Consider the following 56,535-nt stretch of genomic DNA (forward strand, 5'->3'; position numbering starts at 1 on the left):
AGCGGCACCGCCGGATCCTCATCCATCCCGCCGAAAATCTCCTCATACATCCTTGCTATCCGCTGGGGCGTCTCCACCAGCCCTTCCCGGTTTACATCTTCTCCGATTCCTTCCAGAAGCAGCTTCACCGCTTCCTCAATTTTTGCTTTATCTACCATGCGTGTCTCTCCTGACCGGCCGCTGCCTGATTTCTCACTGCTGCCTCTTTTCCGCGATTCTGATGATATCCCCCAGAAAGGACAGGGAGCCAAAAGCGATGATAACATCCTCTTTCCCTGCCAGAAGGCGTGCCATTTCCACGGCCTCCTCCGGACTGTCCGCCGCGGTCACATTTTCATGCACCCTGCGCACCACCTCCGCCAGCTCACAGGAAGACATCGCCCTGGGGTTGCCGGGCGCTGCCACCGTGATAATGGCATCCGCATAATCACAGGTATTCAGGATGATTTTATCCACTTCCTTGTCCTTCAATATTCCCATTATATATATGATTCTTCTATTTGTAAAATAGAAACGTATGGACTGGGCCAGTTTTACCGCGCCGTCCTCGTTATGCGCCCCGTCTGCGATAAACAGCGGTTTCCTGCCGATAATTTCAAAGCGCCCCGGCCACTTTGCGCGCAGAAGCCCGGCCTTCAGCTTCTCCTCCTTTACGGGAAAGCCCAAATCCGCAAGCCGGTCAAGCGCTTCCACAGCAAGGGCGCAGTTGTCGATTTGATGGATTCCGGCCATGGTGATTTCCAGATTTTTATGTCCCTTATAAGAAAACCGCTGCTTTTCCAGCCCGTACTTCACATTTTTTGCCGACCCCATATCGGATACAAACAGTTCACAGCCCTTTTCCTTACAGGCTTCCTCAATCACTCCCATAGCCTCAGGAAGCTGCCTGCAGGAAACCACACGGCTTCCCGGCTTGATAATCCCCGCCTTCTGCGCTGCAATCTCCTCCAGCGTATCGCCCAGAAAAGCCATATGATCCATACTGATGGACGCAAAAACGCAAAGCAGCGGCGCCGGAATTACATTTGTGGCATCCAGCAGCCCGCCCATCCCGGTTTCCAGCACCACAATATCACATTTTTTCTGACAAAACCATAAAAAAGCAAGGGCTGTCTCCACCTCAAAAACCGTGGGATGCCTTCCGGTTTCCGCCGCCATAGCCTCCGCCGCCTCCCGCACAGGTTCCATGGTTTTGCCAAGCTCTGCCTTGCTGATTGGCTTCCCATTGATCTGAAACAGCTCCCTGTACTCAAAAATGGCAGGAGAAATATACCGTCCCGTCTTATAACCGCCTTCCGTAAGCACCGTGGAAATAAAATTCATTACGGAGCCTTTGCCGTTCGTCCCCGCGATATGTATAAAGCTTAATTTCTCCTGCGGATTACCCAGCCGCGCCAACAGCTCCTTTATATTCTCAAGGCCCGGCACCACGCCGAAGGTATTGCATTCCTGCATATAGGCAAGCGCCTCCTGATAATTCATCTCTTCTCCTATCCGCGCGTCGCTGCGCGCAATCAAATCCCCCGCCGCAGGCAACGAAGCATCAAACCTGCAACGCTGCAGGGCAAGCCGCCAGATATCCATACAAGCACGGGTGCCTGGCCGCTGCTCACGGGAATAACATTTTTTCAACTTCTTTTCTATACATCCTAGCACATTTTGCATAAAAAAAGAATAACCGGCCAAAATATTAACATGCAAAAATTATGGAAAGACTTTATAAAATGCGGCATCCTCGGCTGGTGCCTTGAAATTACATTTACCGCCCTCCACTCCCTCCAGCAGCGCAAATTCACGCTTCAGGGCACCACCTCCCTGTGGATGTTTCCCATCTACGGGGCTGGCTGCCTGCTGCGCCCCATCTGCGCCCTGGTAAAAAAATGCCACTGGTTCGTCAGAGGCTGCGTCTATGCCCTTTTCATTTTCGTGGCAGAATACCTCTCAGGCCGTTTTCTCCTGAAAAAAGGCCTCTGCCCCTGGAGCTACGGCAAGGCCCGCTGGAACATCGGCAAGGTCATCCGCCTGGACTACGCCCCCTGCTGGTTTGCCACCGGACTGCTCATGGAACAGGCAATCCAGTCCCCCGCCGGGAAAAAGAAGCATTAAATCCGGAAAATACCAGCACAGCCTTCCCCATTACCCGCGGAAATAGCGGACAGGATATCCCTGCCCGCTATTTCCGCTTTCTTCCTAATTAAAGGAAGCAATTATGAGGAAGCCTCCTGCCGCTGCCCCTCGGCAAACAGCTTCTCCCTCTCCATCTTCTTCATGGTAAACCGATAAGCAATGTACAGGAAAATTCCGCCCAGGCACCATGCGCTGGCATTTGCGGCGCACACGCCCACATAGCTCAGCAGCTTCGCCGCCACCACGGCCAGCACGGCCCTGCTCAAAAGCTCCACCACGCCGCCCATCATCGGCATCAACGCATAACCGCAGCTTTGCATCACATTTCTATAGATAAAAATCATCCCCAGCGGAATAAAGAAAGCCCCGTTAATCAAAATATAGGTCCTCGCATACCCCAGCACCTCCGTGCTGTCCCCGGTTACAAACAACCGGATAATCACCGGTAGCGCCACAACAACCACTGCATAAATAATCACTCCGTAAACCGCAGACATCCAGAAAGCGATCCTGCTTCCCTTCTTAATACGCCCCAGATCATTAATCCCCCGGTTCTGCCCGCAGAAGGTGGCCATTGTCATACCCATGGAAGCAAATACCTGCGTCACCAGCTGCTCCACCTTGCAGGCCGCCGTATAAGCGGCAACCACGGTAGAACCCAGCATATTCAGCGCCACCTGCACCATAATCGTCCCCACCGCAGTAATGGAAAACTGCAACGCCATGGGAATCCCGATGGATACCTGATTCCGCACACACCACGGATCCAGCCTCAGATGCTCCTTATGCAAAGCAAGAAGCGGGACCTTCTTTACCATATAAACAAGACACAAAAGCCCGGAAATTCCCTGCGATGCAATCGTCGCCACCGCAGCCCCGGCCACACCCATATCAAAACAAATGATCAGAACCAGATCCCCTATAATGTTAATCGCAGCCGACAGCACCAGAAAATAAAGCGGCACCTTACTGTTCCCCACAGCCCGCAGAATACTGGACAGCAGATTATAAAGCACGCTGAAGCCCATTCCCCAGCAGATAATCAGAATATATTCCCTGGACATATCCATAATATCCGCAGGCGTCCTCATAATACGCAGCAGCCAGTCCATAATCAGCACACTCGTAAAGGTCATAACCACCGTAACGATAACAGAAAGTACCGCGGCATTTCCCACGCTCTTCTTCATCCCCTCCTCATCCCCGGCGCCGAAACGCTGCGCCGTCAGAATCGTAAAGCCCGTAGTCAGCCCCTGCAGAAATCCCAGAATCAAAAACGTAATCGTCCCCGTGGCCCCCACAGCCGCCAAAGCCTTCACGCCCACAAACCGCCCCACAATCACGGTATCCACCAGACTATACAGCTGCTGAAAAATATTCCCGATAATAATCGGAATAATAAACCTCACAATCAGCTTAAAGGGACTCCCCTTCGTCATATCAAGTTCCATCTCCAACACTCCTCCTGCCGCGCCGCTCCTAGACGCCTTCATCCACCAAAATCCTCGCGCATCCCAAGCTCATTTTTTCATATTTTTTCTTAATTCCATTAATCCCTTTATTCTCTTTAATCCCTTTATTTATTCTGCTCCCCCCAGCAACCTTCCGGTCCGGCCGCGAATGGTTTCTCCGAAGACCCGGGGCAGGGGCAGGAGGCGGGGGAAAGGCTTTTTTCCGGGACCTTTTCGGCCCATGGAGATGAGACTTAAAAATTATGGAAGGCACACCTGACATAATTTTTCGCCCAAGGCTCATCGCAATGCCCGGGCCGACTGGTCCCGGAAAAAAGCCTTTCCCCCGCCTCCTGCCCCTGCCCCGGGCCTTCGGAGAACCCATTCGCGGCCGGACTCACTCCCCCACACAAAAAGATGCAGAAAAAACTGGTTTTCCGCATCTTTCTTTTCGAGAATGAAAATATTCCAAACGTCCCCGCCTATTCCCTGCCGTCGTCCCAATCGCCGTCATCCGCGCCTTCTGCGCCGATATTCAGCATATTCATGGTACGGCGCCGGATTCTTGCCTTCTCCGAGGCCTCCAATATGTAATTTTTAATGGTTCTGGCATTTTTTATATGAGTCAGCATCAGCACCGGATTGGTGGTATCGCCGGTATAACATTTCACCGTACCGATTCCAACAATGCGTTCCGCCAGAGACTCCACCAGCTCCACGTCCTGCACCTTATACATATAACAGTCGTTTTCCTTTTTATTCAGAAAACCTTCCGAAACGGTAATGATATCATCCTTCACCGTATATACGGTAAAGGTAAAGGGCAGGCCGAAAAACAGCCATCTTTTTCGTTCCGTAAACTGCACTTCCCCGTTCCTGTTTTCACCGTCCATAGGCTACCTCTTTTCTTATGCTGCTTATGCGCGTTCTTATGTGCGCGTGTATCTGTTCCATTCAGTTCTCTCTTCGCAACAGTTAAGACTTCCAAACTGCTGCCTTACTTCATATCCTTCGCGTAAATTATAATAGATATGCACCTGATTTGCAAAGGTTTTTCATCCGGACCTTCTATTTTTATAAAAAATAAATTTTACGTAAAAATAGATTGAACCCCCTTTTTCGATGTGCTATAATGTCACAAATAGTAAGTGGCTGTAAGAAATGTGGAGAATTTTATGGGACGATTTGCAAACCGCTGCAAGCCTGGCAATAAGCAGAATTTCATACCGGATATATGAATATAAATCGAAGGGAAAATTATTTTCTCTTCGATTTTCTAAAATCAACGCCTGCCGACCGCAGGCGTTATTTATGGGCCGGGGCGGCAGGACACGTTCAGCAAAATTGATGTCCAGATCCCAATATTTCCGCATTTAACAGAAAGGAGACCGATAAATGAAACATTTAATGAACCCGCTTGACTTTTCCGTGGAGGAACTGGACAAGCTCTTTGCCCTGGCAAGGGATATCGAATCGAACATGCCGAAATATGCGCATGCCTGCGAGGGGAAAAAGTTAGCTACCTGTTTCTATGAACCGAGCACCCGGACCCGCTTAAGCTTTGAAGCCGCCATGCTCAATCTGGGCGGCAGCGTGCTGGGCTTCTCCGATGCCGCAAGCTCCTCCGCTTCCAAGGGCGAAAGCGTGGCCGACACCATCCGCATCATCTCCTGTTATGCAGATATCTGCGCCATGCGCCATCCCAAAGAGGGCGCTCCCATGGTAGCCGCCTCCGTTTCAGGAATCCCGGTAATCAACGCCGGCGACGGCGGACATCAGCATCCGACCCAGACGCTGACTGATCTGATGACCATCAGCACGCTAAAGGGCCGCCTGAACCAGCTTACCATCGGACTGTGCGGCGACCTGAAATTCGGCCGGACCGTACATTCCCTGATTAATGCCCTCGTTCGCTATGACAATGTACGTTTTATTTTCATCTCCCCTGATGAACTGCGCGTCCCCGACTACATTACGGAAATGCTGAAGGAAAAAAATATTCCCTACGAGGAAGTCACACAGCTGGAGGAAATTATGCCCAGCCTGGATATCCTTTACATGACCCGCGTTCAGAAGGAGCGTTTCTTCAACGAAGAGGATTACGTCCGCTTAAAGGACTTCTATGTGCTCGACAAAGCCAAGCTTTCCCTGGCTCCCAGTGACATGCTCGTCCTTCATCCCCTGCCCAGGGTCAATGAAATCTCCGTGGATGTGGATGACGATCCGAGGGCTGTTTACTTCAAGCAGGCGCAGTATGGCGTGTATGTCCGCATGGCGCTTATCCTCACCCTGCTGGGTATCAGCGTAAATGATTAATTTACCAGGAAAACGCCCTTTGTGGCATTAGTATAAACGCCCATTAGCGGGCAGAAAGGCAACCTTATGTTAAATGTAGGAAAAATTGAAGAAGGCTTCGTGCTTGACCACATCAAGGCCGGCACCAGCCTGTCCATTTACCGTCACCTGCAGCTGGACAAGCTGGACTGCACGGTGGCTATCATCAAAAATGCACGCAGCAATAAAATGGGGAAAAAAGATATTCTGAAGGTGGAATGCGATGTTGACATGATGAACCTTGATGTCCTGGCCTTCATAGATCACAATATTACTGTAAATATTATAAAAAACGGCGAAATTGTTAAGAAGAAGGAACTGATACTCCCCAAAGAAATCAAAAACGTTATTCACTGCAAAAATCCCCGCTGTATCACTTCCATTGAGCAGGGACTTCCTCATATTTTCGTTCTCTCCGATGAGAAAAAAGAAATATACCGCTGCAAATACTGCGAAGAGAAATTCGACAGACGTTCTTTATTATAAGCAGGAAGAAGAAAAAATACTGCCAGCCCTTTTGTACTATAGGGCGGCAGTATTTTTTCTTCCCGACATATTTTTCTGTTACAACGGCCGTTGCAGCCGTCCCCCTTACCTTTTCCTCAAACTACAGACAAAGCATCTGTATTTAATCCGCTTCCAATCCTCCATTACAAAGCCGCATCTTCCAAAAAGCTCCCTGATTTCCCGTTTCTTCCACAGCTTAACGTCACCGGAACTGCTCCACTTTAACGCCCAGTTAAACACCTCAATCATTATAGAGGGCATTGTGGGGTCACCGAGGATTAGAAGGCCGCCGGGTTTTATGATTCTGCCCATTTCTGCAGCGGCCTTTTCCGGGTTCGGGTAATGGTGGAAGGAAGCATTGCAAACCACCACATCAAAAAAATTGTCCTTATAGGGCAGCTGTTCCGCGTCTCCCACCTGAAGCCGCGCCGCCTTCCCCAGTTTCTTTCCCGCCTCTTCAATCATTTTTTCCGAAATATCCAGGCCGTAATATTCTGCCAGGATGCGTTCATTCAGGGTTTTTAGTATATTGCCGTTGCCGCAGCCCAAATCAAGAAGCCGCTGTCCTCTGGTATCCGGTACGCGGGCAAGAATTTCCCGGTACATACATTGGACAAATTTTCCGTCATGGCTTGTGTCGTAATCCTCCGCTGTTTTGTTGAAATAATCTGTTGTTATTTTTTTGCTCGTATCATCCATTCTCTGGCGCCGTCCTTTCAAATATTGTTTTTTGCCGTAAACTGGTGCGTTTTCACCTTCAGACCTTCAGGGGCAGAACTGTCCGTGTAATATAGCATTTTAGGATAATTCTTCAGGACAATAATTACAGTAAAAATGATTAAACCCATGTCATTGACTTATATTCAATAGCATTTTGCAGAAAAGCCCCGCCAAAACAGCGGGGCCGGCCTACTGTAATATTTTATAAATCAATTTGTGCAGCAGTTCTGTCTTTTCCTTTAATGGAATCCTTTCATCAATGAGGATGGGGGACTGGCCGCTTAAAATAAAAAGAGCTGTCTGCTCCGGATAATCCACGTTGATTTCTCCCATTTCAGAGCGGCACCTGAGATATTCCGCAAGGTATGGGGCAATTTTCTCCTCCATATGCATACTCAGCTGGCGATGAAAAAATTCATTTCCTTTTTTATCAAAAAAAGAGGCGTATTTATATTTTCCTTCCTCCTGATACAGGAATGCAATAACAGCCTTCATGCACTCTTCCAGCGGCTGCTTTGTATTCCTGAAAATCTGGATAAAAGGCTCGCTGCACTCTTCTGCATAGTGCGTCAAAGCTTCTTCATACAGCTGCTGTTTATTCTGGAAATAATGGTAGCAAAGCCCGGAAACCACATTCATTTCAGCAGCAATATCCTTCATGGTAGTGGCTTCAAAGCCCTTCTCGGCAAATACCCGCATGGCGGTGTCCAGCATTTCCTGTTTTCTGACTTCAGGTTCTTTGGAAACTCTCATATGGATCCTCTCTCTTTCTGTTTTCAGCTTACTCCTCTATTGAATATTTGTCAATGACATATTTTCAATGCCGTCTGCTTAATGTTATTTCATTAATATAAAAACATTGCCCCGGGTTTTAGCCAATAGCTTTCAGGCAGGTTTCCAGTGGGCTTTCGCCTTCCGGGGAAAGGATATCAGGTTCCGTTCCGAATTCCTCGCTGCCCGCGCCGTCAGGGGTAGTTCCGTAAACAGGGCTATACCGCACGATGAGGCCGCTGTTCTTAAGGACGATGGGCAGAGGTTCGGAACCGATTCCGTCGCCGCCGGTCGTCCGCCCCACAAGAGTTGCAAATCCGGTGGCTTTCGTGAACATGGCCGCATATTCGGAGGAGGAATACACATTTTCGTTCACCAGCATCCACAGTTTTCCTTTCAGGGCTTTCTTTTCTCCGGAAGGCTCAACCTTATAGGTATCGGCCACAAATAAATCAAGTCCGGAAAGGTCTTCCTGATTCAATCTGGGCAGTTCGGGGACCTCACTGACAGGCTTATATTCAGAAAAATCCATGAATTTGCGGTTATAGCTGCCGTTTTTTACAAATTGGTATGTGTCGGCGGTACAGGTATGGTCAATGTTAGGAGCCATAATGATATCGTCAAAGTAGGGCATTCCGCCGCCTCCGTTATCGGTTAAATCAAAAATGACATTTTCATAATCGCTGTATTTTTCGTATAAGCCGGTCAGGATTTTACGGTCTTCTTCATAATAATCCATGTCAAAAAATCTTATTTTAATGTAGGCAGTCTTTCCTTCTTCAATGATCCCGTATAAAAGATTATCGGTTTCGCCGCTGTCCAGAAGTATGGTATCTCCTGTTTCATCCTCCTGAGCCATGGAACCCGGGTCTGACTGAAGCAAGTCAGACATCCCCTGTTCTTCATAGTACGCCTGGACTTTTTCCCATGCTTTTTGAAATGATTTTTCAATCTTCTCATATGCTGCAACTGAAGTATCATTCGCATAGGCATCACTGATTTTTCGCATGAGAGGGAGTAAATCTTCGGAAATGCCGTCCAGGTTGCTGTAATCATCCGCCCAATTTTCAATAACAAGCTGCAAGTGACCGATTCCGCCGCATGGTCCTACGAACCCCTGTATATTTGTGAAGAGCTGCATGTCTGTTTCGGAGTTTTTTATTTTTTCCCTGCAGATCCGGTACTGCTCTTCCAAATCTATATTCTGCGTCCGCTCGGCCAGATTCCAGTAGGGGTAATTTTCTTTCAGGGTTTGATACAGGAAATCGAAATCCTCCAGCTTTTCTTCTGTTGTCAGCCCTTTCCAGTTTCCTTCCTCTGCAGAAAGTCTGGCAAACTCACCGATTACAGTAATTCCTTCTTCTGTTTCCGGCGGCTGCCCGGAGGACTCTCCCGCTGATTCGCCTACTGCTGTTTCCTCTGCTGTATTTTTCTTTGTTGCGCTTTCTTTTACTGCACTTTCCTCTGCCTTTTTGTCTTCTGCCTTGTTGTCTCCTGTTTGCGCTACGCTGTCCAATGCTGTCACAGAATCCGCCGCCGGACGCTCCGCTGTGCTGTCTGCCTTACAGCCGTTCAGCATCACTGCCGTCAGCAGAAGCATGATAACGATCCTTTTTTTCATATCCATTCATCCTTTCCATATTTCATTCCGGTTAATTGATGGTGTTGTCTTTCTGATTCACAGGATACCGGATTTTCTTATGGGAAGGTATCATATTGGCTTTCCTGAAGGTTACAGTTTTGTAATATGGTTTCTGGGTTTATTTTTATCGGGATTTCATGGAGAGTCTGCTTGTATATGGAGGATAATTTCCTGATATTAACTGTCTGATTCCGGCTACATTCTCCACCAGATGGTATCATTCCCTGCATATTCCGTAAAACCGCAGCGCTTTAGGATACGCTGGGAGGCAAAGCCGTCTGCTTCCGTTTCCGCAGTGATACAGGACACCCCTTCCTGCTCCTTTGCCCAGCTGCACATGGCGCGGACGGCTTCCGTCATATATCCTTCATGTTCAAAGGCTTTTCCCAGGCCATAGCCTATTTCAACCTGGCCTTTTTCATCGGGTACATTCTTAAAATCAGCGGAGCCTACAACGACATTATCGGCTTTTCTGATGAGAAGCCAAAAGCTGTGCCACAGGTAGTTTTCGCTGTCCTGTCTGGTAATTTCCAACTGTCCGGAAACAATTTCTTTGAATATTCCTTCCAGCGGTTCGGCCTGGTAGGAACAGTTCAGTTTTTCTTCCAGCCGGGGCAAATCGTTTAACCACCAATCAAGCTGTTCGGGAGTAAGAGCGGTAATTCTCAGCCGTTCTGTTTCTATTTGCATTTCATGCCTCTTTCTTTCCGGTTCCCCGGCCCGGAATCTTTTTATAATAGCCTGGACGTCCGGAGTTCCGCTGGTTTTATCAAGAAATTTACTTCTGCTTCCAGCAAATCCAGGAATCGCTTCCTTGCGTATTTTTCTTTCCATGGATCATGACCGCATTTTTCAAGGACATAATAAGAAAACTGAGGAAGCCTGCGGCACATCCGGGAGCCCCGGGGCCTCCGTGCAGGACTATCGCCCGGAACGGCGGCCGGCCGTATTCGCGCACAATGTCCATATTTTTTATATTCATCGGCTTTTTCTCCTTTTTGCGCTGTTGCCCATTATAAAAAACAGTAAATATTCGGCGATAATAAAATCTTTTCCTAGCCAGAAAGGCCCATAGAATCAGCATTTCCGCTGTGTGCAATACACTTCTGCAAGGGTAAAATGGTACCCTGGCAAACAAACAGGGTTATGGGCGGCAGAATGAAATAATGAAACGAAATGAACTGTTTGACATTTCCAAACTGTCATATTAAAATGAAAAAAGTGGTTATGCGTTTGTATGCCTCAGGCAAATAAGGCGTACCTGTCAGATTAAAAATGTGGAGGGATTGTATAATGGCACTTAATCTTATGGGATGGAATGTCGTTTTGGATTCCAATCACGCGGACGAGTTGTCTGCATTTTATGAAAAATTGCTTGGCTGGACGCGGTTCAAGGGTGAAGAATATACAGTCTTAGTAAATTTGGAACAAACAGGAACTCCAACCTGGATTACCATTCAACAGGTGGATGATTATGTGCCGCCCGTGTGGCCTGCTACACTGGATGCGCAGCAGCAAATGGCGCACTTGGACTTTCACGTTCAGGATGTGGAAGAAGGGGTGAAATATGCCTTGTCGTGCGGCGCAAGCTTATCGGAGTACCAATATGACGACCGTTGGCGGGTGATGATTGACCCTGCGGGACATCCGTTCTGTATACTGCCTCCGATTATGCCCTGGATGTAAGTATTGAAGCCCGATAAATAAAAGTTTATGAGGTTAGTTGGATGCCCGGTTTCGGGGGGGGGGAAGGATAAATCATATCCCCCTTGTTTCCGCATCCGCATATGATCCTCATCAAATTCTACGTCCAGTACTCAACGCAGTTTGTTTTCTACTGACCAGCATTCCTGTCACGCATATGTCTTCCCAGTCGTTTTTTTGCGGCAGCCAGCTGCTGTCCATTGCCGCATAGCATTCCCGCGTCTCATAGCATCCATGTCCTTTTTCTGATGTCTTCGCATATTCACATTTTCCCTTCCCTTTGAAAAGGTACAATGCTAAAAAGTACAATGCGATATACTTCCTTCAATATTTCTGCCAATCCTCGTCCCATATCTTATCAGTATCCTTTCTTTAGAGGATACCACTTTTTAATTTATGGAGAAAGCCTTTTCCTATTTATTCTTTTTTCGTAAGCGATTGCCCTGTGAGGATATGCATAATGACTTGACAGGCTCATAGGTCTTGCAAAAATGTTTGATTATAAAAAAGAAAAAATCAAGTAGCGATTGGCTATCGAATAAATAAATCATATTGGCACAGAAGGATTGCTACTGATGCAGTAAAGCTTATGGTAGATTATCTAACAGCTGAAAAAACATTCCGGCTATACATGCTTTCATTTAAAAAGGGGCCCGGGAATTTCATCCCGAACCCTCTTAATGCTTTCGATTATATACCTAATTCTCCGGCAAAAGCCTCTCCAGCTTTTCCGTTTCTTCCTCAACCACCTTCTTATCAAGCCGTTCAAAGAGCACCTGCACTTCCGGAACAGGATATCCTGCCTTCACCTGCTGAGGCTTCCATTCTGCGGACAGCTGCAGCCAGCCGCAGATTTTCTCAGAAGAAAATGGCAGGAAAGGATATAAAAGAACCGCCAGTCCGGCTATCAGCTGTACGCAGTTATACAGAGTATCCGCACATTTCCCGGCATCCGTGTTCCTTGTAATCCAGGGCTGGGTGGAATCAAAGTATTTATTCGCCTTCCTTACAAGTTCAAAAATCCCGTCCACCGCATCCTTAAAGCGTCCTTTTTCAATCCTCGCGCCCGTATCGGCGAAAAGCTTCTCCAGTTCCTCCTCCAGCGCCGTATCGGGCGTGCCGCAGGGGACAGTTCCGTCCAGGTACTTCCGGATAAATACCAGCGTCCGGTTCACAAAATTGCCGTAGGCCCCAAGAAGCTCCCCGTTGTGGCTGTTGACAAATTCTCTCCAGGAAAAATCGGCGTCCTTTTTCTCCGGTCCGTTTGCCAGCAGATAATAACGCAGGGAATCCGCATCGTACTTATCTATCATATCCTTTATCCAGATGGCATAATTCCGGCTGGTGGAAATCTTGCGCCCTTCCAGCGTCAGATATTCACTGGAAATGATTTCATCAGGAAGATGCCAGCCACTGCCATTGGCAATCAGCAGCGAAGGGAGAATAATCGTATGAAAGGGGATATTATCCTTCCCATGCACATAATAATGCCTGATCTCCGCGTTTTCTCCCTCGGCGCCGGTTTCCGGGGCTTCCGTTTCCGCCTCTGCTTCGCTTCCGCAGCCTCCGTCCAGCCCCCAGAGCCTTTCAAATTCCCCCGGGCAGCCTTTCAGCGCCTCATGGCTTGTAGATAAATAGCCCAGCACATTTTCCGCCCAGATATATATTTTCTTTCCTTCATAGCCCGCCTTCGGCACATCGATGCCCCATTCCAGATCCCGCGTCAGCGCCCGGTCACGCAGCCCTTCGCCAAGATACCGCCTGGAAAATGCCGCCGCGTTTTTTCTCCAGTTTTCATGGGTGTCCACCAGCTCCTGCAGTCTGTCCTTCAGCCTGGTAAGCGCAATAAACAGATGCCTGCTGCTGCGGAAGGAAACCGCGGAACCGCAGACTGCGCATACCGGCTGCTTCAGGTTTTCCGCCTCCAGCACCGCGCCGCATTCATCACATTGATCCCCCCTAGCGCTTTTCCCGCAGACCGGGCAGAGCCCTTCCACGAAACGATCCGCCAAAAAGGCATGGCAGCATTCACAGTAGGCCTGCGGCACCTCCTTTTCATAAACATAAGGGCTTTCATACAGTTTTTTATGGAACTTACTGACAAAATCCTTATGCGCCGGTGACGAGGTTTTCGTATACAAATCATAGCTAAATCCCAGCTTTCTGAAGCATTGGGAAAATTCCTCATGATATAAGTCACTGATTTCCTCAGGCGTTTTCCCTTCCTGTTTTGCCCGGATGGCCACCGGTGTCCCGTGGCAGTCGCTTCCTGATACAAAACACACCTTATCGCCGGCAGCTCTGTGATAACGCGCCAGCACATCCGCCGGCAGCAGCGCTGCTATATGCCCGATATGAAGTGAGCCGTTGGCGTAGGGCCAGGCTCCTCCGACTAAAATATTTTTCATTTAATATCCCTCATTTCCTGAATTTGTTATGATAACGCGGATGCCCGCTCCGCTGCAGTCCGGCCTTCCCGGACTGAGGGCAAAAAAAATCCCTCCTCTCCGAAAAAATTTCTTTTTCGGGGACGAGAGCTTCGCTTCGTGTTACCACCCCAAATTCGCCTGAGCCTCACGGCGCAGACCTTATCAACTACGGATGAGAAATGATTCATCGATAGTATATCACGCTAACGGGTGCTTCCGTCGCAGCCTGAACCCACAGGTTTTCGGTGCGCAGCTCCAAGACCATGTTCAGCTGCATTTACTTCATCCATTCTCACCAACCTGGACTCTCTGTAAAAGCGCCTGCCGCCTACTCTTCTCTTCTTTGCCTTTTATATATGAAATTGTGTTTTATTATATACAGGGCGTTTGGGTTTGTCAACTGTTTCTCAGGCAGATGCCTGACGTTGTTTAGCAGCCAGATGCCTGGCACCTTTTTCTCAGGCGGATGCTTGTTTTACAGGCAGGTAAACAGACATTTTTTCACACCAATGCACTCATTTTCGCTGTGATTTGAAACTGCTCATCCATTGGATGGATTTCCGCCTGACAAGAAAAGCCGCCTGACCGGGCTTCTCCCGGCAGACGGCTTTTCTGCTCCATTTTTTTTGAACGTCTTTCTTAACTGCTGAAAATAATTTGCACTGCGCTTTTGCAGCACGTATCGTTCACCGCATACGACCGCATAGCATCTTACCGCACAACATTTTACTGCATAACATTTCCTGCATGGTATTTTAAAAACGCTTCCACGCATCAGCGTTTCCACGCCCCGCGCATTCTTTCATACGCTTCTTCCAGCAGGCTTCTGGGTGACGCCAGATTCAGCCGGATATAGCCGCGGCCGGCTTCCCCGAACACGCTTCCCATATATACGGATACGTTGGCCTCCTGCAGGAACCACTGCTCCAACTCTTCTTCACTCATGCCGGTTTCCCGGTAATCAATCCATAACAGATAGGTGCCCTCTCTGGGCATGATATGAAGCTTGGGGAAATGCTCCGCAAAATAACTACGGGTATATTTTTCATTTTCATCAATATACTTCTTTACCGCCTCATACCAGTCGTCACATTCCGTATACGCCTTTTCCACGGCGGTAACTGCAAAAATAGTGGGGTTATGCATGCCGATCCTGTCAATGTCGGCAGCGATCCGGCTGCGAAGCTCCTCATTGGGAATTATCATATAGGAAACGATAACGCCCGGGATGTTGAAGGTCTTTGCAGGCGAGGTTGCCAGAATCAGCCTGTCGTTCACATCCTCTGTAACGGAAAGGGTGGACTGGTGCTTCACCCCTTCTGCTGTCAGATCCCCGTGGATTTCATCTGAAAAAAGAACGAGGTTGTGCTTTTTACAGAAATCGGCTGCCTGCGCCAGTTCTTCTCTTGTCCAGGAACGCCCGGTCGGGTTGTGGGGATTGCACATGATCAGCATTTTCGTCCGCTCGTCCACCAGGCTTTCCATATGGTCAAAATCCAGTTCATACCGATCCCCGTTCCTTTTCAGCGGGCTGGAAAGCATCCTTCTGCCGTTTTTGAGGATCGCGCTCTGCAGCGGGCCATAGGCAGGCGTATTCATGATGACGCCGTCGCCCGCTTCCGTATAGGTTTCCACACAGATACTGGAGGCAATATTGATTCTGGGACAGAATACGATCCACTCCCTGGGCACCTCCAGGCCGTACTGCTTCTTATACCAGCGCTGAATGCTTTCAAAAAACTTATCGCTTAAGTCCGTGTAGCCCAGGACGCCCATGTCAAGCACTTCGCGCAGTCCGTCAAGGACAGGCGCCGGCGCCTTGAAATCCATATCCGCAACGCCCAGATGAATCATGTCCTTCCGGCCGTATTTTTTATCCATGGTGTCCCATTTCCCGCAGTTTGTATTCCTGCGGTCCGTCATAGTGTCAAAATCAAAATGCATTCCCATTGTAAAACCTCCTCCCGGGACAGCGCTTATGCTGCTTTGTCTTCTTTCTGAAGAGCCAGATATTCCTCATAATAATCGTCGCCGGGCTTAATCTTGGCAATACCGAAGCCGGTGAAGCCCCAGATGATTGCAAAAATCACGCCGGTGTAGCACAGGATCGCCCATGGCAGATAGGAAAGCGTGGGCACGCCCAGTGTTGTTGCCATGTAAACGCCTGCTGCCGTCCAGGGAACGATGGGTTCCACAACGGTTGCGGAGTCTTCCAGTGTCCTGGAAAGGTTCTTGGGCTGCAGGCCCTTTTTGATATAGGTCTTGGAGAACATTTCTCCGGGAATCAGGATGGAGAGCTGTCCGTTGCTTGTTACGAAAACTGCGGTAATACAGGAAACGATTGTGGATACAATCAGGCCGCCCGTGCTCTTTACGGACTTCATCAGCTTATTCAGCACGATATCAAGGGAACCTGTAACAGCCAGGGTTCCGGCAAAACCATAAGCACAGAATGCAATCAGAACCGTATTCAGCATGGAAAGCATGCCGCCGCGTTCCAGCAGCCTCGGGATATCAGGAATCAGGGCAGCCGCATCAAAACCGGCTTTGGTAACCATATCAAGGCTGAAGCCGCTGATAGCTGCGGTAAAGCACTGCTGCAGGGAGAAGCCCTGGAAAACCGTGGCGTTAAAGAAAGCAACCACGCTGGAAATCAGCATTACCGGGATGGTAGGCTTCTTGCGGATGGAACCGTACAGTACGATAATCGGAGGCAGGATTACCAGCGGGTTGAAGCGGAACATCCCTTCCAGCGTTGTCAGGATGGTATCCACCTTTTCAGGAGTTGCCACCGCACCGCCGCCTGCCAGCGAAAATCCGGCTATGGTATAAACGATCAGACAGATAATACATCCGGGAATCGTAGTGTAGAACATATGTCCGATATGGTCATACAGCTTGGAGCCTGCTGCAATGGGAGCCAGGTTGGTGGTATCGGAAAGCGGGGACATCTTGTCGCCGAAATACGCACCGGATACAACAGCGCCTGCTACCAGCGGAAGCGGAGCGCCCATACCTGCCGCAACACCCATCAGGGCCACGCCGATGGTTCCCGCAGAACCCCAGGAGGTTCCGGTACACAGGGAAACCACTGCTGTTACCAGAAAAGAAGTAACTGCGATATAACGGGGGCTGATAATTTTCAGTCCGTAATAAACCATCATCGGGATGGTGCCGCCGATCATCCAGGAACCAATCAGGAAGCCTACGATAATCAGGATAAAAATAGCCGGCATCGTTTTGGAAAGCTTTCCTACGATGGAATTCATGATGTCGTCCCAGGTATAACCCAGCGAAACGGCAATCACCGCTGCCACTGCCGCGGATACCAGCATCAGAACCTCAGGGCTTAAGCCCATTACCGCATAGCCTACGCCCAGCAGCAGTATCATTGCCAGAATCGGAAGCACTGCCAGGAAAAAACTCGGTTTCTTTTTTTCTCTTACTTTTTTTTCACTCATGGAAAAATTCCCCTCCTTATGCACAATACACTCCCGCATTGTGCTATTTCACGTTTTGTTACATATCAGCTCTTTAATTTGAACTCTGCATTTCTGCTTTCAGCAGTCCGGACCATAAACTTTTGCTTTACTTCCCAACCGCTGCGATAACCTCAACCTCGCACAGCACATTCTTGGGAAGCGCCTTCACCGCCACACAGGAACGCGCCGGCTTTTCGGTAAAATACCTTCCGTACACCTCGTTAAATGCGGCAAAGTCTCCCATGTCGCTCAGGAAACAGGTCGTCTTGATAACAGCCTCAAAGTCCGTCCCCGCTTCCGCAAGCACTGCTCCCACGTTCTTCATTACCTGCTCCGCCTGAGCCGTAATGTCTCCCTGCACAACCTCTCCGGTAGCCGGGTCCACCGGGATTTGTCCTGAACTGAACAAAAGTTCATTGAATAGGATCGCCTGCGAATAAGGGCCAATAGCTTCCGGAGCATTTTTTGTGTAAATTTTTTTCAGCAATTTCTCCACCTCTTTCTTCGTTTTTACTTGATAACTGCATTATATCAATAAAATATATTTTAGTCAATACACTTTTGTTTATTTATTCTGTATATTTACTAAAAATTATTTCACTAATTTCTTGCACATTTCCCTCCCCTCCATTATAATAGAATCAGAAAACCGCACTGAAATAATTTTCACTAATTAAACCCTTGTGAAATTACATATTATCGTAATTATTTCACTTTTCAAGGTTACAAAGAAAAACTATCCCCCCGAAAGGCACAGGTGACAACTATGGATACTCCTTTTATTGAACTTACCCCAACCGACAGACAGATTCTGAATTCCTACGCCCTCATGCTGGATGGGCTGGGCGCTTATCTGGGCGAAGGCTACGAGCTGGTGCTCCACAGCCTGGAAAGCCTGGATCATTCCGTCATAAAAATAATCAACGGGCATTACACCGGAAGGAAGGAAGGCTCTCCCATTACGGATTTGGCCCTGAAAATGCTGGGGGAACTGGAAAAGGATCCGGGCCGGACGGTTTCTCCCTATTATAATAAGAACAAATCCGGTTCCGTCCTCCGCTCCTGCACCATCCCCATTACAGGGGAGCACGGGCGCATCATCGGCCTGCTCTGCATGAATTTCCACATGGAAATCCCTCTTTCCAATATCCTGCAGACCCTTGCGCCGCCCCAGAGCACGGTTACCGCCGCAGCCGCGCCTGCGGAAACCTTCTCCGACAGCATTGATGATTTGATCCTCTCCTCACTTTCCGAAACGAGGGAGGCCGTTTACAGCGACCCGAACATTTCCTCCGCCAATAAAAATAAGGAAATCGTCCTCCAGCTTTACCAGCGCGGCATTTTCAACCTGAAGGATGCTGTAATCAAGGTGGCCGAACAGCTGAATATTTCAAAAAACACGGTATACATGCACATCAGGAACTTCAAAAACCAGAGCTGAGAAACCTGCGCCGCCAGGCGCGCCCTGAAAGGTAGCTGAAAAAAGGAGGCAGGTCATTTGCTGACCGGCCTCCTTTTCATTCAAATTCTTCCTTGTGCTTCTTAAAAAAATCATAATAGGCCCGGACGTTGGGCAGCTGCGTCCACCGCTTCACATCCACCGGCTCTTCATCCATATCGTAAATCCTGGCATTCCTTACCGCCAGCAGAAACGGCGAATGCGTGGCAATCACGAACTGGCAGCCGAAGAACCGGGCGGAATCCTCAATGAAACGCACCAGCTCCTGCTGCCGCTCCGGGGACAGGCTGTTTTCCGGCTCATCCAGCAGATACAGCCCGTCCTCCTTTATTTTTTCAGAGAAATAAAGAAAGGCGCTTTCCCCGTTGGAATGCTCCCTCGCATTGTCCATCAGGTTATTTCTCACATAACGCGACTGCGTTTTCCGGCGCGCCATGTTGACCTTCTTCAGCCGGTCATAATCCTCCAGGGATTTCATCCGGAAATCAGAGTATTTGGCATCCAGATACTCTTCGAACAGCTCTTCCCGCTTTTCATCAATCCCGTCGTTAATCGCCCTCATATTCAGGATAAAGTCAAAGACGTCATCACTGGTGATAATCCTGCTCTCCTCCGGTATCCCATAATCCGCCGTATAAGAACACATCCGCGTATAGTCTTCAAAGAAATCAGTCCGGTTAAAACGGGTATCCCTGTTAAGCCGCAGCTTTTCCGCGATACAGTTGAGAACCGTCGTCTTCCCCGATCCGTTGCCTCCATAAAGAAAAGTAACCGGCTCAAAATCCAGCATCCGCAGCCGATGCTTTGAAATAATCTGGAAAGGATAATAGGAATCATAACAGGTTCTGGCCTGTGCCATCAGGAAATCATATTCCTCCTCTATGTCCGGGAAGGAAAACTGTGACAGATAAATCATAGCGCGCCTCCTCCTGCCTGTCTTTCTGAGCGTCTTTTAACATCCTGTAATTCACTCGCGGCAGCCGCCAAATATCCTTGCAGGCATGGCTGCCTGGCCCGCTGCCCTCGGGAATCAGCAGCCCTGAAGGCACTGCCGGAAGCTTATTTTCAGGATAGTTTTTTTCCGCCCTTTACCGCCGGGGCAATGGAAAGACCCGCGTCATAGCAGGGAATCAGCGTCGCCTGCAGCGCGTGGTAAATATCAGATTTCCCAGGCCATACGGTACCGATCAGCTGATTATTCCGATCCAGCTGATGGAACCAGGATCCGTTCACATGATCCAGCACCTTTTCGTCCAGATACTTCATAAACTGCGCATAATCATCCGCATATTCCTGTTTTCCCGTCACATGGTAAAGCACCGCGGAGGTATTGATGGCTTCCGCAAGCGTCCAGTGCATCCTGTCATGCACCACCGGTTTTCCGCTCCAGTCCGTGGTATACACGATACCGGGCGCGCCGTCCGCATTCCAGGCATCGCTGACAGCACGGCGGAAAAGATTCTCGGACACCTCAATATATTTGGAAGCCGCTTCCTTTTCCTCCGGATATGTAGAAAGCGCCCACTGTGCAATCAGCCTTGCCCATTCAATGCCGTGTCCGGGAGTTGCCCCGTAAGGCTTGAACTGATCATCCGGCTTTTCCTTATTGCATTCCAGATCCGCCACCCATTCCTTTGTAAAATGCTCCGGGATCCTCCATTCATTCCGGGAAGCCCAGCCCACCACATGATCAATGATGCGGCCCGCCCTCACACGGTATTTTTCATCGCCGGTCACATCCGATGCCGCCAGAAATGCCTCCACTGTATGCATATTTGCATTCAGCCCGCGGTAGTCATCCAGTACGGTAAATTCGGTATTCCAGGTATCGCAGGAAAGCCCTTCCTCTTCATTCCAGAAACGCAGGTCATACAGCTTCAGCGCATCCTCAAGCAGCTCCTGCGCCCCCGGCCTTCCGGCAAGGACGGCGGAAGATGCCGCCAGAATCACAAATGCATGGGCGTAGCACTGCTTGTTGGGAAGTATCTCCCCGTCGGAAGTAAGCCCCGCATACCATCCGCCGTTTTTCTCATCATGAAGCTCGCCCTTAAGCCCCTTCAACCCGGCATCCGCCAGAGCTTCGCTTCCGGGATGGCCCAGGAAGCAGCCCAGGCTGTATACATGGACCATACGGCTCGTTATCCAGGTTTCACGGTTCCGGTCCGTCCACGGCGTACCGTCATCCCCCAGGTAATAGGAGCTTCCTCCCGGTGAGGGAAATTTATGTCCGAAGCTAAGCAGTCCTTCCCGGATCTCCTCTAAAAATTTTCTGTTTTCTTCTGTGTCAATCTGATATTTTTTATTGCTTTCCTCCATCTTCTTTTTCCTTTCCTTTTTAATCATCATCGCAGGTTTCGTTCACAGTCCCCAGGGCTGTCCCCCGATCCATCCTATCATTTATTTCCGGCTTATTCAACATAAATATGGGAGAATTTGCACCCCGGATTTTACGGCCTGTGAAATGCTCCTTCGTCTGCTTCCGCCATATTTCAGGCGCAGTGACTTCAGGCACAATGACGACGTTTTTATTAGCGGTCTGTACATTTATTCCCGCGAGCAACGAGCCAAGTAACCATGCTTGCATGGATATTTGGCGACTGCCGCGAGGATCAAATACCCCGCTGCTCTGCAGCGCTGCAAGTTTGATACCCCGTTGCTTGCAGCGGGGTCTTTGATTTTGGAAAAGAAGGCAGGATGTTTGACACGTCGGGGAAGTGGTTATATAATATTTTTATTACAAACGTAAGATTTTGGAGGAAGCTTTATGAACCGTTTACCACAGATATCCGAGGCCGAATTCGAGGTTATGAAAATCGTATGGCAGTATGCGCCTGTCAGCACCAATGAAATAACCGACCGTTTAATGAAAACCACCAGCTGGGGTGCCAAAACCATCCAGACCCTGATCAAACGCCTGACAAATAAGGGCGCCCTTACCTATGAAAAAGAAGGGCGGGTATACGTCTATACGCCGCTGGTAAAGGAGAATGAATATATCAGCCAGCAGAGCAATTCTTTTTTACGGCGCTTCTATGACGGCGATATCACTGCCATGCTGTCAGCCTATATCAAAAACGACAGACTCTCCGCCGAAGAAATCGGCACGCTGCGTTCGATTCTGGACGATGCGGACAATGACAAGGGAAACTGATATGTCTGATTTTATGATTCGCTTTTTAATGAACAATCTGTTCCTAAGCCTGCTGACAGTTTCTTTCCTTGGCATAAAACAGCTTTTGGGACGGGTGCTCACCCACAGGATGCAGTACAGTCTGTGGTATTGTTTTCTTATGCTTCTTGCGGCGCCTTTTCTGTCTTTGATACCGGCCGATTTTCTGAAGCTGCCGGGAGGAGCAGATCTTTTACATTCCTCTTTAGCCTTGCTGCCCTCCCTGCAGGAAGGCGCAGGTGCACGGGCCTTAGCGTCTGAGGGACAGTTTTCTGACTTTGCAGTATCAGTCAGCAGAAGGACGTCCTCCGGTGCCGGACGCGCCCTTTTTCTTCTGTGGCTGCCAGGAATCATGGTTATGCTTTTCAGGGTCATAAAAACGCAGGCTGAATTATACCGGATCAGGCAGTCGGCGCTTCCCCTGCAGAACCTGGAGGTGCGCGCCTTATACGGGGAATGTCTGCGGGAGATGAAGCTGAAAAAACCGGTTCCGGTTTACAGCACGGCTTTTCTGAAATCCCCTGTGATTACCGGACTCTTTTTTCCGCGGATCTACGTGCCGATCCACCTGATATCCGACTTTAATTCCGTGGATATGCGTTATATGCTGCTTCATGAGCTGCAGCATTATAAGCATAAGGACGCGTTTGGCAATCATCTGATGAATCTGGCCGGCATCCTTTACTGGTTCAATCCTTTTGTATGGTCCGCCCTGAAGGAAATGCAGAACGACAGGGAGGCGGCCTGCGATACCTCCGTGCTGGAACTGCTTGGGGAAAAAGAATACGTCGCCTATGGGAACACGCTGATCAGCCTTGCCGAAAAAATCTCTCTCCGGCCGTTTCCTTTCACCGCCGGTATGAGCGGCAGCATGAAGCAGCTGAAGCGGCGCATCCGCAGCATAGCTTCCTATAAGGCTCCCTCCTTCCGCCAAAAAGCGTTGAGCGCCGCTGTGTTTACGTTTATTTCACTGTTGCTGTTTAGCTTTACTCCATACCTGTCCGTCCGCGCTGCGCAGGATGAGGACGCGCTTACAACGGCGGCTCTTAAGAATGTGGTTTCTGTTGATTATGGGGAATATTTCGGGGACCTTGACGGAAGCTTTGTCCTATATGACATGCAGGAGGATACCTGGTATGTTTACAACCGCGCCCAGGCGGAAAGACGTATTTCCCCGGACTCCACTTACAAGGTTTACGACGCCTTATTCGGCCTGGAGGAAGGGGTCATCGCACCCGACGCCTCCGTTCTTCCCTGGGACGGGACGGCCTATCCCTTTGCGGCCTGGAACTCCGATCAGGATTTGGCATCCGCTATGGAAAATTCTGTTAACTGGTATTTTCAGTCCATAGATTCCCGGCTGGGCGCCGGGAGGGTTCAGGATTATCTGCACAAAATAAGTTATGGAAACCAAGACAGCAGCGCAGGGCTGTCCTCCTACTGGCTGGAAGCTTCCCTGAAAATTTCTCCCATGGAGCAGACCGCGCTTCTCATAAAGCTGTACCGCAATGACTTCGGCTTTGCGCCTGCCAATATCCGGGCGGTAAAGGATGCAATGCTTCTGTCCCAAACTCCGGACGGCAGCCTTTACGGTAAAACGGGAACCGGACGGGTGGATGGCAAAGACGTGAACGGCTGGTTCGTAGGGTATGTGGAAACCAGAGGACAGGTATACTGCTTTGCCGCAAATATTCAGGGAAGCGACGGCGCGGCAGGCAGCAGGGCCGCGGAAATCACAGAAGACATTTTATCCCGGCTGGGGATTTCATACCAGTCAGGTTCCACATTTTCCGGCGAATCGATGATGCGGTTGGAAACATACTGAAAACCGCCGTCTTCCAAAGGCCTGATTACTACTTCCGAAGACATCGCCCTTCCCAAATGGCGCTGCGGCCACACCGCACTTACCGTCAGCGTGATCGTACCGTCCGCATTTTCTTTCCGGGAAGTCACCTCCGGCCAGGGGGTATTGGGGGAATTGCCATAATCAAGAAAGCTTCTTGTGAGGTACTCATAGCATTTTCCCTCCGCCAGATATTTCGTACTGCTGTGAAGGGTCTCTTCATCTATATTAAAATATGTCATGATCACGCGGTTGAATTCCTCCTCCGGCACCCGATATTTTGCTCCGTCAACGGTCAGCCCGTAGGGAGAATTCCTATAGTATACAAGGGGGTACAGCAGCTGGAACAGATCATAAAAATCAAGCTCCCCGAAATTTTCTTCCTTCCAGTCCGTCAGGAACATATTGTTGGCGCCATAGCCTATGGGTAGGATATAACGCCGGTTCAGTTCCCTGCATTCCTCCTCCAAGGGTTTCACCCTCACTGCCGTATAGCCGGGCGGGCCGTCGTATGCCACAGGCGTATTTTCTTCGAAAAACAGATAGCCCTCTTTTGTGTATTCCCATACGGCCGCGTTATAGCTGTATTTATCAGTAACCCTGGGCATACCGCCAATCCAGCAGAGGACGCTTCTTGTAACATGGACTTTTCCTTCCATTTCTTCTGAAGTAACGAAATCAAAACGGATAAAACCAAGATTTTCCATAACTGAAAAAAGTGTGGCACAGGCCTCCTTTTGTTCCTCCACTTTCCTGCAAAAGTCTTCTATCAGCCCGGGATTGACCATGTTAAGCTGGTTTTTGTTTTCTGAGTCAATGGCCGCGTATCCGTAAGAACCAAGCCTTTCTACGATTTGGCGGATGACCGGAAGCCTGTCATAGTATGAAGCTGCGCTGCCGGCAGAAGTGACAGACGGATTGGAGGCGGCGCTTTCGTAAATGTCACGGTAAAGCTCCGCTGTTTCTTCCGACGTCCGTTCTTCTTTTATGGCTGCGGGAATGCCGGTATTTTCTATTCTCACAGGTTCCTCTTTATCTGAAGGCGTGACCGCCGCGTTTTTAACGCAGCCGGTTATTGCCAAAGCCGCTGTTATCATAATGAATAAAATAGAAGCAAACCCTTTTTCTTTCAATTATTTTCTCCTTTTCCTACGCATGTAAGAAATATTTTTTGTGCGTCAATTTACTGTTATGTTCTATATATTACATATGTAAGATTTAAAAGTCAAGTTTTTTTCTTCCGCTAAAGCAGGCTTGTAAACTATGCTTGTAAACCAGGCTGAACAGGAATAGCATGTGAGCATGAAACTTTTTACTGCTTTTTCACCGAACCGATTTCATGTAAATCATTACTCTTACTTTAAACGTATCCCTGCCATACGTTACATCAGTCACTCCGTCATGTTTTCTGACAATTTCCTGAACACTTTCCAGGCCGAAACCATGATCTCCCGGATCTCTTTTTGATGTCAGGATTTTACTTTCTCTTATTTTTATTACTCCACAGTAACTGTTGGCTGCATCAATAAAAAGGACACCCTTTTCCAGCGTCATTTTGAAAGACAGATATTTTTCATCCGTCTGCCTGGCAGCCTCAATGGCATTATCAAGAAGATTGCCTATAATAATTACAAGATCAAACGTGTCCATATGCAACCATTCAGGAATCTTTACTTTTACCTCAACCTTCTTAAGTTCGTTCTCCGCTTTTTCAAGCATATAATTCAAAATACCGTCAATTTTATAATTTCCCGTGCAGACATGTTCTTTGGGATTAACTACTGCCTCTTCCATTTCCTTCAAATAAGCCAGGAGTTCCTCCTTTTTATCAGCTACGGCAAGGCCGTACAATTCCTTTATATGATGTACCATGTCATGTCTGACATGGCGTATTTTTTTCTGAGTCTGCGATATGGTTTCCAGTTGATTTGAATATACTTTTATCTGCTGCTGCAAAAGTTCTTTCTCATAGAAGTTCTGGTGCGCTTCCTGCAGCATATTATATAGATACAATACAACCATATTTATAATCAGCGTACCAACGCCTATACACAGCATAATGCCCTGTTTTGAAAGCCCAAGGGTGCCAATTCCCACAATCATCAATATACTCAGGACAGGAATCATTACCAGAACCCAAAAGCCTTTTTCCAACTCCTTTTTTGCCTTATCTCCAAGAATTCCGGCAGCTACAATCACACAAATTAACAGAAGGAGGTCTGTGACTATGGAAAAGGTCTGGGTTTCCGGTATATCCTGGTTGGAATTCAGGAAAAGGAAATAGGCCAGGGTATCGCATCCACAGTTCATTATATAAATTAATACAGCTGCCAGGGCTTTCTTTTTCAGGCTTCCCTTATAAATCAGAGTAAGCAAAAAGATTCCAGCCAGGTTAACAATCAGATTGATTCCATGGGACTGCAAACAGACAAAAAACAGCAGTGTTCCTATATAAAAGATGAAATAGACGGCTTTCTCTGTCCTGGCTTCCACTTTTCTTTCATCAAAGAAAAACCGAATAAATTTCCAGCATATATAAACACGAAATAAATTGGATATTGCTGTAATTACCACATCATTGATTCTCATAATGAAATCCCTCTATTTTCTCAACAGCCGGTTTCGTACCTCCACCCGGTATGGTTTACTGATATTCAAAATAGCGCCATTTGACATTTGGACCTGCTCATAATTGATTTCTACCATATAATCCTCGTTTATAATATAAGACTGATGGATCTGAATAAAATTAGAAGGCAGCTGTGATTTCAGCGCTTTGAGTTTTCCATAAAATTCTATCTCCTTATTTGCTATTGTAATCAAATGGATTTTCTTATTATCACTGGTTAAATATATGATATCTTCACACATTTCCCGGCAGTAATTATTACCTGTCCGGTATTCAAGAAATGTCTTCTTTCTTCCGGCACGTTTCAGGAACATCTCAACCGATTCTCTGACCGAATTGTATTGCAGCGGTTTTACCAGAAAATCAAGCGGCTGTATTTTGAACAGCCGCATTGCATAACTTCTGTTATAAGAGATATAAATTATGCTGGTTTTTAAATCATCCAGATAATTCCTGATGTAGTTTCCAACATCAATCCCACTTAACTTTAACAATTCTATATCCAGAAAAATCAGATCAAACCGGTTCCCGGCTTCCAGATATTTGCATAACGATTCTCCGGAATACCATGGTTCAATTTCTGCTTCTATTCTCAGGCTTTGCATAATGTCTCTCAGCATATTTTCAAGTTCTGTGCATGTAAGCTTGCTGTCATCACAGATTCCAATTTTATACATAATATTCTCCTTCTGCAAACGGGAATAAGATAATTGATGTCTATATTCTATATGATTAAAAACCAGAATACACCTTTGACTTTTTATTCACTGGAAAAATGTATAAAAAAGAAGGCATCACACGGCAGGTGCCTCCCTTATTTGCAATCTGGTTATTCCTTTTCCCGGAGCATGTTTATATTGAAGCTGCCAGTGTGGCATTCAGCGTTAATTATAATGAGATAATTACCGGCATGGTCCAAAAAGACTTCATATTTATCGGAACCCATGTCCTCTTTATTAAAACAGATATTGCCTTTTTCATCCACGATTTTCAGGTCTATCCTGCCTTTTTTAGTTTCAGCTTCTATCACTGCTGTACCCGGATTATCGACCGGAAGTTGAATACTTAAATCTTTTGCATAAAGTCCCTTATTTATCCTGCCGAAACCATCCGGCCAGTTATCCATATCCCAATCATCAGCCGTTCTCCAATATTGTTTTTGTTCATTATCCTCCGGAATTATTTCGTCCGGGATTATTTCATCCGGAATAATATCATCCAGAATTGGTTCAACCAAATCATTTAAGCTGTTTTGCACAAGAGTCAGACGCACCTCCTCAGGAAAGCAAATCTTTAAATCAAAATCAATACTGTTTTCCGCCTCTTCCCCAACAAAAAAGATTTCACCTGTTCCTTTTTTTATCTCTACATTTTGTTTTATTGTACCTTCATCACTAAATATAAGATTTTCCGAACCATCCGGCGCAAGATATCTGATATTTATACTGCCCGTTTCGTTTTCAAGGGTTCCCTCTAAATTTATGGTTGTATTTTTTTTCGACTTTACAATTGCTATGCGCTCCCAGGTTTCATTTTCTTCCACACCTTCCATATGAAGTGTCCCCTTCATATGATAATCTTCAGAGGAACCAGCAACCGAAAAGTTACTAAAATAACTATTACCATTTCCCCTTTCTCTGTTTTCGCTGTCTTGCTCATAAAAAGTCCCGCTCTCATTAAAATCTTTCGAAGAGCCGGAAACTGAAAAACCATCTGCATAACTTCTTCCGCATCCGGTAAGGATACAAAAAATAGTAACACCGGAAATTATTTTTAATCGACACGCCATTTTTATGGTCTCCTTTCCTGTAAGAAGATAAATATATCCTTATAGTATAATGAAAAGGAAGAAAAGTTTTGTACAATTCGAAATTTGTATCTGTTTCCGGTGAAAATAGCTGCCGTGTTCTTCCCGCGCGGCCGCACTGGTCTTTGCCTGCTTAAAATTACATTCAAAAAGGACGGGCCTCTTCCACCCGTCCTTATACCGCCTAATTCTCTTCATACAGCTTAAACTGCCCAATCATATTGCCAAGTATCTGCGCCTGCGTGGAGAACTCCTCGCTGGCGGCCGCCAACTCCTCGGATGTCGAGACATTATTCTGCACCACATCTGAGATCTGGCTCACCTCCGCTGTGATATTGGAAATGGATACATTTTCATTCTCTGTAGCAGAAGCGATCCTGTCCACAACCAAAACAACCTGTTTTGTGCTCTTGACAACCTGCAACAGTGAATCGGCCGTTGCGCGGGCAACCATTTCTCCATTTTTTACCGCCGACACCGATTCCTCGATCAATGCCGCCGTGTTTTTGGAGGCAATCGCTGTCTTATCCGCCAGAGCACGGATTTCTCGCGCGACCACCGCAAATCCCGCGCCCGGTTCACCGGCCCTTGCTGCCTCCACAGAAGCATTTAACGCCAGGATATTCGTCTGGAATGCGATATCCTCAATTGTCTTCACAATCTTGTAGATCTCGCTGGACTTTTCACTGATTATGTTCATTGCGCGGATCATTTCCTGCATCTGCTGGTTGCTCTCAAAGACCTGTTCACCTGCCTGGTCCGTCTGCCCGCGCGCTTCATTCGCGTTCTCCTTTGTCTCCCTGACATGCTCAGATATCTCATTTACGGCTGCAGCAAGCTTTTCAATTGAACAGGCCTGTTCCTCAGCCCCGATGGCAAGGAGCTGTGTTTCTGAGGATATTTGTTCGCTGCCATCCGCGACCTGCCTTGCGGACTGGCTGATCTGCCCAAGGGTATTGCTGAGTCTGTTCCGCAGCTTCCGCATCGCCACCAGGATGCAGTCATAACGTCCCCTGTAGTATTCTTTTACATTGGATTGGACTTTAAAATTTCCCTCGGACATATCGCCAAGGATATCGCTGATATCTTCAATAATCGTCTTTTGGTAGCTGATTAAATCCCGTATACTGTCCGACATCTGCCCCAACTCATCTCTTGACATATAGGTAACATGCACTCCGTCCAGCTTGCCGTTTGCCAGCTGGACGGCAGCGTCCTCGATCTCCTTCACAGGCTTCCGGATGCTATTGGAAATATAAATACCCAACAACGCCGCAGCCATGATGCTAAGAGCCATGATGAGCATAATGACAATGATCGCCGATGTCTGCGCATATTCCCCTTCCTTCACCATGGTCCGTGCGTTCTCCCCCGCCACATCCGCGATCTGCTGGAGAAGATCCGCCATTTGATTCAGAATCGGAACATAGTTTGACTTCATGACCTCGTAGGCCTCATCCGTCTTTCCCGTCTCCACCAGTCCGAATACCTGGTCGCGGTAGACAATTGCCTGCTGCAGCAGCTCATCCACCCGGTCCACCATCGCAATATCCCCTTTGAAGGATTTACGGATTACGGGAAATGTCGCACGCATGTTTCTGAGGCTTTCCTTCGCATTTTCAATGAACTGCATGGACTCTTCCGCATCAGAATCCAAAACGGCATTTAAGATATCCCCCCGAGCAGCCTGCATCTCCCTCTTGGCCATCCACACATTGACCGTCACTGTGTAGTTATTTTTATAAAAAGAGGAAAGATTATCGCCAATCCGATTCATTAGGAACAGAGCGGCAACACTGGCCGACAGACATATTGCGATTACTACCGCATACGATAATAACAGCCTGGACTTTAGTTTCATATTCCGTATTTTCTTCAACATAATTTTCTCCCGGCGATGGTGATTCACATCACTCCTATAACAGTTCCAATATCTTCCTGTAAAGCATGTCCACTTCAATCGGCTTCGCAATATGGCCGTTCATTCCCGCCGCCAATGCCGCCGTCTCATCTTCCCGAAACGCGTTCGCTGTCATGGCGAGAATCGGTACACGGCCAGCATCCTCATGATTGCTGAGGCGTATGGCCCTAGTCGCCTCGTATCCATCCATAACCGGCATCTGTATGTCCATCAATATAAGGTCGTAATAACCTGCTGCGGAGGTATTGAACTCGTCAACCGCCTCTCTCCCGTCTCTCGCACATTGGATTTCGGCGCCTGTCCCTTTCAAAATCTCCACCGCGATTTCCTGGTTCAGTTCATTGTCCTCCACCAGCAGGAAACGCTTTCCCTCAAATGATACAGTTGAGCCTTTGGACGCCTCCGTCACAGCATGATCCTTGCGGGTGGCGGACGCCAAAACCTGGTAGAGGGAGGATTCAAACAGCGGCTTTGCAATAAAGGCATTGACCCCCGCCTCTTTTGCCTCGTGCTCGATTTCACTCCAGTCATATGAAGAGATGATAATAACCAGCGTGTCCGGCCCAAGCTCCTTGCGGATCCGCCGGGTTACCTCGATTCCATTCATGCCCGGCATTTTCCAGTCTATCAGACATGCATTGTAATCGCGGTACTCCTCATGGGCCTTTAACACCATCTGTATGGCTTCGCTGCCTTGCTGAACCCACTCCGCATCAATCCCCATCTTTTTGAGCAGCATGCCCGCGTGGGTGCAGGAACTCTCATCATCGTCCACCACCAGCACCTTGAGATCGTCCAGGACGCCGCTCTCCTGCCCTTCATCTTCCTCCGGAACCCTCACCGGTAACTCCACCGTAAACGAAGTTCCTTCCCCCTGCTTACTTTTTACATAGATCACGCCTCCCAGTAAACTGACCAGGTTCTTAGTGATCGCCATCCCTAAGCCGGTGCCGCCGTATTTCCTGGACACTGTGCCGTCTTCCTGCTCAAATGGGGTGAAGAGATGCTGCTGGAATTTTTCACTCATGCCAATCCCGCTGTCCTCCACCTTAAAGGTGAGCCTGGTCCTCCCATTTTTTACAGGCGCCTGGCTCACACTCAAGCGTATGCTTCCGCCTGCGGGTGTAAATTTCACTGCGTTCGAGAGCAGATTGAGCAGAATCTGATTGATCCGCAGGGAGTCGCCAATGACCGTATCGGACACCATGCCATCAAATTTACATTCAAACACGCTCCCCTTTGCCTCTGCCTGGGAGTAGATCGCTGGAACGATCGCCTCAAACATCTGGGGCAGCCTGAACAGTTCATTGTTGACAGTGAGTTTTCCCTCTTCAATTTTCGACATATCGAGGATGTCATTGATCAACGACAAAAGATGCTTGGAGGAAAATGCGATCTTCGACAGGCAGTCCTTTACCCGGTTCTTATCCTCCAGGTTTGCTCCCGCAATCGTCGTCATGCCCACAATGATGTTCATGGGCGTCCGTATCTCATGGGACATCCGGGAGAGAAAATCCTTTTTGGCGTCACTGGACTGCTGGGCAAGATAGAGCGCATCCTTCAGCTCATGTTCCCTGGCGGTCAGCGCCTCGATATTGCGCCGCTCCTGCCGGTTAGAGAGGATTGTCAGCCCGATGGTTGAAAAAGCAATCATCAGGGAAACGATGGTGGCCGCAATCCCGGACTTCTGCACCTGCTCCTTCAAACTATATATCTTGGTATCCGCAAAATTAATGATCACCGTCAGGCAGTCGCTGACCCGGTCATAGCACGGATATACATTCGTATCCATATATTCCTGGATTTCATCCGATGAATGGCCCTCCGCATAGCCGCACGCTTTCGTCTGGACTTCGATCAGGGCATCCATTGCCTCCCTGAGGGCATCTACATCCCGGGACGGTCCCAGGTACAGACTGCGAATCGTTTCAATCTCCCCGTTCTGCATGTCGTAACGCGCCTGGAAGAAGGATTCCTTATCCTCCTTTGTATGAAATTCATGCGTCAGAAGGATCCCGGAAAAACTTTTCATATCCCACAGCCGCGACCGCATCGCCCTGGCGCTGTTTGAAACAGTATACGGATGTTCATACATCCGCTGCGCATTTTCATTCATTCCATAAGAAATCCAGATGCTGATACCCGAAAAAATAAATGCCACGATGCAGATAATCAGTGATAGTTTTGATAGCTTTAATGGGGGTTTTTTCTCTCTACTCATCGCGCCTGGCTCCAAATTCTCTCATATTTTACGATACACGAACCTTTTCGCCACCGCACGTCATATCTCATCCTGGCGGTTCCCCAGCGGAAACCTTGAGCGTAAAAAGTCCAGCCTGTCCTCAATAAACGCCTGCCACGATCCTGCACACGCAGTCCAATTATCCGCCATCATATCTGTTTCCAGCCGGGTAATAAAATTGTTCAAATCCGTATCCGGCTGCTCTCCGGATCCTCTCAACACGGCATAGAAAATATATCCCCACGCCATCAGCTCCCTCAATTTACCATAACACTCCCTTAAGAATGCAGATGGAACTTCGGTGGAGATAAACTTTAAAAGGACATCAATACACAGAATATTGTTATTTTTACCGCGAAGCCTGCCGATTTCCTGCAGTAAAGCTTCTCTCTTTTCCCCGGTAATCGATTCCAGAGTAAAGAGAGTTACATTATAGACTGTCAGGGAGAGAAGTTCCATTCCCTCCTTGTGCAGCATCATATTCTCCTGAATTTCCCGCGTGTCAAGTATATCCGGCTGGATGGGTTCCATACAGACCCGGGTCCCGACCCCCATATAGGTTTTAGTCACTCCCAGTGAATGCAGCACATCCAGGGTCCGGCGTACCGTGATCAATGATACATTATACTGTTCTGCCATTTTAGGCAGGGACGGCAGATAACTGCCAACGGGATAGACCTCCCAGAGAATCTCCCGAATGATGGTGGCTGCCAGGGTATACCGCACTTGCGGCCGTTTCCGGTAGATCATCCATGTAAACGGAATCTGCTGCACGTCCTTCAAGTGATGCTCCTCGGAGATTGAATCAACAAACGCCAGGACTTCCAGGAAGTTCTGATAATAGTAAGCATCCGTCTCCGCCTTCATGCGGTTGGCCTTCTCAACTGACAAAAGGCCGTCTTCCATATAATCGCCCATTCCATACTCTTTATTTGGATAAAAATAATTGAGATAACGCAAAAACTGCCAGTACAGACTGTCCATTAAGTGATTGTTGAATGTTCTCAGGACATCATAATACAGCTTTGTTGGATCCCCGCCCAATATCTCAGTTGGATTCGTTTTCCTATATGTGCCCTCTGAGATACTCCGCTCAAAGTTCCTCAATCCCCTCTCCCAAACCGGAGAGAACAGCAGAGGTCCCTGTCGGTTAATATCCAGCATCCCCTCTCTGCGCGGTACAAAATACTTTATGGCATTCTCCCTGAAGGTTTCCTCCGTTCCCTGGTACACAATCCTGGCCATCTTACGTTGTTCTGTTTTTATGTACCCTGCTGCCTCCAGTTTATTCAGAGCAGCCTGAACCGTATTCCGAGCCAGCCCAAACGAAGCGCAGATTTGTGAAACCGACCGTAACTGATCCCCATACCGATACATGCCAAAAAGGATACGCGATTCGTAGTATTCATAAATCAGCTCGCTCAGCAAATTATCTTTTTCCATTCCTGCCCTCCAGCATGGCACGCCCGCTCTTATGTTTGCCGCCACTCAGCAATTTCCAACAAAGCAGCGTTTTTTATAGTTTTTTGCTTTCCTGCTCACATTGGAATAACCCTGCTCATATCAGTTTATCCCTGCTCACATTGGTTACAGGCTCAATTATAGCACGCTTTAAATGTATACGCAATGGATATTTCCTTATGATGGCGGTTCTGGCACGTTTCATTACAACAGGCATGAAGATAACAAACTCATTACAGAAAACATAAATCCGTCCAACGGCTGCACAGAGCTATCTCCAAATAAAAACATAATCTTTTTCTTTCCTTCAACCGTTGGAGGGAATCCATTCTGCATTGTTTCGGATATGAAATGGCGGCGGTTATGGGCAAACTTTAACAGGAATTTCCTATAAAAAACAGATCCGCCACAGCAGTCAGCTAATGACCGCTATGACGGATCCGTACTTTCTTTTTTTCTCCGAAGCCGCCGCCCTTTCAGGATTCCGGGCGCACAGCTTTCCTAATCCTCATAAAACCTCATATCACCCCACACATCCATCAGCTTTGTCCTGTCAAGCTGCCGCGCCCCGCTCGTGCGGTCATAGATCATGACCGGGGAGTCATAGCCTGCATATTGCGGCCAGTCCTGCCCGGGATCGCCTGTCTTGATAAAATTTACCCAGCGCAGATGCACATCATTGACGATCTTCTCCACATTTTCCTTCGGTTCATCTTGAAATACAAACGCACTGAAGCCGAATTCCAGGCAGTTGAAATCGCAGGGCAGATCCATGGCGTGGGAACAAAGCATTCCTGTCTTGCGCGCCATCTGCGATATAAATTCATAACGGTACATCCATACCGGGCCATGGCCCTTCTGGGCCTGCGCCGTCCTCACCGCAGGCATCTGGAACGCATAATCCGTGGCAAAATTGATGAAAGCCATCTCCACCCCATTGACGCTGCCATCATTTCCTTTTTCATAATAATCCTTGATCCGCGCAAAGCCCGCCTCGTTGTGGTTCTTCACAAACATTTCCCTTACCATATCCCAGGAATTGGGGAAATTCGTCTGTTCCGGGCGGACAAACATGGTTCCTTCATGAAGGTTGGAGCCAATCATCAGACGGATTCCTTCTGCGCTCCCCCGCGCTATCGCTTCCAGGGGCCTTTCCGGCAAAAGGTCGTCAATGGAAACGGTAGGCAGGAAAATGCCGGGATTGCGGTACTGATGCTCTTTTGCCACATATTCGTTTCCCTTTAGTACCTCATAGGCATCGATTTCCTTCAGTCTCGGCAGATCCTTTTCTGTCCAGCCTATTCCCTCCAGAAAAAGGTCAATGTTTTTCTTTGCCGTCTCTTTGGTAAAAAAGCAGTTCGGCAGGGCGCTGGAAGCGATTACCTGCCCGAAGGTACCCTTTGCGCCCGGCGCGGCCATCAGCGCTATCATGGACGTTCCCCCGGCGGATTCCCCGGCTATCGTCACCCTTTCCGGATCGCCGCCGAAGGCCCGGATATTCTCATGAATCCACTGCATGGCAACAATATGGTCCGACAGCCCGCAGTTGCTGTCAAACTCCTCACAGCCGGGATAGCCGGTAAAATCATAAAAACCGAAGACGTTCAGACGGTATTGGAAGCTGACATATACAATCCCGTGGCTGACGAAGGATTTGCCGTGGTACAGCTCGTCGGAGGCACAGCCGGAGTTGTAGCCGCCGCCGTGGATATAAACCAGTACCGGAAGGTTCTCTCCCTCCATGGGTCTTCTGATATTTAAAGTCAGGCAGTCCTCTGAGCCTTCGCATACGCCGTCATTATACTGCACCGCCTTGGGGCCGTATGCCATCGCATCCAGCACGCCCTCCCAGGGCTTTACCGGAACCGCCCGCTTCAACCGCAGCTCTCCCACGGGAGGCATGGCATAGGGGATGCCGCGAAAAGCGATCTGGCCGTCCTCCGCAAAGCCCCTGACCTTTCCGGAGGCTGTCTCAATCACAAAATTATCCATTTTCTTTCTCCTTCCGGCCGGTACACATTTACCGGCCCGCCTCATAGGGAACCGAAGCCTCATAGGCGTTTGTCTGGAAAATCACCCGCAGCATCCGCTTCACACAGGCCTTCAGCTCCTCCCTGTCCAAAGTTCCTTCCGCCAAGGCCTTCAGGATACTTTCCTTGTCCCCCTCACAGCCCGGCATAATCAGATCGTTCCCAGCCGCTATACATCCCCAGGCGCTGCTTCCGCCCCGGGGCATCGTCGTCGTCCAGTCCGTCATGATAATCCCCTGGAAATTCCATTCCTCCCTCGCCGCCACGGTGCACAGATCCTTACTGTTGGCTGTATGCACGCCGTTAATCAGGTTATAGGAGGTCATGATCGCCATGGGCTGCGCCGTCTTCACCGCGATTTCAAAGCCCCGCAGATAGATTTCCCTGAGCGCTCTTTCGGAAACGATGCTGTCACAGCCCATGCGGTTGTCTTCCTGATTATTGCAGGCAAAATGCTTGATGGTGGTTCCCACGCCATTACAGCTTTGAACCCCCTTCGTAATGGCCGCCGCCATACTGCCGCTTAACAGCGGATCCTCGGAAAAATACTCAAAATTTCTGCCGCAGAGCGGGTTTCTGTGGATATTCATGCCAGGGGCAAGCCACCAGCTCACTCCGAAGGCTTCCATTTCCGCCGCCACGGCCCGGCCCACTTCCTCCACAAGCCCGGTATCCCAGGACTGGGCCAGAAGGGTGCCCACCGGGAAGGCGGTGGCGTACTGATAATAGGTATCCGTATTTTCATGCACCGTCTGGTCGGCGAAAATACCGCCCTCCAGCGCCCCGAAAATCCCCTGGCTGTTGATCCGCCCGGTGGCCCGATCCACCTCATAGGACTTCATCAGCCGCAGCCCCGCCGGGCCGTCCGCCATAGGCACTCCGGGCACTCCGTATGCTTCCTCCAAACAGCTGCTGGTCTCTCCGGCGGCTCCCGGCACCATAATGCCCGCGGAGCCAAGCGCCTGCCCCTGTCCTTTGCTGATTTCCCCGATGACCATGGCCGTCAGCTGTTCCTCCGAAAGCTTTGCAGTCAGCTCCTCCGCCATTTTTTCCGCCTCCGTCACAGGATAGCTCCCGGCGGTTTCCTTTACGGGAACACAGGTGATTGGAAGGATGCCCCGCGCCTTCGCTTCCTCCTTCCAGGCCCGCTCCATCAAAAGCCGCAGGTCTTTGGGACAGGACAGCTCCTTTAAAGGCTCCTGCAAAGGCAGGATATGCTTCACCGCTTCAATAACGGTATCCTCCTCTACCTCCAGCACGCCGGAGATTTCCAAGTCGGCGCAGGAATTTCCCACCCATACGCCGTACTGTCCTTTTTCCACTATCCAGGCTGATTTTTCTTCCGAGAAGGAGGCCATATTTTTAGAAGGGATTGGGATACGCAGCTGTTCGCCCTCTCCCGGCTCCAGAAGCTTCGTTTTGGCAAAACCGCACAGCCTGCGGTATTCTTTTTCCAGCCCGTCCTGGGGACAGGAGAGATATACCTGCACCACCTCCCGGCCCGCCCAGGTATCTCCGGTGTTTTTTACCGTCACCGTCACGTATGCCCCGCCCTTTTCTTCCGGGCAGACCTCCTCCGTCCGTATGGAAAAGCTTGTATAGGACAGCCCGAAGCCGAAGGGATATGCCGTTTCCTTCCGGAAGCTGTCAAAATAGCGGTAGCCCACATAAATCCCTTCCGTATAATATTCCTTCTGCACATCGCCGTTGTTGTGGCTGTAATTTTCCGCATTGGGGATATCGCCATAATCCTTCGCCCAGGTGCCGGTGAGCTTTCCGCCGGGCGTAACCTTCCCCGTCAGCACATCCGCCAGCGCATTGCCACCCTCCATGCCGGGCTGGGAAATATGCACCAGCCCCTTCAAATGGGTCAGACCCAGGATATCCTGCAGATCAATGACGCCTCCCGTATTTAAAATGACCGCCAGATTTTCACAGGCGGCATCCAGAAAGGCCAGCTCCGCTTTTTCTTCCTCCGTCAGATAATAATCCCCCGGCTCCAGGAAACGATCCGCATCCTCGCCCGCGGTGCGGCTGATCACGTAAAACACCACGTCAGCGCCCTCCACATCCGCCTGCTTCAATGCGCTTCCGGCAGGCATGCGGAAAATATGGGAGGAATATACCTCAAAGAACTTACCCTTCCCCCGTCTGGCCGCTTCCGAAAGTATTTCTTCTTTCCATTCCTCTCTGGCCTGCCGGTAAATTTCTGCATATTCCTCCAGCCAGTCCCTGTTGATAAGGGGGATTCCCGCATCCACAAAGCCCTGGTAAATGCTCACAGTCTCACGGGCATTCACATCTCCTGAGCCGGTTCCTCCTTTGATTGTCCCCACGGCGCCGCCTCCAAATAAAGCGGCCTTCGCCCCTTTTTTTAAAGGCAGCACGCCTTCATTTTTTAACAATACGATTCCTTCTGCCGCAGCCCTCCGGGCAATTTTACGGTTTCGTAATTCCAGTTCGCCGGGCGCGTTTTCCTTTGTCCCGCTGTATGTTCTGACACGCTTTTTTAATTCCATCCCTTTTCCCCTTTTCTGCAATACTCAGGCTTTTTTATAAAATGCGGTGACGAAGCATTTATATTTTCGCAGCAGCTTCTTTTTCATTACCGGATCCTCCAGCACCTGTGGTCTCGCCGCCCGTATGGCCGCCAGATCCTCCAGCATGCTCATCAGCCGGATTTCACATCCGTTGTCGAACAGCTGCGCTGCCTCCACCACTTCAATTTTATGTTTCGCATAGGGCGGAATCCGTACAATGCTCCCCGCTTCGGCTACGAACACAGCCTCGTCCGCAAAGCCCTCCAGAATGGTAAACCTCACCCTGCCCTTCGTAATATAATACAGCTCAAAATAAGGGTGGGGATCCTGGTATTCTATGGTAATACCCGCATCCAGATTCGCTTCCCATACCTCTTTTGCCCCGTTGCACTCAAAACGGCCCACCTTCAGCTTCAGCTCCCAGCCGTCGCCGCAGTGCCTGGCCCAGGCAAAGCCCGGCTCCCGGATTTCCGGGATTTCACTTTTGGGAACTACTGGTGCGATGTCCTGCACCTCCTTCTCCCGGACAAAGGATCCGTTAGCCTCCCGGTACATCCCGATAAATTCCGGATCCTCATATAAATCAGGATAGTGCTTCAATATCATGTTTTTGTTCAGGATTCCCTGCTGCATGTTAATTTCCTGGAACAGCTCCCGCCAGATGGTGCCCTCCTCCAGAAATACGAAGCCATGAGGGGTATAGGGCGGCAGGTGTACGATATCCCCGGTCTGCGCCACTGCCTTTTTGCCGCGGATGGTGCACTCTACGGAGCCCCTGGCAATAAAAAAGGTTTCATAGCCCTGGGAGTGTTCATGATAGTTCACCTTTGTCCCTGCGTGATAGATCGTATCGCTCATTTCATTTTTTTCAAAAGGTCCCTGGGGCAGATAGAAATCATTCACGATCTGGGTGCCCTCATCCACATGGCGGACCCAGTCGGAGGCTTCTTCACAGCGTACCAGATATCTTGTATTGTCTTCCATAATTATTGTTTCCTCTTTTCCGCTTCCCGGTAGGCATTGGGCGTCAGGCCTGTCTTATTCCGGAAAAAACGACCGAAATAACCCTGGCTGGCAAAGCCCAGCCGGTCCGCAATCTCTCTTACCTGCAGCTCCGAATCCGTGAGCAGCTGCTTGGCCGCAGCCAGCTTTAAGTCATTGATATACTGAAGGATGGTAATCCCTTCTTTTTTCTTGAAAATCCGCAGCAGATATTCCTGGCTGAAATGTACCTGCTCCGCCAGGTTGTACAGGGAGGTGTCGCCGTCCAGATGCTCCACAATGTACTTTTTCACCTGGTTCACCACGTCCTCGGTCTGCTTTTCCACACTCTGGTTTTTCAGGGAAAAAATGCTCTCCGCCACATGCCGCAGGTAGCCGAAGGCATCCTGCCAGTTGGCATGCATTGACACATTGTACAAATTCAGGGTGCCTACCCGAAAGGCCAGCTCCTCGTGCAGCTCCAGGCGCTTGATCCAGCCGATCAGCCGGGAGCTGATGGTGCAGTATGCCTCCAGCGCGAACAGATCGTGCATGCTCTTGACGCTCTGCAGCTCTGTCTGCAGCTGACGCAGCACATTCAGGGAATTTTCTTCCTCCATCCCTTCCAGATAATATTCCAGCCGCCACAGCATCTGCATCAGCTCCTGCTTTTTGTGCTCCGGCAGGGTTTCTTTGGCGAGTGCCTCCTTCTGCAGGCCCTCCTGCACCAGCTCTTCCCCGGACAGCCAGATCATACGGTCGCATATGCCGATAAATTCCTGCAATAGCTGTGACAGGGTGACCGGCCGTTCCCCCACCAGGATGGATACCGTCCTGCCCAGGTTCTTTTTCAGCGCCTTCTGGAACAGCTCCCCCGCGCCGGCCAGCATTTTTACAATGGTTTCCTCATGCAGCAGCTTTTCAGGCTGGAGAAGAAGTACGATGTAATTCTTGTTGTATTCAAAAAAGGCGCCCCGCATGAAATCCAGGAAATACCGTTCCAGCAGCTGATAACAGTCCTGGGTGCTATTCTGCTGCTCCTGGTAATTCTCACAGTACCAGGCTTCATGCCTGAGGAGAAGGTAATACACTTCTTTTTCCGGATCCAGATTGATCCCAAGCTGTACCGACAGCTCCCCGGTAAGCTGGGACAGGCCCCTGTATCCTTCAAAAAGCTCCCGTAAAAACATGCTTCTTTCATGGAGCAGCGGTTTCTTCTGCTGTTCCCGCTGCAGATCGGTCAGGCGTTCCAGCAGGAGGCTGTTCTCGATTTCTTCCACAGACTCCCGCAGAGCCTCCAGTATCTTTTCATCTTCCTCCGCCTTCAGCACATATTTTGCATGCTTATGTACCTTATATACATAGTCAAAATCAGAATAGCCCGTGAGAAAGATGACCTTACAGAAAGGCCATCTTTCCCTGACGATATCGTACAGCTCCAGACCTGACATCTGCGGCATGTTGATATCCATAATCACGATATCTATCTTCCTTTTTTCCAGGATGGCCTGCGCCTCTACCCCGCTGGCCGCCGTCGTCAGATCAAGCTCCAGGGATTCCTCCATGGAAAGCAGGCCGTATACGTCATCCCGGATCATTTTTTCATCATCAACAATCAAAACACTGTACATAGTTTCTTCTCACTCCTGCCGCTTTTTGGGCCAGTACCGCCTGCTGCTACTCCTTCACACTTCCCAGCGTCATACCGGTAATGAAGTACTTCTGGAGCAGCGGATAAACAAGAAGGATAGGGATAATCGCCACGAAAATCTGCGCCGCCGTCACGGTTTTCTGTGACACATTTGTCATGGCGCCCACGCTGGTCAGGTCGATGCTGGCGATATCCACCGACTGGATGACGTTACGCAGGTAGGTCTGCAGCGGATACTTGGCGGTATCGCTGATGTAAATCATGCCGTCAAACCAGGAATTCCAGTGATTTACCATGGTGAACAGACCCACGGTCGCCAGAGAGGGCTTGGATACCGGCACGATAATTTTCGTCATGATCTGGAAGTGGTTTGCCCCGTCAATCAGTGCGGATTCCGTCAGCGCATAGGGAAGGCCCCTGAAAAAGTTCAGCATCAGTATGATATTGAAGGTCTGCACCGCGCCGGGCAGTATCAGCGCCCAGATGCTGTTGTAGATTCCCACGGATTTCACTACGATAAACAGAGGGATCAGCCCGCCGGAGAATACCATGGTCACCAGGAACACCCAGACATAATATTTTCTCGCATGGAATCTTTCATCCGGCTGAGCCATGGCATAAGCGCACAGGATTGTGAGCCCTATGCTGAGCAGGGTCCCCAGGACCACTCTGACCACCGACACGCCGAAGGATTGGAAAAATTCCGGTTTTGCCAGGATATATTGATAGGAATCCAGGGTGAAATCCACCGGGAGGATGGTTACCCAGCCCGCCTGCGCCGCGGAATTGGAGCTTAAGGAAAGGGCGAACACATGCACCAGCGGAAACAGGGAGATACACATGACCAGCGTCAGGAAAAAATAGTTGACTACCAGAAATGCCTTTCTTGCAGGAGATGATTTTATTTTCATAACGGCCTCCTAAAAAATTCTGTAATTTGCAAATTTCTTTGCAAGGGTGAAGGATGAGGCGATCAGGATAAAGGAAATCACTGATTTGAACAGCCCCACTGCGGTGGAAACGCTGTACTGCAGATTCAGCATACCCAGGCGGTACACATAGGTGTCCAGGATATCGGCTTTCTGATAAACGATGGGGCTGTACAGGTTAAATACCTGGTCAAAGCCTGCGTTTAAGATATTGCCCATGCCCAGGACCGTCACCAGGATGATCTGCGGCAGGATGCCGGGCAGCGTAATATAAAGCATCTGTTTAAAATAGCCTGCGCCGTCTACCTTGGCCGCCTCGTACTGGCTCTGATCGATGGCAGTCAGCGCAGCCAGAAAGATTACCATATTGTAGCCGCAGCCTTTCCATACATCGGAGGCCACCAGGGTTCCCCGGATGGTTTCCAGACTTCCCAGGAAAAAGACAGGTTCATGGCCAAGTGCGGTAATCGCGGTATTTACAATCCCGCTGGTAGGCGAAAGAATATCCACCAGAATACCGCCCAGGACCACCCAGGAAAGGAAATACGGAACATAGATGATCGTCTGCGTCGCTTTCTTGAACACCTTGTTATTTACTTCATTTAACAAAAGAGCCAGAACCAGGGGCACGATAATGCCCGCAATGATTTTCAAAAGCGCGATGACCAGCGTATTCACCAGCACCTGCCGGAAATCCTTCATGCCGAAAATATATTTGAAATTATCAAGTCCCACCCATTCGGAGGTGAAAAACCCTTTCATCCCGCCCGACGGGACAAAGTCCTGAAAGGCGATTACAATACCTACCATGGGAAGATAGGCAAAAATGATTAATAAAATGATTGCGGGCAGCAGCATTACGTGCAGAGGCCATTCCCTCTTCATAATTGTGCCCAGGCTTTTTTTCTGTTTCATCCCAGTCCCCTTCTCTCTGCTTGCTTCACAAAAAGGGAGCGAGGCCCTTTCGCAACAGTTTACGTTGTGTGAACTCTCACGTCTTTTATGCCCAGCTCCCTTTCATGATTACTTACCTGCGTACCACTCGTTTACTTCTTCCGTTATTTTATCAAGTCCCAGAGAATTCAGCTCCTTGACAAAATCATCGAAATTGTCGGTAGTCTCAATGCCCATGATAACCTTGGTGTAATACTCCATCACCTTATCCGTCACGGTGGACATCTTCTGACCCATGGTCGGTGTGGGGCCGGTGGTGAACTTATCCCACAGGAACATATCCTTCTCATAATATTCGTTCATGGTATCGTAAGCCGACATGTCATTGCCGAAGGTCTTCATTCCGCCGTAGCTGGTCACGATATCGCCCGAGAGGTAATTCTGGATGTCATTATAGCTTACCAGCTCCTCGGCATTCAGTGAGGAGCTGTCGCCGCTCTCAAGCGCCGCCACAATATTGTTGTGGATTGTCAGATTCTTTAAGGGGAACCAGGTCTTCAGCATAACCCAGTGGAGAGGGAAGTTCAGGACGTCGTTGGCATCCTTCACCAGATAATCATTATATTCCTCTCCGGAATATCCGTATTTATCTACCCAGAAGTTCAGCATCCTCACCACTGCCTCCGGGTGCTCACATTTCTTGTTTACCACAACATAGCCTGTAATAGCGAGGGAAATCTGGGGCTTTGCATCCCCGTCCACAGCCGTGGGAATGGGAAGGGCTACCCAGTCGGCTTCTATGTCGTTCTGGACTGTGGAATTCAGGGGCCAGTTGGCGTTCCACATCAGGCCGTACTGGATGCCCGCCCGTCCGGAAGCCGCCGCTTCGGAAGCCTTTACCTCGTCATTGGAGGAGAAATCCTGTTCAATCAGCCCTTCCTGATACATTTTTGCCAGGAAGTTTAACGCATCCTTATTTTCCTCCTTCACGGAGCCATATACCAGACCGCCGTTCCCGTCTTCAATCCAGGCGGTGGGATAAGCGCCAAAGCCGTTGAAAACGCCCACGCCGTCGCCCAGTCCGGCGCTGAGGAAATTATTGTGGAATACCATGCCGATGGTATCGTCTTTCCCGTTTCCGTCCGGATCCTGATCCCGGAAGGCAACCATGACATTGTACAGTTCATCCAGGGTTTTGGGCATTTCCAGGCCCAGCTTCTTAATCCAGTCTCTTCTGATCCACAGCATGGGGGCTTTATCAATGGAGGAATCCACCAGCGGAATCGCAATGATTTCTCCCTTATCGGTTGCGGCCTCCAGCGCGGCATCTCCTTCCCCGGTCGTCCATGCCATCAGCTCATCGGATGCATATTTTTTAAATACCTCACCGATGTTCCGGTTAATCAGGTCGCTCTTGGCAAGCAGGGAAAGCTGGGAGCTGTTGACAATCATGAAATCCGGGATTTCGCCGGAGGCAATGGCCACGCTCTTCTTCTGCTGGGAATCATCCGGCGTGTTTGCCGCATACCAAAGCCAGTCGATGGAAATGTTGGTTTCTTCGGTCATCCTGGTGTAATAAACGCTGTTAAGCATGTCTTCCTTATTGAACTCACCCAAAGCCGGTGAGATTTCAAAATAAGAGGTCAGGGTAACCGGTTCCTCATATTTAAACCTGGGATCCACCTCTTCCTCGGTGACAGCGCTGGCCGCTTCACTGTTTCCCGCTGTCTGTGCACTGCCGGAATCCCCGCCGCAGCCTGCCATCAGGCTTACGGTCATTGCCGCCGCCAGCAATAACGCAATTTTCTTCTTCATGTGTTTTCCTCCTTGAGTTTTGTTTTCCTCCAGCCGTCCGTTGCCTTCCCGGCTGTGTTTTTCATCTAAGGCCAGTATAAAAAGGAAAACGGAATCCAACAATGCAACTTTCTTGATATCCCGGTTCAAAAATTGACCTGTTCCCAAACAGCGCCCCATTACCCGAACTGCCGCCTGCAAAATGTTTACTGTTCAGCCATGCCATTCATAATATGACGGACCAATCAGGCGGACCAGTTACCCAAAATATGTTCCGCCGCAGTGATCCCGCTGGTGAAGGCCAGTCCCAGACAGGCGCCCTCCGTATCATAATATGGGGCGCAGTAACAGCTTCCATTATCCACACCCGCCGCATAAAGTCCTGAAATTGGCTTCTGCTTCCTGTCAAGCACCCTGCAGAAGGCGTCCGTCTTCACGCCGCCTATGGTGCACCAGGCGCTGGGTTCATAGGCAAATACATAAAAGGGCGCCTTTGCCACCGGCTTCAGCAGCCAGCTGTTTTTCCCAAATTCCGTATCCTGCCCGGCCTCGCACATGGCATTGTAGCGCGTAACCGTTTCTTCCAGAAAAGGAAGGGAAAAATGCGCCGCCGCTTCCTCAAGGCTGCCGCAGCAAAAAGCCCAGCCCTCACTGATATCCCTTTCCAGATCCTCCGGGAAGGGCCAGGGTCCCCTGTCAAGGGCGGACTTTCCAGTCTTCCATTCCTCCGGGCGGCCATAAAAGTCGTATACCGACCTGGCAGAACGTATACCCTGGTAAAAAGCTTCGTCCAGCACCGCATAATAGCTTCCGGCGCGCAGGGTCACTTCCCCTCCCACGGAAAGCGGCTGATCCGCCAGCAGCTGTTCATCCATAAAACGGCGGCCCTCCCGGTCCACCAGCAGACCGCCGGTCATGGCCCAGCGCATATTCCCAGGAAAGCGTCCCTTCATCCTGCTGTGGTAGCCGCCGAACTCCCCGGCGCAGATTCCCCAGCTGCGATCCTCCATGCCTCCGGCCTTCAGCGCCATGGCGATCCCCGCCCCATCGCTGAGCCGGCTGCCCAGCGGGCCTACGGTAATATCCCCGAAATGCTGCTTTAGCATCTCTTCATTTCCCAGATAACCGCCGCTGGCGATGATGACCGCCTTTCCGTAATACGCCGTCTGTTCCCCGCTTTGTCCGTCAACGGCCAGGACGCCGCATATCCTGCCGTTTTCCGTCAAAAGCTCCCCGGCGCAGGCATTCAGGACCACTCTGCCGCCGTATTCCTCAAGCTTCTTTGCAAGCAGCTCCCACCGCTGCGGCGCCGGCGTTTCAAAAAAATGCCTGGCCCTGAAGCCCACACTGTATAAATCCTCCGTCAGCCGCAGTTGAATGCCGCTTTCCCTTAGCAGCGCCTCAACCTTCCTTCCGTTTCTGATACACCGGTACAGCAGGCCGCCGTCCACGGTGCCCCGAGAAAATCCATACATATGCCTAAACAACATTTCTGCTGAAACGGTGCAGTTTTCCTCCTCCTGCAAAAGAGTATCTGCCAGGGAAGGGCCGCCCGCCCTGGCCGCATTACTCACGGACAAATGCTTTCCCTTCTCCAGCACAACACAGCTCCTGCCGGCCTTTGCCAGCGTCAGCGCGGCCATCATGCCCGCGCCTCCCGCACCGATAATTACCACATCCGTATGTTCCATAAATAACCTCCACGCCGCCGGGGACAGCTTTGCCCCGGCTGATATTTTACTATTTGTTATATCCGTCACTTTGTTTTTCAGGCCTTTTTCACAGGCTCCCAGATTTCATTTTTACCGGCCCTCAGCACAGCGCTGCCGCCGTTTGCTCCCCGGAAGCTTCCTTCCATTCCCTCCGGCAGCGCCAGCTCATACTGCATGCCGCCATCCTTTGGATAATAGCGGAAGGTAACCAGCCCATATTCGGTGAGCATGCCGCCCTCCAGGTTGGGAACATAGTCCAGATGGGGACAGACCTCCACCCGCGCCGGACTGCCCGCTTCCCTGCGGATGCCTCCCATGACGCTGATCAGCTCATACATGGGTAACGCGCTCCATGCATGGCACTCGCTTCTGGAATTGGAGGGTGTTTCCGGGCAGGTGGTGCAGTGTTCCTCCAGCAGCTTAATCCACCAGTCCATCTGCCGGGCGGTGAGCTCATAGCAGCCCGCCTTTTCACAGGCGCGGAACAGCTCATAGCAGGTGGAAAAATAACAGCGCAGCACATCCTTTTCCTCAAAGGTCCTGCGCATCACCCTGCGCGCCTCCTCCCCGGAAAGCATGCCGTTTAACACCGCCCAGCTCTGGGCATGCTGGGAAAATTCCTGACAGGAGGGGCCTTCCCGGAACATTCCCCGCCCTGCATCCCAGCACAGGTTCTGGATCTGATCAGCGATGTTTTTCTGCCGTTCCCTGTACTCCTGCGCAAGGCCGGACCTGCCGGTGGCCTCATTGATTTCGGCCCCGTCAAGCAGGGCCAGTCCATACATCAGGTTAATAATGGTGGAAGGGCCTTTTCGCACCGCCGCGGGACGTCCCATGGTATCATGCCAGCTTTCCTGCCAGTCCACAAAATCCCAGTAGCCCAGATTTTCCACCAGTCCCTGCGGCCCGAGATGCCTGTCATAATATTCCAGGATGCTGTCCACATCCGCCCGGTAACGCTTCAGTATATCCGTATCTCCCGTACGCCTGTAATACTCCAGCAGCATGAAAATATAGTACAAAGAAAAGGTGGATATAATCTGCTTCGGGTTACTGGGCGCCCTGCCCTGAATCAGGCCCATGGGAAGCATGGAATCATGGAAATCCCGGAGGGCCTTCTCCGCCAGCTTCGTATCCGCGCTGCACACATAGGTAAACAGCGCCTGCAGCCTGGTATCCATAGGGTACTGCATCTGTTCCCAGAAAGGGCAGTCCATATAGGTTTCCATCATGCAGCCCTGCAGGGTGCGCACGCACATGTCATACACCTTCTCCACCCAGGGAGCGTCCGATTTGATATAGGAGCCGGGATTTAAAGGATAACCGGTCTTTAAAAGCGCAGGCCTGTAAAAACGCACTTCCTCCCCCGCCGCCTGAATTTCAATCTTTAAAAAGCGCATGGTCCTGTACCAGAAAGGCTCATAAAGCAGGCTGCCGCCATCCAGCACGATTGTATCCCTCTGCCCGTTCTGCCCGATTTCCCCATTGATGTAGTCATCCCTTTTTACCTGGTCAATGCCCTTCGTGAACTTCTCAAAATAGGTAAAGGAAATCTCCGCCCCTGCGCCGCCTTCGATTTGATATCGGAAATAGGCGTTGAAAAGCCCTTCCCCGTCAAACAGAAGCGTCCTGCGTTCCCCCGGCCGCACCGTCACGTAGGCTGCTTCCTTCATAACGCTTTCTCCCAGCTCCTTTTCAAGGACGGCCGGACGCTCATACAGCAGCGGGATGGGACGCTCCTCCATCATAAAGGTCTTGAGAATGCCGAACATCATCTCAAACCCGCATTTTACCGGCTCCAACACATCGCCGGCCCGCCAGCCGCCATCGTCAAAATCCGGCAGTCTCCAGCCGCCCGGCGTCGCATTGAAATCAATCCTTTCCGTTAGCGCGCCCATATTCCCATTCACCACCGGTTCCTTTGTAAGGAAAAACGTATTGTCCAGCCATACCTTCCAGGGGGCTTTTCCCGTTGTCACCTCCCCCAACGGATTACCTTCCTCACCTTTAAGCACGCCCTCCACGGCGAGCCTGTGCCCCGCCGGCAGGGTCGCCACGCTGTTTAACGGCGCCCGGTTGTCCCCTGGTCCTTCTTTTACATACATGCTGTCGCACAAAAGCACCTGCACGGCAAGCACGTTTTTCCCTATTTGCAGATAATCCCCCAACTCCACCGTTTCATAATAGTGCCTGAACTGATCGCTGCGGCAGGGACCGGACAGCACCGGCTGCCCGTTTACCCACAAGCGGTAGCGGGAATTGGCGGAAATATCCGCCTTCAGCTCTGCCCGTTGATCCAGCATGAAATCCAGGCGGTAGTATGCGAACCGCCCGTTCATATCCCCCTGGTATATTTTCTTTTCCTCGATCTCAGCCCTTGGCACTCCCAGCCATAATGCTTCGTTCCACATAATTTTACCTCCTCCTTCTGCGGCCATTCCAGCCTTTCAAAAAAGTATACAACAGCTTACAGCGTTACCCTCATGTCAATCCGCAGGATCACCTTCAGGCCTCCCAGCTCACTTTGTTCCAGCAGGATGCCGCTTGTTTCCCCGTAAGCCAGCTTCAGCCTGCGTTCTATATTGGAAAGCGCATGTCCGGCTGCCCGGCCCTGATAATCCTGGATGTATTCCCGCATTCTTTCAATATTTTCGCTGCTTCCGCCGCCTCCGTTATCCTCAATTACAATGCAAAGGTATGGCTCCTTAAGGGAATAGGAGATGGCGATTTGTCCGTCCTTTAAAATATCCGACATGCCATAATTATAGGCATTTTCAATGACAGGCTGCAGTATCAGCTTCGGCACAAGGAAGCCGGCCGCACTTTCCGGCAGCTGCCCTTTATGCACCGTGATTTTATCCCCGAACCGCATCTGCTGGATGTCGATATAATTCTCCATATGCTCCACCTCGCGGCTTAGGGGGATATTCTGCTCCACCTCCTTGTTCAGGAAACGGTAGTACTTTGCCAGGGAGGTGACGAACTGTATAATCTGATCATAGGACTCATTTTTAGCCATAATCCGGATCAGATAGAAGCTGTTATACAAAAAGTGCGGGTTGATCTGTGACTGCAGCTGCATCAGCTCCGCATTCTGTAAAAGCCTGCCCTGCTCCTTCACGTTTTCGATCAGCTCCTGGATGCGTTCCACCATTCGGTTGAAGGACGAATATATGTATTGAAACTCATCCTGGGGCTTATGGAAAATCCGGATTTCCAGGTTGCCCTCCTGCACCTGCCCAAACGCCTGCACCACCTTTTTCAGCGGCTTATTCACGGCGGTGTTGGTCTGATAGAGGATTTCAAAAAACAGTATGCTGATGACCAAAAGCACAACGCCCATCATAAGCAAAGCCACCATTGCCGAGCTTCCTATCCCTCTGCCGCTGCGGTAGGCAACCACGGTAATCCCGTAGCCGGGAATGCTTTCCGACATAAACAGATAGCTTGTCCCCAGGCACCTTCCCTTACCAAGAAAACTCTCTCCTCCGCCCTGCTTCTCCCATGCCCGGTACCAGCAGTCCATCAGCTGCGCCTGCGCTTCCTCCTCCACAGGCTGCTGACCAAGCACTTCCCCGCCATCCAGCACAAAAAACGCGCCCGCCTGTTCTCCGCTGCCAAACAGCTCCAGAAGCTCCTGCAGATAATCCTCCGAAAGCGTAATGCTCACGCCGAAATCAGGGACGTAATCCTCCTCTATCGAATAGGTCAGAGGGTACAGCAGCTCCATCTGCGCCTTCCCGTCGCAATATACCAGGCTGCGGGCCGTATTATCCCCATTCCTGGGTATGGGCACATATTCCTTACTGCTATGCCCCTCCACCGCGCTCAGCTCCATCTCCTGTTTGGGAAAAATAATGGTGATATCCTCAATGATATTATTCAGCGACTGAAAGCCCTGCATATTCACCAGCAGCGCCAGCATCAGCTGGGACCTTTCATACCCGTTCAGGGAGGTGTCATATACCAGGGACGAAATCCTTCCGTCGCTGACCAGATTGCGCTCCAGATTGTAAATAATTTCCAGCTGCTGCTCCAGCGCCGAAACATTATGGACAACGGCGCTCTGCATCCCGCCTATTTCCACATTTCGCTGCTGTTTCGCATATTTCAGAAAAATTATGATTGTACTCACATAGATGATTACTATGATGATTACAAAAAGAATGTACAGCTTTTTAAAAACACTCACCATACCCTGCTTTTTCATGCCCCTTCCCCCATATCAGAAGCTTTTTCCCCCTCCGGGAAGCCGGACGGGGGCGTCTTTTTGTAACGGTTCAGACGGGGCCGAACCGTTACCGCTTCCGGCCAATTAAACGCTGCGCTGTGGGCCGGATGCCTGAAGCGCCGCGTTTTTCCACGGTCTGCGCAGTAAATGCGCAGACCTGCCTGTTTCCGTTTTTTACCCTGTATAGTCCAGTATACAGGAACCCGATTGTGCGTTCAAGATACGTAACGTCCGGTACGTTCAAATTATTGCAGCTGTTTAATTAATTATGGCAGCTGTTTTGCAATCACGGCAATCCCTTCTTTGCCGGGCAGCCTGACTTCGACCCTTCCGCAGGCCTCCTCCAGCGCAGTCGTCCTTGTCATTTCCCATGCATCGATGATCTCAACCTCGTATTTTTTATCTTCCGGCAGGGTAAGGAAACACATAGCGCAACACTGTCTCGCAAAATATTTTATGTAGACCTGATCCCCGCAATGGCCATAATAGCATGCGTCCTTTGCCTGGGACAGCTCCCGTTCCTCTGTATTTACCAAAGCCCGGAACCGTTCATATGCTTCCTCCGGTTTCTCAAAAACTGTGGCCGTAATGTTCCTATCATCCGGCCCCATCACAAAAGGCTCCTTCCAGGGGCTTATGCAGGATGGCAGACTGTACAGAAAATCCTTCAGGAAAGCAATCCGCTGCGCGCTCTGCCCCTTCAAACGGCCGCCCCTGGCCCACCAGAGCACCTCGTCCTCCGAGACATAGGTTTCCCCATGGGTCACAAAGGCCCCCTGAATGCAGCCGCGCCAGAAACGGTTCACCAGCTCAAATGCGGAAATATTCCCCCAGGCCATATCGATGTTTCCCTCATAACAGCACTCGTCAAAAACCACCGGCTTTTGATACCTCTCCTGCCATTCCGCCGCCTTATGCATACCATCCGTCTGAATGCAGCAATGCGTCACATTAGGACGGGTGAAATCGTAAAAATGGACACAGTTATGATTGCTCAGCAAATGCCCATAACAGTCATTGGCAGCGACAAATTCCTCTATCTCATACCAATCCTCCATCGTGCGGTTGAACATCAGATCATATTCGTTGGCCAGGCTCCACCAGATAAAGGGATAGGCGGACAGTCTCCGGAGCAGGTAATCCAGGTGAATTTTCCATTCCTCCATACTCATTATGGAAAAGCCCCAACGGTCATAAGGATGGAACAAAATCAAGTCCGTTTCTATTCCCATATCTCCCAGCCGGACCAGGATTTTTTCAAAATGCTCCCAGTAGTCCATGCAGGGGCGGTGCACATCCCACTTCCCTTCCGCATTTTTTTCAAAAGGGAAAAACTGCGGCTCATTGTGATTGTATCTGTAATGCTTCGGAAAAATGCAATGGCGCACTTTATTAAAGGGGGCGTGCTCCAGGGTGTGCATGGTCTGTTCAATTATCTCCCCGCTCTGGTGGGCAAGGGCGTAAATGGTGGTTCCGAACGGCAGATACTTCGTACCGTCTTCATAAACAAAATGAAGGCCCTCTGTCTTTACCATACCATGTCGTCCGGTCCTTGCCGGCAGGCATTCTTCTTCCCCTGCCACAGGTCCTTCCAAGGGAATAATGCTTTCGGTTTTCCAGGAATACCGGCCGGTTTTTTTTGGGAGGAAACGTACTTTATAAGTATTGCTTCCTGCGTAGAAGCCTTTTACGGTCTTTTCTTCGCCGTCCAGATGGAATACGGTTTGGAAAGTGAACAGCGCCTGGGAGCCCTGGGGCGGTTCTCCGGTGAGGCTTAATTCGAACATTTCGTATTGATACATTTTTATTTTTTCTCCTCCGTTTTTTGTGGCTGATTGGATTTTTGGCCATTTTAAGCCTTTAGTAAAGTATAAAACGGCCGGAGCAGATCAACAATGTGACATTCTTGACCTGCTCCGGCAAAAATTGACCTGCTGCATATCAGAGGGGCCTTCTGAGGAGAGAGGGGCGGTAATATGCGGCAGGTTGGGTGTGGTTTTGGGTTTTTGGGTTATAGGTGTTTATGTTTTTGGATGATTATGGTATTGGTCGTTTATTGTATTGGGTATTTATGGTTTTAACTGTATTAGCCTAAGGCGGGCCTTCAGATGAAGCTTAGCTTTCCATTATCCGTTTCAGTATCTCAATGTCCGCAGGACAAAATGCAAATTGGGGAATCTCATCTCTACGAATCCATCTAATATCATTATGCTCCAGCTTTTGAGGAACTCCATTTTTGATTGCAGCATTAAACAATGTCAGGCGAACCTTTATATCTGGATACTCATGTACTACAGACATAAATTCTTCCTCTACAGAAAGCTCTATTGCCAATTCTTCCTCGCATTCTCTGATAAGGGCTTCCTGTTTTGTTTCACCAGCCTCAACCTTCCCGCCTACAAATTCCCACAGCAATCCTCTCGCCTTATGTGCTGGTCTCTGGCAAATCATAAATTTATCTTTATCCCAAATCAGTGCGGCAACAACATCAACTATTTCTTCCATCTCTATACCTTTTTCAAACGGAATTTGTACTCCTTACGAGTACATCCGTTTTCACCTTTCTCATCTTCATAAGTATAACTCACCAATTCAAATTTTCCTTGGTAATAGTAGTCTTTAGGAGAAAATTTTACAAATAAATGGATTTCCTTACCATCCATAGCTGCATTTTTGATTGCCAGATTCCCCTTACTCATGGCCTGATCCCCAGTTTTACCTTCTCCTGAATAAATGTATTCACCATCAGAAGTCCATTTATCGTGATAGACAAAATTACCCTCTGCCTTACTTATCGAAGAAATCAGAACCACCTTTGATGGTGTTACATTAATTCCGCGTCCAAAACCTGTTATTTTAATTCCAAACTGTTCTTCAACCTGCTGATATGTAAGGATTGGGTGTCGCGCTAAATGGTCCACATGATAATCCTCCGAAAACATATCATCTATACTTTTTGTCCTTTTTCTCTGTCCTCTTACTTTTTCTTGTGCAGCCGCCTGTTTGCTCTCTTCTTCCGCTTTTCGAGCAGCATCCTCGACTGCTCTTCTTTGAGCTTCCGCTTCCTTAATAGCATTTATTCGCTCTATCATTGTATTTTGTATGTTTGGGTCCTCTGCTATTAGGAAGCGTTCAAATGCATCAGGAAATTGAAACTGGCTTGTTTTGGTCGCAAATTGAACAGTTATATGGGAAGGTTCTTGTTCAATTACTGTTCCAACACCTAATTTGGGACTTTTCACCTTTTCTCCAATCACGTTCATTTTCTTATCTCCACTTTTTTGGCCTTCTTTTTCGGCTGGGTGAGCTGGTAGCTTAAATCTATCAGATTTTTAATTTCTTCCTCTTGGACAGTACCATCAAGAAGAATCGTAATCCAACTGTTTTTATTCATATGATAGCCTGGGAAAAAACCAGGGCGCTGCCGGAGAGCTCCGATCAGATTCGGATCACACTTAATATCAAGTATATCGATCATCTGATTTCCTGGAATACCCAATCTGCTTTCTTCAATCTTCATTACAATGGCATACCATTTGTTGCTTTCACTGTTTCTCAGCACAGCATTCCACGGAGTATCCTGCCATAAATATTCTGGAGCCGTGCCATAGCTTTGTTTTACCCAAGCAAATATCGACTTTCTATCCATAGCATTTTTACCTCTCGATGATTAATTCGATCTATTAGTATTTGGGGAATCCTCATTTTGTAGTTCCATAAGCTGTAGCATATCTTCTTCCAAACTATTTATGCTTTGTTCATTTTGCATCTTTTCAATGTATGCAAGCAATCTTTGATATCTATTATTATTTTGTTTTGCCATTTTTTCTAAAATAATAATATCTTCATCTTTTTTAAGCACATGAACTCTTCTATGGCAATTCGGACAGATTGCGACAACATTATCCATTGTATCGCTTCCTCCCTTTGCCAGTTGCTTCACATGGTGTTCTTCTAAATACGGCTCATTATTTCTATCATAAAACGGCGCTTTTTCACCACACATTTGGCAGATACCATTGGCCATCCTCTTAACCATTTTTTTCAAATATGGGCTTCGATAAAGTACTTCTACTTCCGTTTTCTGCGATTTATGCGGCTTTGTTTCCTTTAGTAGAATTGCTAATTTATCAACAGATAAAATATTCGCCTTAAATGCTTCCAATTCCATTACAACTTCGACCTCAGATACTTTATTTTGAGGATGCTCTATCTGATTTACCAACTCCAATGCTTGTTTTAGCGCATTCTCATTTTGTGGGTATGTCGCTGTCTGAGCAATAATGAATTCATACATTTCTCTAGTTGCTTCAAATAAATATCCAGTATTACCTCTCCCAAGTCTATTAAAGGGCGCACTTGTCTGTGGTTGCAATTCCAAAAGCTCTTCCATATAGTTCGATGTAATAATTGGATTGGGAAATACGATATATTGAGTATCCACTCTCCACCCATCTGTCTGCCAATCATTGGAAAGCTCTACTGGCTTTTTCGCCACATACACATCTTTTTTTGCCACACTTATCGCTATAATCTGCTTTTTATAGCTATGTATGATAACATCTCCTCGCTTTACTTCTTTCATCTTTGACCAGTGTGAGGCTGTTCTTCCAGAGTTTCCATACTGGGGAGCCCACAAATAGCCGCCTTGATGTTCTTCGTGGAATGTTTTATTTTGGAATACAAAAAAATAGTTCATGGGGTGTCCTCCAAGTATTCTTTTACACTGAAATTTAACGCTTCAAAATTAAGTCTGCGTTTAATATAGTTCTATTAACGCAATGTCGAAATAATTAGAAAATAAAATAATTTTATTCTGCAACATTACAAGCTTTCCTGTTCATTGATTTTTATCCCTCTAATTGAATCTTTTTCCATTTTGGCCAATTTCACAGAAAATAGTAATTCTTTAAATGTATTTCCGTAAGCAATAGAACAAGTTAATCCTCCTGTCTTTTCTTTATACATGTTTTTTATATAAATAATAAGCTTGTTATAAAACATTCATTATATATTTAATAGCCCCGGCTTCATAATATTATTAATCATTCCTATGTTGTAAAAGTACAGCTGTTTGAAAGCATATGATTAAAATACTATTGTTTGAGAATATCAAAATTATTCCCCCCACTCCCACCTCTTGAGTATCTCTAAATAAGCCTGTAACGCATCTTCCTGAACATACTCATATTCATACCATTCAGATAACATTTCCCGAAACTCTTTCTCAGTAAAAATGTCTTTCGGAATCACTACTCCACATATCTTCTTCTGGCTGTCCTCATCTAATTCAACTATCTCACGCATCACATAATATAGCTCACGCGCCGCGTTATCTGCCAGGTCATAAAAAAGTTCAGTAGTTACACGCAGCATCTCTGCGGCCTTATCCCGAATTGTTCCTTCAGAATTTCCCAACCATATATCCATGTTGTACAGTTCTAAGGTTTCATCATATTCTTCTTCTGTACTTGCAAGAGAACTTTCATATCTGCTATAGTCAGAGTATTTTCCGGCCGCATATAATAAATGCTCTTTGAGTAGTTCTACCTTTGTTTTTTTCCCCTTTATCCCCGATTTTTTCTCACCCATCGCTTCTTTCCTCCGCTTTCAGCTGACAAATATTCTGCCATATAGCAAGCAGTTTATCATAGATTCCAAAGGACTTTAATAAGCCTGCCTCCTTAAGCAGACTTGCATCAATCCTCCATCCTTCTACATCCCTATCAGTATTGGCCTCTATAATTTTCATCTGTTCTTTTGTTAAATCATCCGGAATGACATCCATAATAATATCATTATAAATTATCTGAGCCAGCCAAAAATATTTCATACAACTTTGCGAACCACCAACACAGGTTCCATCCTCTGCATATTTGGCTTCTAAATCTAATAATTCCATTATATTTTTGACTATTTCTTCCTCGGTATCAGCATTCGCCTTGTTATACATATCCGCAGCTAACGGAACCATCACCCGTTGTAAAAATATGTTCTGCTCCATATGATATAAAAAAGAAATATCTGAACTTTGCATGTAAGTTGCACTAGCGACCTCCATAAACCTATGAAAAA

The 56,535-nt window shown here is 48.9% G+C and carries 45 protein-coding genes, 2 pseudogenes and 1 other annotated feature (1 of these 48 cut by a window edge); of the genes and pseudogenes, 8 read left to right on the forward strand and 39 right to left on the reverse strand.

The features are described from left to right. On the reverse strand, window positions 1-158 hold the 5' portion of the coding sequence (gene folE, locus DXC51_RS22075) for a GTP cyclohydrolase I FolE (RefSeq protein ID WP_117545464.1). 400 nt of this gene lie to the left of the window's left edge; only the first 158 of its 558 coding nucleotides appear in the window; its start codon is at window positions 156-158; its stop codon lies beyond the left edge, outside the window. 34 nt (window positions 159-192) lie between these two features. Then, on the reverse strand, window positions 193-1,584 hold the full coding sequence (locus DXC51_RS22080) for a bifunctional folylpolyglutamate synthase/dihydrofolate synthase (protein WP_243003253.1): 1,392 nt from the start codon (window positions 1,582-1,584) through the stop codon (window positions 193-195). Window positions 1,585-1,695: 111 nt separating this feature from the next. Here DXC51_RS22080 and DXC51_RS22085 point away from each other — a divergent pair, with 111 nt between their 5' ends. Continuing rightward, window positions 1,696-2,106, forward strand: coding sequence for a putative ABC transporter permease (locus DXC51_RS22085; protein WP_025490845.1), 411 nt, complete (start codon window positions 1,696-1,698; stop codon window positions 2,104-2,106). Window positions 2,107-2,207: 101 nt separating this feature from the next. Here DXC51_RS22085 and DXC51_RS22090 read toward each other — a convergent pair whose 3' ends face one another. Both DXC51_RS22090 and DXC51_RS22105 read right to left on the reverse strand, forming a co-directional pair. Then, the gene (locus DXC51_RS22090; RefSeq protein ID WP_102288229.1) at window positions 2,208-3,578 is read right to left on the reverse strand and encodes an MATE family efflux transporter; all 1,371 of its coding nucleotides are present in this window, start codon (window positions 3,576-3,578) and stop codon (window positions 2,208-2,210) included. Between the two features lie 482 nt (window positions 3,579-4,060). Then, on the reverse strand, window positions 4,061-4,471 hold the full coding sequence (locus tag DXC51_RS22105) for a PH domain-containing protein (protein WP_021635638.1): 411 nt from the start codon (window positions 4,469-4,471) through the stop codon (window positions 4,061-4,063). A gap of 502 nt (window positions 4,472-4,973) precedes the next feature. Between DXC51_RS22105 and pyrB the strand changes: the two genes are divergently transcribed. Together pyrB and DXC51_RS22115 are read left to right on the forward strand one after the other, a co-directional pair. Further along, the gene (gene pyrB, locus DXC51_RS22110) at window positions 4,974-5,894 is read left to right on the forward strand and encodes an aspartate carbamoyltransferase (RefSeq protein ID WP_117545467.1); all 921 of its coding nucleotides are present in this window, start codon (window positions 4,974-4,976) and stop codon (window positions 5,892-5,894) included. Window positions 5,895-5,960: 66 nt separating this feature from the next. Continuing rightward, window positions 5,961-6,398, forward strand: a complete 438-nt coding sequence (locus DXC51_RS22115; RefSeq protein WP_021635641.1) for an aspartate carbamoyltransferase regulatory subunit — start codon at window positions 5,961-5,963, stop codon at window positions 6,396-6,398. 105 nt (window positions 6,399-6,503) lie between these two features. On the opposite strand, the gene DXC51_RS22120 is transcribed toward DXC51_RS22115, so the two are convergent. The 5 genes from DXC51_RS22120 to DXC51_RS29325 form a co-directional block, all read right to left on the reverse strand. Then, a complete protein-coding gene (locus DXC51_RS22120) occupies window positions 6,504-7,118 on the reverse strand; it encodes a class I SAM-dependent methyltransferase (RefSeq protein WP_117545468.1) in 615 nt (204 codons plus the stop codon). Between the two features lie 210 nt (window positions 7,119-7,328). Next, window positions 7,329-7,892: a TetR/AcrR family transcriptional regulator gene (locus DXC51_RS22125; RefSeq protein ID WP_102288217.1), complete on the reverse strand. Its 564-nt coding sequence runs from the start codon at window positions 7,890-7,892 to the stop codon at window positions 7,329-7,331. A gap of 118 nt (window positions 7,893-8,010) precedes the next feature. Continuing rightward, on the reverse strand, window positions 8,011-9,531 hold the full coding sequence (locus tag DXC51_RS22130) for a S41 family peptidase (RefSeq protein WP_243003254.1): 1,521 nt from the start codon (window positions 9,529-9,531) through the stop codon (window positions 8,011-8,013). Between the two features lie 216 nt (window positions 9,532-9,747). Then, the gene (locus DXC51_RS22135) at window positions 9,748-10,242 is read right to left on the reverse strand and encodes a GNAT family N-acetyltransferase (protein WP_117545479.1); all 495 of its coding nucleotides are present in this window, start codon (window positions 10,240-10,242) and stop codon (window positions 9,748-9,750) included. A gap of 88 nt (window positions 10,243-10,330) precedes the next feature. Continuing rightward, window positions 10,331-10,534 (reverse strand): hypothetical protein, encoded by a 204-nt coding sequence (locus DXC51_RS29325; protein ID WP_147332394.1) that lies wholly within the window; start codon window positions 10,532-10,534, stop codon window positions 10,331-10,333. 311 nt (window positions 10,535-10,845) lie between these two features. Between DXC51_RS29325 and DXC51_RS22145 the strand changes: the two genes are divergently transcribed. Continuing rightward, window positions 10,846-11,238 (forward strand): VOC family protein, encoded by a 393-nt coding sequence (locus tag DXC51_RS22145; RefSeq protein ID WP_117545470.1) that lies wholly within the window; start codon window positions 10,846-10,848, stop codon window positions 11,236-11,238. Window positions 11,239-11,954: 716 nt separating this feature from the next. Here DXC51_RS22145 and metG read toward each other — a convergent pair. The 4 genes from metG to DXC51_RS22175 all read right to left on the reverse strand — a co-directional run bounded on the left by metG (window position 11,955) and on the right by DXC51_RS22175 (window position 17,654). Next, window positions 11,955-13,664, reverse strand: a complete 1,710-nt coding sequence (gene metG / locus DXC51_RS22155) for a methionine--tRNA ligase (protein WP_117545472.1) — start codon at window positions 13,662-13,664, stop codon at window positions 11,955-11,957. Between the two features lie 115 nt (window positions 13,665-13,779). Continuing rightward, window positions 13,780-14,038, reverse strand: a binding site (T-box leader). 421 nt (window positions 14,039-14,459) lie between these two features. Next, window positions 14,460-15,635, reverse strand: a complete 1,176-nt coding sequence (locus DXC51_RS22165) for a MalY/PatB family protein (RefSeq protein WP_117545474.1) — start codon at window positions 15,633-15,635, stop codon at window positions 14,460-14,462. A 26-nt stretch (window positions 15,636-15,661) separates the two neighbouring features. Beyond that, entirely contained in the window at window positions 15,662-17,146 is a 1,485-nt protein-coding gene (gene nhaC, locus DXC51_RS22170; protein ID WP_025490840.1) for a Na+/H+ antiporter NhaC, read from the reverse strand. 127 nt (window positions 17,147-17,273) lie between these two features. After that, window positions 17,274-17,654, reverse strand: a complete 381-nt coding sequence (locus tag DXC51_RS22175) for a RidA family protein (RefSeq protein ID WP_025490839.1) — start codon at window positions 17,652-17,654, stop codon at window positions 17,274-17,276. A 279-nt stretch (window positions 17,655-17,933) separates the two neighbouring features. Between DXC51_RS22175 and DXC51_RS22180 the strand changes: the two genes are divergently transcribed. After that, on the forward strand, window positions 17,934-18,608 hold the full coding sequence (locus DXC51_RS22180) for a helix-turn-helix transcriptional regulator (protein WP_021634878.1): 675 nt from the start codon (window positions 17,934-17,936) through the stop codon (window positions 18,606-18,608). Between the two features lie 76 nt (window positions 18,609-18,684). On the opposite strand, the gene DXC51_RS22185 is transcribed toward DXC51_RS22180, so the two are convergent. Further along, the gene (locus DXC51_RS22185; protein ID WP_021634879.1) at window positions 18,685-19,542 is read right to left on the reverse strand and encodes an AAA family ATPase; all 858 of its coding nucleotides are present in this window, start codon (window positions 19,540-19,542) and stop codon (window positions 18,685-18,687) included. A 149-nt stretch (window positions 19,543-19,691) separates the two neighbouring features. Continuing rightward, window positions 19,692-20,972 carry an AGE family epimerase/isomerase gene (locus tag DXC51_RS22190; protein WP_021634880.1) on the reverse strand — a complete coding sequence of 427 codons (1,281 nt, stop codon included), beginning with the start codon at window positions 20,970-20,972 and terminating at the stop codon, window positions 19,692-19,694. A gap of 418 nt (window positions 20,973-21,390) precedes the next feature. Between DXC51_RS22190 and DXC51_RS22200 the strand changes: the two genes are divergently transcribed. After that, window positions 21,391-21,777: a BlaI/MecI/CopY family transcriptional regulator gene (locus DXC51_RS22200; protein ID WP_021634883.1), complete on the forward strand. Its 387-nt coding sequence runs from the start codon at window positions 21,391-21,393 to the stop codon at window positions 21,775-21,777. Window position 21,778: 1 nt separating this feature from the next. Then, a complete protein-coding gene (locus DXC51_RS22205; RefSeq protein ID WP_025490836.1) occupies window positions 21,779-23,620 on the forward strand; it encodes a BlaR1 family beta-lactam sensor/signal transducer in 1,842 nt (613 codons plus the stop codon). Here DXC51_RS22205 and DXC51_RS30130 read toward each other — a convergent pair. The 7 genes and pseudogenes from DXC51_RS30130 to DXC51_RS22245 all read right to left on the reverse strand — a co-directional run. Further along, window positions 23,620-24,735: pseudogene (locus DXC51_RS30130) on the reverse strand (DUF6070 family protein); the annotation flags it as partial. The gene DXC51_RS22205 and the pseudogene DXC51_RS30130 sit on opposite strands and share 1 nt — an antisense overlap. A 226-nt stretch (window positions 24,736-24,961) precedes the next feature. Beyond that, a complete protein-coding gene (locus tag DXC51_RS22220) occupies window positions 24,962-26,227 on the reverse strand; it encodes a sensor histidine kinase (RefSeq protein WP_021634886.1) in 1,266 nt (421 codons plus the stop codon). Between the two features lie 12 nt (window positions 26,228-26,239). Further along, complete coding sequence (locus DXC51_RS22225) at window positions 26,240-26,944, reverse strand: LytR/AlgR family response regulator transcription factor (RefSeq protein WP_021634887.1); 705 nt, start codon at window positions 26,942-26,944, stop codon at window positions 26,240-26,242. 152 nt (window positions 26,945-27,096) lie between these two features. Beyond that, window positions 27,097-28,056 carry a hypothetical protein gene (locus DXC51_RS22230; protein ID WP_146045302.1) on the reverse strand — a complete coding sequence of 320 codons (960 nt, stop codon included), beginning with the start codon at window positions 28,054-28,056 and terminating at the stop codon, window positions 27,097-27,099. A gap of 202 nt (window positions 28,057-28,258) precedes the next feature. Next, window positions 28,259-29,956, reverse strand: a complete 1,698-nt coding sequence (locus DXC51_RS22235; protein WP_021634891.1) for a methyl-accepting chemotaxis protein — start codon at window positions 29,954-29,956, stop codon at window positions 28,259-28,261. Between the two features lie 34 nt (window positions 29,957-29,990). Next, on the reverse strand, window positions 29,991-32,216 hold the full coding sequence (locus tag DXC51_RS22240) for a response regulator (RefSeq protein WP_021634892.1): 2,226 nt from the start codon (window positions 32,214-32,216) through the stop codon (window positions 29,991-29,993). Between the two features lie 60 nt (window positions 32,217-32,276). Next, window positions 32,277-33,680, reverse strand: coding sequence for a GntR family transcriptional regulator (locus DXC51_RS22245; protein ID WP_021634893.1), 1,404 nt, complete (start codon window positions 33,678-33,680; stop codon window positions 32,277-32,279). A gap of 178 nt (window positions 33,681-33,858) precedes the next feature. On the opposite strand from DXC51_RS22245, the pseudogene DXC51_RS30850 reads away from it, so the two are divergent. Next, window positions 33,859-34,049, forward strand: a pseudogene (locus tag DXC51_RS30850) (IS91 family transposase); the annotation flags it as partial. A gap of 150 nt (window positions 34,050-34,199) precedes the next feature. On the opposite strand, the gene DXC51_RS22250 reads toward DXC51_RS30850, so the two are convergent. The 17 genes from DXC51_RS22250 to DXC51_RS29665 all read right to left on the reverse strand — a co-directional run. Beyond that, entirely contained in the window at window positions 34,200-35,690 is a 1,491-nt protein-coding gene (locus DXC51_RS22250) for a carboxylesterase/lipase family protein (protein WP_025490834.1), read from the reverse strand. A 28-nt stretch (window positions 35,691-35,718) separates the two neighbouring features. Continuing rightward, window positions 35,719-38,247, reverse strand: coding sequence for a glycoside hydrolase family 3 protein (locus tag DXC51_RS22255; protein WP_021634897.1), 2,529 nt, complete (start codon window positions 38,245-38,247; stop codon window positions 35,719-35,721). Window positions 38,248-38,271: 24 nt separating this feature from the next. Next, entirely contained in the window at window positions 38,272-39,252 is a 981-nt protein-coding gene (locus DXC51_RS22260; RefSeq protein ID WP_021634898.1) for a cupin domain-containing protein, read from the reverse strand. 2 nt (window positions 39,253-39,254) lie between these two features. Next, a complete protein-coding gene (locus tag DXC51_RS22265; protein WP_021634899.1) occupies window positions 39,255-40,880 on the reverse strand; it encodes a response regulator transcription factor in 1,626 nt (541 codons plus the stop codon). Between the two features lie 46 nt (window positions 40,881-40,926). After that, window positions 40,927-41,811, reverse strand: a complete 885-nt coding sequence (locus DXC51_RS22270) for a carbohydrate ABC transporter permease (protein WP_021634900.1) — start codon at window positions 41,809-41,811, stop codon at window positions 40,927-40,929. 9 nt (window positions 41,812-41,820) lie between these two features. Beyond that, on the reverse strand, window positions 41,821-42,744 hold the full coding sequence (locus DXC51_RS22275; RefSeq protein ID WP_021634901.1) for an ABC transporter permease: 924 nt from the start codon (window positions 42,742-42,744) through the stop codon (window positions 41,821-41,823). A gap of 108 nt (window positions 42,745-42,852) precedes the next feature. Further along, entirely contained in the window at window positions 42,853-44,538 is a 1,686-nt protein-coding gene (locus tag DXC51_RS22280; RefSeq protein ID WP_162162494.1) for an extracellular solute-binding protein, read from the reverse strand. A gap of 224 nt (window positions 44,539-44,762) precedes the next feature. Then, complete coding sequence (locus DXC51_RS22285) at window positions 44,763-46,208, reverse strand: FAD-dependent oxidoreductase (RefSeq protein ID WP_025490831.1); 1,446 nt, start codon at window positions 46,206-46,208, stop codon at window positions 44,763-44,765. Between the two features lie 77 nt (window positions 46,209-46,285). After that, on the reverse strand, window positions 46,286-48,640 hold the full coding sequence (locus tag DXC51_RS22290) for an alpha-L-rhamnosidase-related protein (protein ID WP_025490830.1): 2,355 nt from the start codon (window positions 48,638-48,640) through the stop codon (window positions 46,286-46,288). Between the two features lie 56 nt (window positions 48,641-48,696). Then, window positions 48,697-50,439 carry a sensor histidine kinase gene (locus DXC51_RS22295; protein WP_021634905.1) on the reverse strand — a complete coding sequence of 581 codons (1,743 nt, stop codon included), beginning with the start codon at window positions 50,437-50,439 and terminating at the stop codon, window positions 48,697-48,699. Window positions 50,440-50,726: 287 nt separating this feature from the next. Next, window positions 50,727-52,262, reverse strand: a complete 1,536-nt coding sequence (locus DXC51_RS22300) for a DUF5605 domain-containing protein (RefSeq protein ID WP_021634907.1) — start codon at window positions 52,260-52,262, stop codon at window positions 50,727-50,729. 313 nt (window positions 52,263-52,575) lie between these two features. Beyond that, window positions 52,576-52,965: a (deoxy)nucleoside triphosphate pyrophosphohydrolase gene (locus tag DXC51_RS22305; protein WP_021634908.1), complete on the reverse strand. Its 390-nt coding sequence runs from the start codon at window positions 52,963-52,965 to the stop codon at window positions 52,576-52,578. A gap of 2 nt (window positions 52,966-52,967) precedes the next feature. Beyond that, on the reverse strand, window positions 52,968-53,723 hold the full coding sequence (locus DXC51_RS29655) for an SRA domain-containing endonuclease (RefSeq protein WP_021634909.1): 756 nt from the start codon (window positions 53,721-53,723) through the stop codon (window positions 52,968-52,970). After that, complete coding sequence (locus tag DXC51_RS22315) at window positions 53,720-54,109, reverse strand: MmcQ/YjbR family DNA-binding protein (protein WP_021634910.1); 390 nt, start codon at window positions 54,107-54,109, stop codon at window positions 53,720-53,722. The genes DXC51_RS29655 and DXC51_RS22315 overlap by 4 nt, the downstream gene beginning before the upstream one ends. 21 nt (window positions 54,110-54,130) lie before the next feature. After that, window positions 54,131-55,159, reverse strand: coding sequence for an HNH endonuclease (locus DXC51_RS22320; protein ID WP_021634911.1), 1,029 nt, complete (start codon window positions 55,157-55,159; stop codon window positions 54,131-54,133). Between the two features lie 419 nt (window positions 55,160-55,578). Then, on the reverse strand, window positions 55,579-56,052 hold the full coding sequence (locus tag DXC51_RS22330; protein ID WP_021634913.1) for a hypothetical protein: 474 nt from the start codon (window positions 56,050-56,052) through the stop codon (window positions 55,579-55,581). Further along, window positions 56,045-56,535 (reverse strand): hypothetical protein (locus tag DXC51_RS29665; RefSeq protein ID WP_181970169.1); only part of this gene is annotated, 491 nt, incomplete at its 5' end. The genes DXC51_RS29665 and DXC51_RS22330, both read right to left, overlap by 8 nt.

The sequence above is a fragment of the Eisenbergiella massiliensis genome (assembly GCF_003435485.1).

Coding starts and splice junctions, on each gene's coding strand:
- DXC51_RS22280 (WP_162162494.1), bottom strand. CDS start 44,538: ATGAAGAAGAAAATTGCGTTATTGCTGGCGGCGGCAATGACCGTAAGC.
- DXC51_RS22115 (WP_021635641.1), top strand. CDS start 5,961: ATGTTAAATGTAGGAAAAATTGAAGAAGGCTTCGTGCTTGACCACATC.
- DXC51_RS22190 (WP_021634880.1), bottom strand. CDS start 20,972: ATGATGATTAAAAAGGAAAGGAAAAAGAAGATGGAGGAAAGCAATAAA.
- DXC51_RS22250 (WP_025490834.1), bottom strand. CDS start 35,690: ATGGATAATTTTGTGATTGAGACAGCCTCCGGAAAGGTCAGGGGCTTT.
- DXC51_RS22255 (WP_021634897.1), bottom strand. CDS start 38,247: ATGGAATTAAAAAAGCGTGTCAGAACATACAGCGGGACAAAGGAAAAC.
- DXC51_RS22275 (WP_021634901.1), bottom strand. CDS start 42,744: ATGAAACAGAAAAAAAGCCTGGGCACAATTATGAAGAGGGAATGGCCT.
- DXC51_RS29325 (WP_147332394.1), bottom strand. CDS start 10,534: ATGAATATAAAAAATATGGACATTGTGCGCGAATACGGCCGGCCGCCG.
- DXC51_RS22090 (WP_102288229.1), bottom strand. CDS start 3,578: ATGGAACTTGATATGACGAAGGGGAGTCCCTTTAAGCTGATTGTGAGG.
- pyrB (WP_117545467.1), top strand. CDS start 4,974: ATGAAACATTTAATGAACCCGCTTGACTTTTCCGTGGAGGAACTGGAC.
- DXC51_RS22130 (WP_243003254.1), bottom strand. CDS start 9,531: ATGAAAAAAAGGATCGTTATCATGCTTCTGCTGACGGCAGTGATGCTG.
- DXC51_RS22185 (WP_021634879.1), bottom strand. CDS start 19,542: ATGATTTATCTGTCACAGTTTTCCTTCCCGGACATAGAGGAGGAATAT.
- DXC51_RS22265 (WP_021634899.1), bottom strand. CDS start 40,880: ATGTACAGTGTTTTGATTGTTGATGATGAAAAAATGATCCGGGATGAC.
- DXC51_RS22205 (WP_025490836.1), top strand. CDS start 21,779: ATGTCTGATTTTATGATTCGCTTTTTAATGAACAATCTGTTCCTAAGC.
- DXC51_RS22225 (WP_021634887.1), bottom strand. CDS start 26,944: ATGTATAAAATTGGAATCTGTGATGACAGCAAGCTTACATGCACAGAA.
- DXC51_RS22305 (WP_021634908.1), bottom strand. CDS start 52,965: ATGGAAGAAATAGTTGATGTTGTTGCCGCACTGATTTGGGATAAAGAT.
- DXC51_RS22080 (WP_243003253.1), bottom strand. CDS start 1,584: ATGGATATCTGGCGGCTTGCCCTGCAGCGTTGCAGGTTTGATGCTTCG.
- DXC51_RS22220 (WP_021634886.1), bottom strand. CDS start 26,227: ATGAGAATCAATGATGTGGTAATTACAGCAATATCCAATTTATTTCGT.
- DXC51_RS22145 (WP_117545470.1), top strand. CDS start 10,846: ATGGCACTTAATCTTATGGGATGGAATGTCGTTTTGGATTCCAATCAC.
- DXC51_RS22105 (WP_021635638.1), bottom strand. CDS start 4,471: ATGGACGGTGAAAACAGGAACGGGGAAGTGCAGTTTACGGAACGAAAA.
- DXC51_RS22230 (WP_146045302.1), bottom strand. CDS start 28,056: ATGGCGTGTCGATTAAAAATAATTTCCGGTGTTACTATTTTTTGTATC.
- DXC51_RS22085 (WP_025490845.1), top strand. CDS start 1,696: ATGCAAAAATTATGGAAAGACTTTATAAAATGCGGCATCCTCGGCTGG.
- DXC51_RS22285 (WP_025490831.1), bottom strand. CDS start 46,208: ATGGAACATACGGATGTGGTAATTATCGGTGCGGGAGGCGCGGGCATG.
- metG (WP_117545472.1), bottom strand. CDS start 13,664: ATGAAAAATATTTTAGTCGGAGGAGCCTGGCCCTACGCCAACGGCTCA.
- DXC51_RS22330 (WP_021634913.1), bottom strand. CDS start 56,052: ATGGGTGAGAAAAAATCGGGGATAAAGGGGAAAAAAACAAAGGTAGAA.
- DXC51_RS22135 (WP_117545479.1), bottom strand. CDS start 10,242: ATGCAAATAGAAACAGAACGGCTGAGAATTACCGCTCTTACTCCCGAA.
- DXC51_RS22300 (WP_021634907.1), bottom strand. CDS start 52,262: ATGTATCAATACGAAATGTTCGAATTAAGCCTCACCGGAGAACCGCCC.
- DXC51_RS22200 (WP_021634883.1), top strand. CDS start 21,391: ATGAACCGTTTACCACAGATATCCGAGGCCGAATTCGAGGTTATGAAA.
- DXC51_RS22245 (WP_021634893.1), bottom strand. CDS start 33,680: ATGGAAAAAGATAATTTGCTGAGCGAGCTGATTTATGAATACTACGAA.
- DXC51_RS22240 (WP_021634892.1), bottom strand. CDS start 32,216: ATGAGTAGAGAGAAAAAACCCCCATTAAAGCTATCAAAACTATCACTG.
- DXC51_RS22295 (WP_021634905.1), bottom strand. CDS start 50,439: ATGAAAAAGCAGGGTATGGTGAGTGTTTTTAAAAAGCTGTACATTCTT.
- DXC51_RS22180 (WP_021634878.1), top strand. CDS start 17,934: ATGGATACTCCTTTTATTGAACTTACCCCAACCGACAGACAGATTCTG.
- DXC51_RS22125 (WP_102288217.1), bottom strand. CDS start 7,892: ATGAGAGTTTCCAAAGAACCTGAAGTCAGAAAACAGGAAATGCTGGAC.
- DXC51_RS22235 (WP_021634891.1), bottom strand. CDS start 29,956: ATGTTGAAGAAAATACGGAATATGAAACTAAAGTCCAGGCTGTTATTA.
- DXC51_RS29655 (WP_021634909.1), bottom strand. CDS start 53,723: ATGAACGTGATTGGAGAAAAGGTGAAAAGTCCCAAATTAGGTGTTGGA.
- DXC51_RS22320 (WP_021634911.1), bottom strand. CDS start 55,159: ATGAACTATTTTTTTGTATTCCAAAATAAAACATTCCACGAAGAACAT.
- DXC51_RS22315 (WP_021634910.1), bottom strand. CDS start 54,109: ATGGATAGAAAGTCGATATTTGCTTGGGTAAAACAAAGCTATGGCACG.
- DXC51_RS22290 (WP_025490830.1), bottom strand. CDS start 48,640: ATGTGGAACGAAGCATTATGGCTGGGAGTGCCAAGGGCTGAGATCGAG.
- DXC51_RS22165 (WP_117545474.1), bottom strand. CDS start 15,635: ATGGGAATGCATTTTGATTTTGACACTATGACGGACCGCAGGAATACA.
- DXC51_RS22120 (WP_117545468.1), bottom strand. CDS start 7,118: ATGGATGATACGAGCAAAAAAATAACAACAGATTATTTCAACAAAACA.
- nhaC (WP_025490840.1), bottom strand. CDS start 17,146: ATGAGTGAAAAAAAAGTAAGAGAAAAAAAGAAACCGAGTTTTTTCCTG.
- DXC51_RS22260 (WP_021634898.1), bottom strand. CDS start 39,252: ATGGAAGACAATACAAGATATCTGGTACGCTGTGAAGAAGCCTCCGAC.
- DXC51_RS22270 (WP_021634900.1), bottom strand. CDS start 41,811: ATGAAAATAAAATCATCTCCTGCAAGAAAGGCATTTCTGGTAGTCAAC.